The organism is Spectribacter hydrogenoxidans (assembly GCF_031846275.1).
In the GTDB taxonomy this organism is placed as follows: Bacteria; Pseudomonadota; Gammaproteobacteria; order Nevskiales; family Salinisphaeraceae; genus Spectribacter; species Spectribacter hydrogenoxidans.
Window position 1 is genome coordinate 57,121 of the sequence record NZ_JAVRIB010000005.1, and the last position, 57,671, is coordinate 114,791.

General features: G+C 66.7%; 52 protein-coding genes (2 of these 52 only partly in view). 15 read left to right on the plus strand and 37 right to left on the minus strand.

Annotation, left to right across the window (positions count from 1 at the left end):
* Positions 1-2,098, minus strand: partial view of an acyl-CoA dehydrogenase gene (locus RM532_RS05970; RefSeq protein ID WP_311652279.1) — the 5' portion only. 401 nt of this gene lie to the left of the window's left edge; the window shows 2,098 of its 2,499 coding nt (coding positions 1-2,098); its start codon is at positions 2,096-2,098; the stop codon falls past the left edge of the window.
* Between the two features lie 188 nt (positions 2,099-2,286).
* On the opposite strand from RM532_RS05970, the gene RM532_RS05975 reads away from it, so the two are divergent.
* From RM532_RS05975 to RM532_RS05990, 4 genes are all read left to right on the plus strand, one after another.
* Positions 2,287-2,949, plus strand: a complete 663-nt coding sequence (locus tag RM532_RS05975; protein WP_311652280.1) for a TetR/AcrR family transcriptional regulator — start codon at positions 2,287-2,289, stop codon at positions 2,947-2,949.
* 128 nt (positions 2,950-3,077) lie between these two features.
* A complete protein-coding gene (locus tag RM532_RS05980) occupies positions 3,078-4,112 on the plus strand; it encodes a glycosyltransferase family 4 protein (RefSeq protein WP_423246882.1) in 1,035 nt (344 codons plus the stop codon).
* Entirely contained in the window at positions 4,109-5,305 is a 1,197-nt protein-coding gene (locus RM532_RS05985; protein ID WP_311652282.1) for an NAD-dependent epimerase/dehydratase family protein, read from the plus strand. The genes RM532_RS05980 and RM532_RS05985 overlap by 4 nt, the downstream gene beginning before the upstream one ends.
* 94 nt (positions 5,306-5,399) lie before the next feature.
* Positions 5,400-6,032 carry a hypothetical protein gene (locus RM532_RS05990; RefSeq protein WP_311652284.1) on the plus strand — a complete coding sequence of 211 codons (633 nt, stop codon included), beginning with the start codon at positions 5,400-5,402 and terminating at the stop codon, positions 6,030-6,032.
* Positions 6,033-6,103: 71 nt separating this feature from the next.
* Here RM532_RS05990 and RM532_RS05995 read toward each other — a convergent pair whose 3' ends face one another.
* Positions 6,104-7,558, minus strand: coding sequence for a hypothetical protein (locus RM532_RS05995; protein WP_311652285.1), 1,455 nt, complete (start codon positions 7,556-7,558; stop codon positions 6,104-6,106).
* Between the two features lie 10 nt (positions 7,559-7,568).
* Complete coding sequence (locus tag RM532_RS06000) at positions 7,569-7,790, minus strand: hypothetical protein (RefSeq protein WP_311652286.1); 222 nt, start codon at positions 7,788-7,790, stop codon at positions 7,569-7,571.
* A gap of 234 nt (positions 7,791-8,024) precedes the next feature.
* Here RM532_RS06000 and RM532_RS06005 point away from each other — a divergent pair, with 234 nt between their 5' ends.
* Both RM532_RS06005 and RM532_RS06010 read left to right on the plus strand, forming a co-directional pair.
* Complete coding sequence (locus tag RM532_RS06005) at positions 8,025-9,326, plus strand: DUF445 family protein (protein WP_311652287.1); 1,302 nt, start codon at positions 8,025-8,027, stop codon at positions 9,324-9,326.
* Between the two features lie 10 nt (positions 9,327-9,336).
* Positions 9,337-10,047 carry a zinc-dependent peptidase gene (locus tag RM532_RS06010; protein WP_311652288.1) on the plus strand — a complete coding sequence of 237 codons (711 nt, stop codon included), beginning with the start codon at positions 9,337-9,339 and terminating at the stop codon, positions 10,045-10,047.
* Here RM532_RS06010 and RM532_RS06015 read toward each other — a convergent pair.
* The 5 genes from RM532_RS06015 to RM532_RS06035 are packed head-to-tail and all read right to left on the minus strand — an operon-like array spanning position 10,044 to position 14,804.
* Positions 10,044-11,861 (minus strand): long-chain-acyl-CoA synthetase, encoded by a 1,818-nt coding sequence (locus tag RM532_RS06015; protein WP_311652290.1) that lies wholly within the window; start codon positions 11,859-11,861, stop codon positions 10,044-10,046. The genes RM532_RS06010 and RM532_RS06015 overlap by 4 nt on opposite strands.
* The gene (locus RM532_RS06020) at positions 11,842-12,072 is read right to left on the minus strand and encodes a 6TM ABC transporter family protein (protein ID WP_311652291.1); all 231 of its coding nucleotides are present in this window, start codon (positions 12,070-12,072) and stop codon (positions 11,842-11,844) included. Before RM532_RS06020 ends, RM532_RS06015 begins: the two co-directional genes overlap by 20 nt.
* Complete coding sequence (locus RM532_RS06025; RefSeq protein WP_311652292.1) at positions 12,069-12,770, minus strand: Abi-alpha family protein; 702 nt, start codon at positions 12,768-12,770, stop codon at positions 12,069-12,071. Before RM532_RS06025 ends, RM532_RS06020 begins: the two co-directional genes overlap by 4 nt.
* 19 nt (positions 12,771-12,789) lie before the next feature.
* Complete coding sequence (locus RM532_RS06030) at positions 12,790-14,043, minus strand: DUF445 family protein (RefSeq protein ID WP_311652293.1); 1,254 nt, start codon at positions 14,041-14,043, stop codon at positions 12,790-12,792.
* Between the two features lie 29 nt (positions 14,044-14,072).
* Positions 14,073-14,804 (minus strand): Abi-alpha family protein, encoded by a 732-nt coding sequence (locus RM532_RS06035; RefSeq protein WP_311652294.1) that lies wholly within the window; start codon positions 14,802-14,804, stop codon positions 14,073-14,075.
* Positions 14,805-14,946: 142 nt separating this feature from the next.
* On the opposite strand from RM532_RS06035, the gene RM532_RS06040 reads away from it, so the two are divergent.
* From RM532_RS06040 to RM532_RS06055, 4 genes are read left to right on the plus strand one after another with little or no spacing between them, the layout of a single operon-like run.
* Positions 14,947-15,396, plus strand: a complete 450-nt coding sequence (locus RM532_RS06040; RefSeq protein ID WP_311652295.1) for a DUF4282 domain-containing protein — start codon at positions 14,947-14,949, stop codon at positions 15,394-15,396.
* 51 nt (positions 15,397-15,447) lie between these two features.
* On the plus strand, positions 15,448-17,733 hold the full coding sequence (locus tag RM532_RS06045; protein ID WP_311652296.1) for a DUF1302 domain-containing protein: 2,286 nt from the start codon (positions 15,448-15,450) through the stop codon (positions 17,731-17,733).
* A 14-nt stretch (positions 17,734-17,747) separates the two neighbouring features.
* Positions 17,748-18,512, plus strand: a complete 765-nt coding sequence (locus tag RM532_RS06050) for a hypothetical protein (protein ID WP_311652297.1) — start codon at positions 17,748-17,750, stop codon at positions 18,510-18,512.
* Positions 18,512-19,285 carry a hypothetical protein gene (locus RM532_RS06055; protein ID WP_311652298.1) on the plus strand — a complete coding sequence of 258 codons (774 nt, stop codon included), beginning with the start codon at positions 18,512-18,514 and terminating at the stop codon, positions 19,283-19,285. Before RM532_RS06050 ends, RM532_RS06055 begins: the two co-directional genes overlap by 1 nt.
* A 97-nt stretch (positions 19,286-19,382) precedes the next feature.
* On the opposite strand, the gene RM532_RS06060 is transcribed toward RM532_RS06055, so the two are convergent.
* The 10 genes from RM532_RS06060 to RM532_RS06105 all read right to left on the minus strand — a co-directional run bounded on the left by RM532_RS06060 (position 19,383) and on the right by RM532_RS06105 (position 34,465).
* Complete coding sequence (locus tag RM532_RS06060) at positions 19,383-20,774, minus strand: TolC family outer membrane protein (RefSeq protein ID WP_311652299.1); 1,392 nt, start codon at positions 20,772-20,774, stop codon at positions 19,383-19,385.
* Between the two features lies 1 nt (position 20,775).
* A complete protein-coding gene (locus tag RM532_RS06065; protein WP_311652300.1) occupies positions 20,776-23,901 on the minus strand; it encodes an efflux RND transporter permease subunit in 3,126 nt (1,041 codons plus the stop codon).
* Positions 23,898-25,028 (minus strand): efflux RND transporter periplasmic adaptor subunit, encoded by a 1,131-nt coding sequence (locus RM532_RS06070; protein ID WP_311652301.1) that lies wholly within the window; start codon positions 25,026-25,028, stop codon positions 23,898-23,900. Before RM532_RS06070 ends, RM532_RS06065 begins: the two co-directional genes overlap by 4 nt.
* A 22-nt stretch (positions 25,029-25,050) precedes the next feature.
* Positions 25,051-25,524: a GbsR/MarR family transcriptional regulator gene (locus tag RM532_RS06075; protein ID WP_311652302.1), complete on the minus strand. Its 474-nt coding sequence runs from the start codon at positions 25,522-25,524 to the stop codon at positions 25,051-25,053.
* A gap of 254 nt (positions 25,525-25,778) precedes the next feature.
* On the minus strand, positions 25,779-26,786 hold the full coding sequence (locus RM532_RS06080; protein WP_311652303.1) for an alpha/beta fold hydrolase: 1,008 nt from the start codon (positions 26,784-26,786) through the stop codon (positions 25,779-25,781).
* 67 nt (positions 26,787-26,853) lie between these two features.
* Complete coding sequence (locus tag RM532_RS06085; protein ID WP_311652304.1) at positions 26,854-28,320, minus strand: amidase; 1,467 nt, start codon at positions 28,318-28,320, stop codon at positions 26,854-26,856.
* Between the two features lie 74 nt (positions 28,321-28,394).
* Complete coding sequence (locus RM532_RS06090; protein WP_311652305.1) at positions 28,395-30,515, minus strand: TonB-dependent siderophore receptor; 2,121 nt, start codon at positions 30,513-30,515, stop codon at positions 28,395-28,397.
* Between the two features lie 93 nt (positions 30,516-30,608).
* Positions 30,609-32,801, minus strand: a complete 2,193-nt coding sequence (locus RM532_RS06095; protein ID WP_311652306.1) for a TonB-dependent siderophore receptor — start codon at positions 32,799-32,801, stop codon at positions 30,609-30,611.
* Positions 32,802-33,079: 278 nt separating this feature from the next.
* Positions 33,080-34,024: an aspartyl/asparaginyl beta-hydroxylase domain-containing protein gene (locus tag RM532_RS06100; RefSeq protein WP_349255278.1), complete on the minus strand. Its 945-nt coding sequence runs from the start codon at positions 34,022-34,024 to the stop codon at positions 33,080-33,082.
* Between the two features lie 84 nt (positions 34,025-34,108).
* Positions 34,109-34,465, minus strand: a complete 357-nt coding sequence (locus RM532_RS06105; protein WP_311652308.1) for a VOC family protein — start codon at positions 34,463-34,465, stop codon at positions 34,109-34,111.
* A gap of 80 nt (positions 34,466-34,545) precedes the next feature.
* Here RM532_RS06105 and htpG point away from each other — a divergent pair, with 80 nt between their 5' ends.
* Both htpG and RM532_RS06115 read left to right on the plus strand, forming a co-directional pair.
* Positions 34,546-36,474: a molecular chaperone HtpG gene (gene htpG / locus RM532_RS06110; protein ID WP_311652309.1), complete on the plus strand. Its 1,929-nt coding sequence runs from the start codon at positions 34,546-34,548 to the stop codon at positions 36,472-36,474.
* Positions 36,475-36,560: 86 nt separating this feature from the next.
* Positions 36,561-37,367 (plus strand): crotonase/enoyl-CoA hydratase family protein, encoded by an 807-nt coding sequence (locus RM532_RS06115; protein ID WP_311652310.1) that lies wholly within the window; start codon positions 36,561-36,563, stop codon positions 37,365-37,367.
* 27 nt (positions 37,368-37,394) lie between these two features.
* Here the strand turns inward: RM532_RS06115 and RM532_RS06120 are convergent, their stop codons facing one another.
* Positions 37,395-38,162 carry a glucose 1-dehydrogenase gene (locus RM532_RS06120; protein WP_311652311.1) on the minus strand — a complete coding sequence of 256 codons (768 nt, stop codon included), beginning with the start codon at positions 38,160-38,162 and terminating at the stop codon, positions 37,395-37,397.
* A gap of 239 nt (positions 38,163-38,401) precedes the next feature.
* Here RM532_RS06120 and RM532_RS06125 point away from each other — a divergent pair, with 239 nt between their 5' ends.
* Positions 38,402-39,598: an acyl-CoA dehydrogenase family protein gene (locus RM532_RS06125; protein WP_311652312.1), complete on the plus strand. Its 1,197-nt coding sequence runs from the start codon at positions 38,402-38,404 to the stop codon at positions 39,596-39,598.
* A gap of 84 nt (positions 39,599-39,682) precedes the next feature.
* Positions 39,683-40,000, plus strand: coding sequence for a hypothetical protein (locus RM532_RS06130; RefSeq protein WP_311652313.1), 318 nt, complete (start codon positions 39,683-39,685; stop codon positions 39,998-40,000).
* 30 nt (positions 40,001-40,030) lie between these two features.
* Here RM532_RS06130 and RM532_RS06135 read toward each other — a convergent pair whose 3' ends face one another.
* Entirely contained in the window at positions 40,031-41,404 is a 1,374-nt protein-coding gene (locus RM532_RS06135) for a cytochrome P450 (RefSeq protein ID WP_311652314.1), read from the minus strand.
* Between the two features lie 42 nt (positions 41,405-41,446).
* Between RM532_RS06135 and RM532_RS06140 the strand changes: the two genes are divergently transcribed.
* Positions 41,447-41,899, plus strand: a complete 453-nt coding sequence (locus tag RM532_RS06140; RefSeq protein ID WP_311652315.1) for a DUF2489 domain-containing protein — start codon at positions 41,447-41,449, stop codon at positions 41,897-41,899.
* Between the two features lie 854 nt (positions 41,900-42,753).
* Here RM532_RS06140 and ggt read toward each other — a convergent pair.
* The 17 genes from ggt to rpe all read right to left on the minus strand — a co-directional run.
* Complete coding sequence (gene ggt / locus RM532_RS06145) at positions 42,754-44,445, minus strand: gamma-glutamyltransferase (RefSeq protein WP_311652316.1); 1,692 nt, start codon at positions 44,443-44,445, stop codon at positions 42,754-42,756.
* A gap of 73 nt (positions 44,446-44,518) precedes the next feature.
* Entirely contained in the window at positions 44,519-45,013 is a 495-nt protein-coding gene (gene coaD / locus RM532_RS06150) for a pantetheine-phosphate adenylyltransferase (RefSeq protein ID WP_311652317.1), read from the minus strand.
* Complete coding sequence (rsmD, locus tag RM532_RS06155) at positions 45,006-45,584, minus strand: 16S rRNA (guanine(966)-N(2))-methyltransferase RsmD (RefSeq protein WP_311652318.1); 579 nt, start codon at positions 45,582-45,584, stop codon at positions 45,006-45,008. The genes coaD and rsmD overlap by 8 nt, the downstream gene beginning before the upstream one ends.
* Before the next feature lie 10 nt (positions 45,585-45,594).
* Entirely contained in the window at positions 45,595-47,076 is a 1,482-nt protein-coding gene (gene tldD / locus RM532_RS06160; RefSeq protein WP_311652319.1) for a metalloprotease TldD, read from the minus strand.
* A 23-nt stretch (positions 47,077-47,099) separates the two neighbouring features.
* Complete coding sequence (gene rsfS / locus RM532_RS06165; protein ID WP_311652320.1) at positions 47,100-47,444, minus strand: ribosome silencing factor; 345 nt, start codon at positions 47,442-47,444, stop codon at positions 47,100-47,102.
* Positions 47,441-48,103, minus strand: coding sequence for a nicotinate-nucleotide adenylyltransferase (gene nadD / locus RM532_RS06170; RefSeq protein WP_311652321.1), 663 nt, complete (start codon positions 48,101-48,103; stop codon positions 47,441-47,443). Before nadD ends, rsfS begins: the two co-directional genes overlap by 4 nt.
* A gap of 30 nt (positions 48,104-48,133) precedes the next feature.
* Positions 48,134-49,420: a glutamate-5-semialdehyde dehydrogenase gene (locus tag RM532_RS06175; RefSeq protein ID WP_311652322.1), complete on the minus strand. Its 1,287-nt coding sequence runs from the start codon at positions 49,418-49,420 to the stop codon at positions 48,134-48,136.
* Positions 49,417-50,472: a DNA polymerase III subunit delta gene (holA, locus tag RM532_RS06180; RefSeq protein WP_311652323.1), complete on the minus strand. Its 1,056-nt coding sequence runs from the start codon at positions 50,470-50,472 to the stop codon at positions 49,417-49,419. The genes RM532_RS06175 and holA overlap by 4 nt, the downstream gene beginning before the upstream one ends.
* 6 nt (positions 50,473-50,478) lie before the next feature.
* The gene (speD, locus tag RM532_RS06185) at positions 50,479-51,255 is read right to left on the minus strand and encodes an adenosylmethionine decarboxylase (RefSeq protein ID WP_311652324.1); all 777 of its coding nucleotides are present in this window, start codon (positions 51,253-51,255) and stop codon (positions 50,479-50,481) included.
* Between the two features lie 54 nt (positions 51,256-51,309).
* Positions 51,310-51,732 (minus strand): OsmC family protein, encoded by a 423-nt coding sequence (locus RM532_RS06190; RefSeq protein WP_311652326.1) that lies wholly within the window; start codon positions 51,730-51,732, stop codon positions 51,310-51,312.
* A gap of 36 nt (positions 51,733-51,768) precedes the next feature.
* Complete coding sequence (gene trpC / locus RM532_RS06195) at positions 51,769-52,551, minus strand: indole-3-glycerol phosphate synthase TrpC (protein ID WP_311652327.1); 783 nt, start codon at positions 52,549-52,551, stop codon at positions 51,769-51,771.
* Complete coding sequence (gene trpD / locus RM532_RS06200; RefSeq protein WP_349255275.1) at positions 52,548-53,579, minus strand: anthranilate phosphoribosyltransferase; 1,032 nt, start codon at positions 53,577-53,579, stop codon at positions 52,548-52,550. The genes trpC and trpD overlap by 4 nt, the downstream gene beginning before the upstream one ends.
* A gap of 229 nt (positions 53,580-53,808) precedes the next feature.
* Complete coding sequence (locus RM532_RS06205; RefSeq protein ID WP_311652328.1) at positions 53,809-54,411, minus strand: anthranilate synthase component II; 603 nt, start codon at positions 54,409-54,411, stop codon at positions 53,809-53,811.
* 108 nt (positions 54,412-54,519) lie between these two features.
* Positions 54,520-54,870, minus strand: a complete 351-nt coding sequence (locus RM532_RS06210; RefSeq protein WP_311652329.1) for a hypothetical protein — start codon at positions 54,868-54,870, stop codon at positions 54,520-54,522.
* Between the two features lie 227 nt (positions 54,871-55,097).
* Positions 55,098-55,817, minus strand: a complete 720-nt coding sequence (locus RM532_RS06215; RefSeq protein ID WP_311652330.1) for a hypothetical protein — start codon at positions 55,815-55,817, stop codon at positions 55,098-55,100.
* A gap of 111 nt (positions 55,818-55,928) precedes the next feature.
* Positions 55,929-57,395 carry an anthranilate synthase component I gene (gene trpE / locus RM532_RS06220; RefSeq protein WP_311652331.1) on the minus strand — a complete coding sequence of 489 codons (1,467 nt, stop codon included), beginning with the start codon at positions 57,393-57,395 and terminating at the stop codon, positions 55,929-55,931.
* Positions 57,396-57,628: 233 nt separating this feature from the next.
* Positions 57,629-57,671, minus strand: partial view of a ribulose-phosphate 3-epimerase gene (rpe, locus tag RM532_RS06225; protein WP_311652332.1) — the final stretch only. It continues 647 nt past the right edge of the window; only the last 43 of its 690 coding nucleotides appear in the window; the start codon falls outside the window, past its right edge; it ends in the stop codon at positions 57,629-57,631.

Consider the following 57,671-nt stretch of genomic DNA (forward strand, 5'->3'; position numbering starts at 1 on the left):
TGTCGGCATCCGAGGGGCCGTCGAACTGCCGGCCGCGCGGCATGGTGGTCAGCTTGAGGATCGGCCGTACCGCCTTGACCGGGAAGTTGCGGATGACCTCGTATAGAGCCTTGTCCAGTTCGGCCAGGTGATGGGCCATTACCCAGCGCACATGGGCCATGTCGGCCTCGCTTTCCCCGTGCTCGTGCACGTAGCGCAGCGTGGCCGAAGCCATGTACAGATGACTGAGCATGTCGCCCAGACGCGCCGAGGTGCGTTCGCGCAGTTTGAGCGAACCGCCGAGCACACCCATGGCCACGTCGGAGGCGAACGCCAGCGACGCGGAGTAGCGCTCCAGCTGGCGGTAGTAGCCGGCGGTCTCGCCATCCACCGGCGCCTTCGCCAGCCGGCCGTTGGTCAGGCCCAGCACCAGGGCCCGCACGCCGCGGTTCACGGAATAGCCGATGTGGCCGAACAGCAGCTTGTCGAAATCGCGCAGGCCGGCCTTCGGGTCGGCATGGCGGGCGGCTTCCATTTCCGCGAACACGTACGGATGGCAGCGGATCGCCCCCTGGCCGAACACCATGAGGTTGCGCGTCATGATGTTGGCGCCTTCCACGGTGATCGCCACCGGCAGGGCCTGGTAGGCCGCGGCCAGGTAGTTGCGCGGCCCCATGATGATGGTCTTGCCGCTGTGGATATCCATGGCATCGGTGATGACGGTGCGCATCATCTCCGTCATGTGGTACTTCATCATCGCGGTGACGATGGACGGGGCGCAGTGATCCACCGCGCTGGCGGTGAGATTGCGGCAGGCCTCCATCGAATAGGCGTAGCCGCCGATGCGGCCCAGCGGTTCCTGGATGCCCTCGAACTTGCCGATGGCCACGCCGAATTGGCGGCGGATCTTGGAGTACGCCGAGGTGATGCCGTACATGCCCTTGCCGGTGGCGGTAGACAGCGCCGGCAGGGAGATGCCGCGGCCGGCGGACAGGCACTCCACCAGCATGCGCCAGCCGTTGCCGGCCTGTTCGGGCCCGCCAATGATGACGTCCACCGGCACGAACACGTCGGTGCCCTTGATCGGGCCGTTCATGAAGGCCGCGCCGGGGTAGTGGCGGCGGCCGATCTCGATGCCGTCGGTGTCGGTGGGGATCAGCGCACAGCTAATGCCATAGTCGGTCTTGTCCGGATCACCCAGCAGACCGTCCGGATCCTGCAGCTTGAACGCCAGGCCCATCAGCGTGGCCACCGGGGCCAGGGTGATGTAGCGCTTGGAGAAGTTCAGGCGGATGCCCACCACTTCTTCGCCGTCGACCACGCGCGTTTCCACCACGCCGGTGTCCGGCATGGCGGTGGCGTCCGACCCGGCTTCCGGCCCGGTCAGCGCGAAACAGGGAATCTCGTGGCCGGCGGCCAGGCCGGGCAGCCACTTCTGCTGCTGTGCCTTGGTGCCGTAATGCACCAGCAGCTCGCCCGGCCCGAGCGAGTTCGGCACCATCACGGTCACCGCCGCGGTCAGGCTGCGGGTGGCGATCTTGGCCACCACGCAGGACTGGCCGTAGGCGGAAAAGCCCAGACCGCCGTGCGACTTGGGGATCAGCATGGCGAAGAAGCCATTGTCGCGGATGAACTGCCAGACCTCCGGCGGCAGATCCTTGCGTTCGAAGTGGACTTCCCAGTCGTCGATCATCGCGCACAGCTCGTGCGTCGGGCCGTCCAGGAACGCCTGTTCCTCGTCGGTCAGCGTCGTGTAGGGGAATTCCAGCAGCTTCGACCAGTCCGGCCGGCCGCGAAACATCTCGCCTTCCCACCACACGTCGCCGGCCTCAAGGGCCTCGCGTTCGGTACGGTTCATCTCCGGCAGCACGCTGCGGAAGACCTTGTAGAGCGGTCGCGACACCACCGTGCGGCGCAGCGGCACCAGATTGAACAGCAGCGCCGGCGGCAGGAACAGGGCGGCGGCGATGCCGGCGCCGAGCGTGCCGTACAGGCCGGCGAAATAGCCTGCCGCCAGCAGCCCGCCGGTCACGGCGGTGAATACCGGCAGCGATACACCGCGATAAAGCAGCGTCCCGTGGAGGACGATAATCGCGAGCGCAAGGGCCAGAGCAATCATGTTTCGACTCCTGTCGCGGGTCACGCTGGGCTAGCCGGGTGCCGCGATGCAACATAGGAAAGAAATCTTTTCAAAACCTACGCCAGCGTGACGGGACTGTCAAGTTTCCGGAAAGGTGGGTTTCCTATGCTGCGGTTTGCGCTAACATGACCGTCAAACGTGCCCGGAATGAGGTTCGAGCCTTGGCCATGACCACCAAGCCCGCCGGCCGCCGTTACCGCGGCCGCACCCCGGAACAGCTGCGCGGCGAGCGCCGCCAGCGCCTGCTCGACGCCGGGCTGGCGCTGTTCGGCGAGCGCGGTTATGCCAACGCGCCGATCGAGCTGATCTGCTCCACCGGCAGCGTGGCCACCCGCCACTTCTACGAGCAGTTCGATGGTCGCGAAGCCCTGCTGCGGGCGGTGTTCGACGACCTGGTGGCGGCCACCGGCACGGTCCTGGCCACGGCGCTGAACAACCCCGACCGGGACCTGCACGAACGGGTGTCGGACGCCATCGGCCAGGCGGTGCTCTACCTGCTCAACGATCCGCGCCGGGCGCGGGTTATGTGCATGGAATCGGTCGGCGTCAGCCGCGAGATGGAGAGCCACCGCCGGGAGGCCATTCACAATCTGGCCTCGATCATCCGCGACTACTCCCAGCATCTGGCGGAAGCCGGTGAGTTGCCACAGCGTGACTACCATTTCCCCGCGGTGGCACTGGTGGGCGTGGTCAACGAGCTGATCACCGAATGGCTGGTGGAGGACACCGGGCTGGACGCCGGTGGGCTGGCCCGCGAAGCGGTGCTGATCTTCCGCGCGGTGATCATCGGCACCAAGCGATACAGCACGGACTGGCCGCCAGTCGGCTAACCCGCGCCGCCTACGGCCCCGGCCGCTGTCACGAAAACGTCGTCCGGGCTTTATCAAACGGTCATCTGACTGACGCAAATTGACGCCGTGCCTGATCACGGACCGTCGATTTGAGCCGCATTGCACTGATGACCGACGCCTGGCACCCGCAGGTCAACGGGGTGGTCACGGCCCTGTCCGCGCTGGTGTCCGAATTGCACCGCGCCGGCGACGAGGTGCGGGTGATCCATCCGGGGCGTTTCGTCACCGTGCCCCTGCCCACCTACCGGGAAATCCGGCTGGCGGCGGTGCCCTATCCGGGCGTGGCGCGCCGGCTCAAGCGCTGGCAGCCGGATGCCATCCACATCGCCACCGAAGGCCCCTGTGGCATGGCCGCCTGGCTGTACTGCCAGCGCCACGGGCTGCATTTCACCACCTCGTTTCATACCCGGTTTCCCGAATACGTGCACGCGCGCCTGCCGTTCCTGCCGGTGTCGCTGGGCTACCGGGTGCTGGCGCGCTTCCACGGCGCGGCGGACGCCACCATGGTGAGCACGCCGCCGCTGGCCGACTTCCTGCGCGAGCGCGGCTTTTCCAACCTCAAGCAATGGGCACGCGGGGTCGACACCGAGCGCTTCCGGCCGCTGGCCAGCGACGTGCTGGCCAACCTGCCCCGCCCGATATTCATGTCCATGGGCCGGGTGGCGGTGGAGAAGAACATCCAGGCCTTTCTCGATCTCGACCTGCCCGGCAGCAAGGTGGTGGTGGGCGATGGCCCGGCATTCCAGTCGCTGTCGCGGCGCTATCCCGAGGTGCACTGGCTGGGCCTGAAGCTGGGCGACGATCTCGTACGGCATCTGTCCGCCGCCGACTGCCTGGTCTTTCCCAGCCGCACCGACACCCTCGGCCTGGTGCTGCTCGAGGCGATGGCCTGCGGCGTGCCGGTGGCGGCCTATCCGGTCACCGGGCCGTCCCAGGTGGTGGATTTGGGCGAAACCGGCGTGCTCGACGAAGACCTGCGCGCCGCGGCGCTGGCCGCGCTGGCCCTGGACGGCGACACCTGCCGCCGCCAGGCCGAGCGCTGGAGCTGGGCGGCCTCGGCCCGCGAATTCCGTCACAACCTGGTACCGGCGCGCCAGTCCGGGCGTGCGGCGATTCTGCGACCCCAAAGGAGACCCGGATGAAGATCCTGATTCCCGGTGGCGACGGCTTCTGCGGCTGGGCCACGGCCCTGCATCTGTCCGCCCGCGGCCACGCAGTACACCTCGTGGACAACCTATCGCGGCGCAAGATCGACATCGAACTGGGGGTGGATTCGCTCACCCCGATCGCCCCGCTGCGCAACCGGCTGGCGGCCTGGCGCGAGCTGACCGGCCGGCAAATCGAGTGGACCGATCTCGACGCCGCCCGCGACTACGACGCCCTGGAACGCCTGATCCGCGACTGGCGGCCGGATGCGGTGGTGCACTTCGCCGAACAGCGCTCGGCCCCCTATTCCATGAAGTCGGCGGCCACCAAGCGCTACACGCTGGAGAACAATCTCTCGGCCACCCAGAACCTGCTGTGCGCGCTGGTGGAAACCGGCATCGACGCCCATCTGGTGCACCTGGGCACCATGGGCGTCTACGGCTACGGCGGCGGCATGCGCATTCCCGAGGGGTATCTGACGATCCAGGCCGAGGCCTCGGACGGCGGCCGGCTGGAGCGGGAAATCCTGTTCCCGCCGGACCCGGGCAGCGTCTACCACATGACCAAGACCCAGGATCAGCTGCTGTTCTACTTCTACAACAAGAACGACGGCATCCGCATCACCGACCTGCACCAGGGTGTGGTGTGGGGCACCCAGACCCGCGAGACCCGGCTGGACGAGCGCCTGATCAACCGCTTCGACTACGACGGCGACTACGGCACCGTGCTCAACCGATTCCTGATGCAGGCCGCGGTGGGCTACCCGCTGACCGTGCACGGCAGCGGCGGCCAGACCCGGGCCTTCATCCACATCCAGGACAGCGTGCGCTGCATCGAGATGGCGCTGACGCATCCCCCGGCAACCAGTGAACGGGTGCGCATCTTCAACCAGATGACCGAGACCCACCGAGTGGCCGATCTGGCGCGGATCGTGGCGGAACTCACCGGGGCCGAGATCGCCTATCTCGACAACCCGCGCAAGGAAGCCGACGCCAACGACCTGGCCGCCGACGCCCGCTGCCTGATCGACCTGGGCCTGCAGCCCACCACCCTGCGCACCGGATTGCTGGAAGAGATCGTGGAAATCGGCCAGCGCTATCGCGAACGCTGCGACCGGGACCGCATTCCCTGTACCTCGCAGTGGACGCGGATGCCGGCAGCGGCCCGGGTGGATCGCCGCGCCGGCTGAGCCTGACTCGGGGCGGCCAATTGACGTAATGTCTGCGTTTTGCTGACCGGCGCCCGCGCGCTGATCGGCCCGAGCGACAGGACGCAGACCCAGCATGGCCAGCGAGGACGATACCGACCATCTCGACCTCGCCGACGGCGACGAACCCGCCGACGGCGAGCCGATTTCCTACCAGACCTTCGGCGAGCAGTTCATCCGCCATCTGGTGACCGTGCCGCGCCTGCGCGCGGAAGTGGAACAGATTCTCCAGGCCACCATGGAGGGCTCGGCCGAGGCCCTGCCCAACGAACTGCTGGTGGCCTCCTACCGGTTCGCGCCCCACGACATCGAGATCGAGCGGCGGGTCAGCGACGATGCGGAAGTGGCGTTCTCGCTGGTGCTGGGCGGCGTGCTCACGCTCAAGATCAAGGTGATGGGCATGACCGTCGGCCTGCCCATGGACGTGAGCATCCGCGTGGCGATCGACGTGCACACCTTCGCGCCGCTGACCATCAAGCTGGTGCCCCGGCCGCTCACGCATCGGAATGTCAAGGTGACTACCCGCATGCCGCGCGAACTGCGCGCGCTGCCCACCCGGCTGCTCGATCGCATCAATCCGCTGGCCATCGCGGTGCAGGAGAACATCGTGCGCCAGGCCAACGACCGACTGTCGCGGCCGGATCTGGCCGAGGCCGCAACGGTTGACGTCCTGGCGCTGGCGGAGGGGGCGCTGGGCGGGAAGGCCTGAGCCGGGGTCCGGCAGCACATCCGGGCCCCTCTCCCACGGGGAGAGGGGATGGCTCCCCTACCAGCCGGTGCTCAGGCCGCGGCACCCTCCAGCGCCGGGGCAAGTTGATCCCACACGCCACGATCACGGGCGGCGGCCTGGAAAGCGGCTTGATCGTCGGCGCTCTGGCGGCGGTACACCTCGCCGGCCTGGCCGAGATCATCGGCTTCCACGGACGACAGGGCCACGGCCACCGCCGCCCAGCCGCCGGTATCCCGGGCGGCATCCAGGATCGATTCCAGCAGGTCGCCGTCGTTGGCGAGGCTGACCTGCGCCGCCGAGCGCTGGCCGCCGGTTTCCATGCGCTCGACGAAATCCAGTAGCAGTCCCAGCCGGCCGGTGCGCGCGGCGGTGGCGATCAGGCTTTCCAGCACGTGCTTGTTGGCGGCAATGGGCAGCCGGGCGATCATGTTGCGCTCGGCATCGTCAGTGTATTCGAACAGGTCGATGGCCACGTCCCACTGATCGGCATTGTGGGCGGCCCACATCGCGGCCTCGGCCACCTCCGGGCCCTGGGCCAGCGCCGCGTGGGCGACCACCCGCTGCCATTCCCGCCGCATCGGGCGGGCCAGCGGCAGGGCAGCCTCCAGCAGGCCCTCGCGATAGGCGGTATTGACCAGATCGCCCAGCACGGTTTCGTCGCGCACGGCGGGCAGGTTGACGATCTTGCGGTGGTATTTCGGGTTCATGCGGGCCATGCCGCGCAGCACCGGCCCCCAGAGATTCTGCGCGTGGGCCACGCCGACCAGCCCGTTGAGGGTGGCCTCGTCCTGCTCGGCCATGATGTTGGCCAGCCGGCCGCGCAGGTCGTCGTCGACGTTGTCGATCACCGACAGCGCCTCGGGCCAGAGGTTCTGTTCCGTCCCGGCACGCATGATGCGGGCCACGCGGTCGTTGTCGATCATCCGCAGAATGCGCGACAGCTGGCTCTTTTCCTCCATGTAGAAGGCGATGTGCAGCAGCACGGCATCATCATCCACCGCCGCCACCACCGCGCGGATGGCCGGGGCGGACAGGGCATCGGCGAAGCGGCCGAGGGTGATGTAGTCCTTGCGCTCGACCAGGATCAGCGCGGCGTCGCGGATCAGTTCGGCCGGCAGGCGCTGGATGATGGGCCGCACCTTGTCCGGGTCGACATGCATGGCAGTGTCGGCGAGAAAGCCCGGCGGCAGCCGCTTGGCGATCTTGAACGCCCGGATGGCGTTCATCTCCCCCACCAGGCGGCCGGACAGCAGCGGCCCGAAGGCGGACTGCGCCAGTCGCGCCAGCATTCCCTGGGGCAGCAGGCGGGTCAGACGCTCCAGCCGGCGGAAACGCTCGCGGCGATCCTCGAACGCCGTTTCGAGGATGCGCCGGCGCAGGCGGCGAATGTTGGCCGCGCCGCTGCCACGCAGGCCGGTCAGCCGTTCCTCCGGCAGATACAGCAGTGCTGCCAGCTTGGCCAGTTCGGCACGGGTTTCCAGATCGGGCAGGGCTTGGTCGGTCATTGCAGACCCCTCAGGCAAGCACGCGGCGGGCGAGGCTGCCGAGCATGCCCGGCAAGGCCGATACGCCCTCGGTGATGGCGGTAGTCAGGGCATCGTGGCGGGCATCCAGCTCGCGGCCGGCAGCGTCACTGACGATCGCCAGCGTGTCGTCGTCCACGAATTCCAGAAATGCCAGTTCGTCGGCACCGGCCCCCAGCCGCTGTTGCAGTGCCTGCATCGCGTTCTGACTCATGCGTTCCCCTCCCGAAACCGCGCCTGTTGCACCCGATACCCGAGGATCAGACCTGATCGCCACCGCTGTCCGCGCCGGCATCCTCCCGGGGCGATTTGGCTTACAGAATTCTCTGACATACTGTTACAGTCATTACTGACTTTTACAACACTAAACCGGCGCGATCGGCGACATCGTGACCAGGTGCAGGGAGGAGCGGCCCCGGACCGCTCGACGACGGGAGCGAGAACCATCATGGAAGGCTTTGCCGATTTCCTGGCCAACCCCCTGGTCTATCTGTCGATGCCGGTGATCAGCGCGATCGTGGGATACGGCACCAACGTGGTGGCCATCTACATGATGTTCCACCCGATCGAGTTCATCGGCGTCTACAAGCCGATTCTCGGATGGCAGGGCATCATCCCGCGGCGGGCGGCCAAGATGGCAGGCATTTCGGTGGACACCATCACCGAGAAGCTGATCGATCAGAAGGAAATCTTCTCGCGGCTGGACCCGGAGCGCATCGCCGAGGAGCTGGAGGGCCCGCTCAACAACATGGTGGAGGACATCACCAACCAGGTGATGCTGGAGCACCAGCCCACGCTGTGGGAATCGCTGCCGAACGTGGTCAAGAACCAGATCTACAAACGCATCAACCGCGAGATGCCGGAGATCGTGGCCGAGATCATGTCCGAGCTGAAGGCCAACATCGAGCAGATGTACGACCTCAAGGACATGGTCATCACCAACCTGACCCGGGACAAGGCGCTGCTCAACACCATCTTCCAGGAAGTGGGCTACGCCGAGTTCAAGTTCATCGCCCGCTCGGGCATCTACTTCGGCGGCTTGTTCGGTGTGGTACAGATGATCGTCTGGCTGTTCTTCCAGGAATGGTGGCTGCTACCCGCCTTCGGGCTCGCGGTCGGCTACGCCACCAACTGGCTGGCCCTGCAGATGATCTTCAATCCCAAGGAGGTATTCCGCATCGGCCCGTTCAACATCCAGGGCCTTTTCATGAAGCGCCAGGAAGAGGTGGCCAAGGACTACGGGCGGCTGGTATCGCAGGAACTGATCACCCCCGCGAACATCATCGAGGCCGTCCTCAAGGGACCGTATTCGGACAAGGTGTTCGCCATGATCGGGCGGCACGTGCAAAAGGCCATCGATGAACAGACGTCGATTGCCAAGCCGTTCGTCACCTTCACCGTGGGCACCCAGAACTACATCCGCATGAAGAACAGCGCGGTGGAGAAGATCATCGGCAACATGCCGGATGCCCTGAAGCATGTGGAATCCTATGCCGACGATGCGCTGGATCTGCAGAACACCCTGATGACCCGACTGCAGGCACTGTCGCCGGAGGAATTCGAGGGCATGCTGCGCCCGGCCTTCGAGCAGGACGAGTGGATCCTGATCGCGGTGGGGGCGGCGCTGGGGTTCATGGTGGGCGTATTCCAGCTGATCGTGCTGTTCGGCGACGAGATGGGCATTACCGGCGGCGGCGAGGCCGCCGGCCAGGCTGCGGTGATGCTGCTGCAGAGCACCGGGCTGACCTGACGCCGCACCCGTGAACGGGGCGCTGGTATTCATCGCCGCCGGGGCCGGACTGGCCGCACTGGGGGTGGTGCTGTTCTTCGCCCCGGTGCTGATCGCCCGCCGCCGGCACGGTCCCGGTATCGATTCAGAAAGGCTGGCGGCCACGGTCGGCGCCTTCCCCCGCCTGACTACAGCGGAGCAGCGGCGACTGGCCACCCAGGTACGCGGCTTCCTGCGACACAAGCGCTTCACCGCCAGCGGCCAGGCCGTGCCCGACATCATCCGCCTGGCGGTGGCCGGCAACGCCTGCCTGCTGCGGCTGGGCAAGGACGCGGACTGCTTTCCGGACGTGCGCGAGATAGCGCTGGAAGGCGGGGACGATCCGCCCAGCCGGGTGGGGCTGGCCTGGACAGCGGTGGAGGACGCCATGAGTCGCAGCCCGGCCAACCCGGTGATCCGGGCCTTCGCCGCGCGGCTGGCGGATCAGCGCACCGCGCATCCGCGCAACCGTTGTGCCGCCGAGTATCCGGAAAAATGGTGGCGCCAGTTCAACGCCCTGGCCACCGACCGCGCAGCCCGCGAAGCCCTGCCGGCACTGGCCGGGGCGGAGACGCCGGATGCACTGTTTCTGGATACGTCCGAGATGTTCTTCCAGTCACCCGACGTGCTGGCGAATGCCCACAATCCCCTGTACCGGCTGATGACGGAGTTCTACGGCGTCACCCTGAACCGGACTGGCTAGAGCGACATCTCGCCCTGTTCGACGGCCCGGCGGGTGTCGGCGGTCAGCGGCTCGTAGGCATCACCGCCTGGCGGCAGCCAGTAGACCGTCTCGTCACCAGGCGGTGCAAAACCCTCCTTCTTGAGATCCACCTTGCGATGCTTGAACGTGCCGGTGACTTCCTGCTCCCCCTTGAGCCGGATGAACACCGGCACCGCGTAGGCCGGCAGTTCCGCCTGCAGATGCGCGGCCAGGCCGGCCCAGTCGAGATCATCGCCTTCGGGCGTGATCGCGGCCATGCCGGCGCGGCCGTCGGTGTGCGGCACCTCGACCCCGTAGACCACGCTCTCGGCAACCTGGGGGTGGCTGTTGAGGGCCTTTTCCACTTCCGTGGTGGCCACGTTCTCGCCCTTCCAGCGGAAGGTATCGCCCAGGCGGTCGACGAAGGCAATGTGGCGCATGCCCTGATCGCGCACCAGATCGCCGGTATTGAACCAGCAGTCACCCTTCTTGAACGCGTCGCGGAACAGTTTCTTCTCGCTGGCCTCGGCGTCGGTGTAACCCTCGAACGGAGCCATGCTGGTGATCTTGGTCAGCAGCAGCCCCACCTCGCCGGTGGCCACTTCCTGCAGGCGGCCGTGGTCGTCCTTGGTGGGTGCCTCGGTGACCGGGTCGAACGCCACTACTGCGAATGACAGCGGGCAGAAACCGGCGGTGCGGTCCATGTTGAAACCGTTAACGAACACCAGGTTGCCTTCGCTGGCGCCGTAGAACTCGCACACCCGCTCGATGCCGAAGCGCTGCTTGAAGTCGTCCCAGATGTCCGGGCGCAGACCGTTGCCGATGATCACCCGCACCAGGTGATCGCGGTCGCCGGGGCCGGCCGGCGCCCGCAGCAGATAGCGGCACAGTTCACCGATATAGCAGAAGGCGGTGGCTTCGTAACGGTGCACCTCGTCCCAGAAGGCCGAGACGCTGAACTTGCGGCCCAGCGCCATGGTGGCCCCGGCACAGAGCACCGCGCCCCAGGACACGGTCAGGGCGTTGTTGTGGTAAAGCGGCAGACAGCAGTAGAGCGCGTCGTCGGCGCACAACCCCATGCCGGCCAGGCCCAGCCCGGCCCCGCCGCGCAGCCAGCGGGTATGGCTCATCACCGAGGCCTTGGGCATGCCGGTGGTGCCCGAGGTGAAGATGAAGAATGCTGCCTGCGACTTGTCCACCCGCCGGGTATCCGGGGGGTTGGCGGTGGACTGCGAGCGCGCCTCCGCGGTCAGATCCCGGTAGGCGGCGGAATCCGGCGGCCGGCTGTCGTCGCCCACATGCCAGACGCGATCGCCCTGATCGAACCCGAGCCCGCTTCGCACCTCGTCGAAGGCCTCGTGCAGATCATCGCCGACCAGCACCGCCGCGGGTTCCACCAGGCCCAGGCTGTGGGCCAGCACCTCGCCCCGCTGCTTGGTATTGCACATGGCAGCGGCGGCACCCAGCTTGACGATGGCGGTTACCGCCATGAGCGTGTGCGACCGGTTGCCCACCAGCACCGCCACCCGGTCGCCGGAACGAATCCCGGATTTCTTGAGCACATGCGCGTAGCGGTTGGCCACCGCATTGAACTCGGCGTAGGTGTAGGCCTCGTCCTCGAATCGCAGGGCGGTGCGGTGCGGATGGCGGCGGGCGTGATGCTCCACCAGCCGGCCGATGGACAGATGCTTGAACAGGCGCGAGGCACCGATCAGCCCCACACCGCGTGCCAGACTGGGGGTGCGCACGACATCGCGAAGGCCGGCCCGGGCCAGCTCCCCGAAGGTGATGCGATCAGCGTTTTTCTGCGTCATGGCCTGATTCATGTCGTTGCTGCGTTTCGGCTGGCCGCTGGCCGCCAAGCTCGTCGAGTACCCGTTGCTGGATGCGTTTCGCCACTTCCTCGGCCACCACTTCATTGACCCGGCTCTGCAGCCGCCGCCGCATCTGCCACCAGGACAGCATGAAGCCCAACACGAAGGTGAGCACGCCCAGCGCCACCCAGAGCCAGGGGCCGTCGGTCATGACCCGGGCCCGGCGAATGCCCAGAGGGCCTGTCCGAACCGGGACAGCGACACCGTATGGCGCTGTATTCGCGGCCACAGGCGCAGGGTGTTCTTGATGTAGACACTGGCGTCGCGCACGCCGGTGTCGGCGGCCAGCATTTCGTAGGCGGTCTTGAGGCCGGCATCCTCCGGACCCACATGCAGCACCCCGAGCGAGCGCATCTGCCCGACCAAACGGGGCACGTCGTCGCGCAGGGTCACGCCGGCCTCGCGCCCCAGACTGGTGGCATTCTCCAGCACCCATTCCCGGATCGACCCGGCCGGCAGTCCGGCCCCCACGTGCAACAGCGGCAGCTGCCGGCCATCGCCGAGCACCGCCAGCATCTTGGCCTGATCGGGGCACAACTGGCCCAGCACGCCGATGAATTCGCGCTCCCGGGCCTGGTCGATGGTGAGGCGGTCGGCATCGTTGAGCAAACCGGCCAGCATCGCCCGGGCATCGGTCGAATGACTGGGCCGCGGCCGGCGCGGCTCGCTGTCCGACAGCTCATCCAGCCGGTGCTTGAGTTCGTTGACGGCCCATTCCTCGGCGGCCTGCAGCCGCTTCACCGCGGTGCCGGCCATGGGCCATTCCTGCGCGCGCTCGGCGGCCCGGCGCAGCAGACGCACCGGCATCGGCGTGGGCAGGCTCAGGCTCTTGCCGGGTTTGTCTGCCATGACATCACTCTCCTGACGATCAGCCGAACGCGGCCGCGAACTCGCTACCGAACAGCACGATCAGCTGGAACCAGCCCACCGCGAACCCAAGCGCCGCGCCCACCGCAATCAGAATCCATTCATCCTCCTCGAAGGCCGGGCGCAGCATGCCCTCGAAGTCGGTCGAATTCAGCGCCTGCAGCCGGCTGACCAGGGTATCGCGGATCTGCATCGCGTCCTCGGCATAGTCAGTGACATGCTGCAGGGCCACGGGCATGCGGGCCAGCACCTCGCTGATGGCGGATTCCTTCATCAGCCGGTAGTTTCGCGTGCCAACGGTCCAGGCGACAAATGGCCGGGCCACGCTGGTGGAATCATCGATAGCCTCCTGCACGTGCCGGCCCACCAACGCGAACAGCTTGTCCGCGTATGGGCCCTTGAGAATGGCCTCGAGAATGTTGCCGGGGGTGAGTATTTCCTGGGACACCAGTTCGCCGTAGTCCCGCGCCACTTCCATCTGCCGCTTGTGGAACAGGCCCTGGACGGAGAAAGGGCCCACGCGCCACAGTTCCTTGGGGTTGAAGATCATCTTCAGCGCCACCCAGTTGGTGGCATAGCCCACCATCAGGCCAAACGCCGGCAGCAACCACCATTCCTGGTAGAACGCCCAGACCCCCATCTGGAGGCAACCGAACAGGAAGCCGAAATACAGTCCGGAGCGACCGATGAAGCGGAACTCGGCCCGCCCGGTTTCCTTGAAGATGCGATTGAGCAGCGGCTTGTCGCGCACCAGGCTCGACACCACCATGTCCTTGAGATCGAACATCTGGCGGATGTTGGTGCGGACCTCCCCCATCACCTCGGCGATCACCTCCGGGGCCTCGCCCTGGATGCGGCGGATGATCTGGCGCTTGATCGCGCTTGGCAGCGACTCCCACAACAGCGGCTGATGCCGGCGCATCACCGCCTCGGTAATCTCGTCGACCATGGCCAGCGTGGGCTGCTCCAGTTCGTCGGCGATGCGCTGGGGATCCAGCCGCGAGAAGATTTCCTCCTCGTCGAGCAGCTTGGAGGTAATGGTGTCCACCGCGATGCCCGCCATCTTCGCGCACTTGCGCGGCACGATACCCTGCCAGCCCAGGATCGGCTCCTTGATGCCGATGAACTCCAGGGGGTGGAACATCATGCGGATGGCGATCACGTTGGTGACATAGCCCACAACCGCGCTGATCACGGGCATGGAGATGTACTTCCATGTTTCCAGCCCCAGGCCGAGAAACCCGGCTTCCTCCATCTGCCCTCCCCCGAATCGGCTGAGTCCAGCTAGCTATCGTCGTTATCGAGTGCCGACGTCTCGCAGGCCCGCCACAACGCCTGCCCCAGTTCCGAAAGCACCAGCGTGCCGCGCTGCAGGCGCGGCCGCATCCTGAGTTCATTGTCCACCATTGCCACCGCTTCCCGCACCCGGGCATCGGTTTCGAGAATTTCATACTTGGTCTGCAGGGCCTCGCTGGGGCCGCCAATGCGCACCAGTCCGAGCATGCGCAGGTGAGCAAGATAGTTGGGCACCTGGTCGTTCAGCATCACCCCGGCGTCCTTGCCCACGGTGGAGGCGTTCTCCAGCACCCACCGCGACACCGGCCCCACCCGCATCCCGGCGCCGACGTGGCACACGGCCACCGGCTCGCCATCCGACAGCGCCGCGATGATGCGTGCCTCGTCGGGCACCAGCCGGGCCACGATGCGATCGAACAGGTATAGCCGGGCGTCTTCCGGGCGCTGCTGCAGGGATACTGCCAGCAGCGCCTGAAAACGGGTGATGGCGTCGGCCGCGGGCGGCAGATCCGGCGCCTCGTACGGTTCCCCGGACGTAGCGGGCGCATCACGGTACGCGTCCAGCCGTTGGGCCAGCTCGCCCAGCAGCCAGGCTTCGGTCTCGCGCGCCCCGCGGGCGGCCAGGTCGCTGCCCGGCAGGTTGCCGGCCGCCCGGACCGCGCCACCCAGCAGGCGGAATGGCAGCGGGGCCCGTCGCAGGGGCATACGGCGATTGCTCATCGGGGACTCCTGTCGCACGGCTTCGGATGTTGTTGCGGCCCGTTTCGCGCCATGCTGCAGCTTGGTTGGCAGGCCGTCACAGTTAAGTTACATTCGTTGATGTAAACGAGTAAAGCGGCTTTCCTCTTTCTCGCGGGGTGTCATGGTCGATCAATCGCCACCGCCGCAGCCCGACCCGGCTGACGGCGTCAAGCCGACCTCGCTGCGGCAGTCCGCCGCGGAACTGGGCCGTCTATTCGCGCGGCAGCTGTTCGATCTGCAGATGCGCGAATTGCTGACCACGCGGATGCTGCCCATCATCTACGGGCTGGCAATCGGGTTTGCCGCATTGCTGACAGTGTATTGGATTGTCTGGGGCTTCGGGCAGTCCTGGGGCATGGGGATTGCCTGGCTGCTGGTGATCGGACCGGCCCTGTTCGTGGCGGTAGTCACCGCGATCCGGGTGTTCCTGGAGTTCGTGATGACGGTGTTCCGCATCGCCCTGTTCCTGGAGTCCCTGGGCGGGCAGATCGAGAGCATTGCCGGCCAGACCGAGGAGATTGCGGAAGACCTGCCGCGCATCCAGTTCTGGCGCAGCCGCAAGCGCGAATAATACAAGAGGCCATCGGCCGACGAGCCGGGTCGAAGCGAGAGGAGACACCGCATGCCGATGCGGCAGGGGGGATTGCTGATTGCGCTGGCGGCACTGGCCACGGCGCTGCCGGCACAGGCCGTTCGCTGGGACTTCGACGCCCTGGGCGGCATCGACATCGACTGGCAGAACAAGTTGTCCACCGGCATCCAGCTGCGCACCCAGAGCCCCGATCGGGATCTGATCGGCAAGGCGTCGCTACCCGAGAATCGGGATCTGTGCGCCGCCGACGACTGCATCAGCGTGGACCCGGACGACACCGAACCCAATGAACGCTTCCTGGCCGCACCCGGCGCAACGGCCATGTTCACCGACGACGGCAACCTCAATTACGACAAATACGATGTCACCGCCACCACCACCAAATGGCTGTCGATGGCGACGCTGCGTTTCGGCGACCGCGGCTGGTTCGACAACGTCGGGATGGAGATCGGCTGGCTGGCGCTGATCGATCCCATCAACATCGACTTCCAGGAAACCCGGCCCAATCAGATCGTGGAACCCGGCCCGCAGCCGGGCGTGCAGGTCACCGAGGAACGCAACGAGCAGACCGAACGCGAGCTCGGCCGCCTGTTCGACCTGCGCGAACTCAACGTCTTCTTCCGGATGCCATTCATCGGCGGCCGGGAGCTGGACGTCAAGATCGGGCGCCAGCTGCTGCCCTGGGGCGAAGGCACCATCGCCCTGCGCGGCTCGCTGAACTTCATCAACCCGCCGGCCTACACCAACCTGCTGCGCCCCGGCTTCGAGCTGACCGAGCTCTACCGGCCGGTGGGGCTGGTATCGGTGGGCACCCAGCTGACCCCGTCAATTGCCGCCGAGGCCTTCTACCAGTTCGAATGGCGGCCCTATCTGCTGCCGCCCAAGGGGGGGCTAGTGTCCTTCTTCGACGCCAACAATGAAGTCGCATCCGACGACGCCATCCCGCTGCCCTTCGGCAAGACCCCCGACGACCCGAACCAGCTGGGCACCCCGGCCAACGACACCGCGGCGCTGGTCACCGACACCAGCTTCGCCGGGGCTCGATCAGGCAACCGCAACCCGGAGCACGGCGGCCAGTACGGGTTCCGGGTGAACCGGTTCACCGACGCCATCGGCGACAGCGGCCTGGACATCGGCTTCTACGCCGCCAACTACCACAGCCGCATCCCGCTGGTGGGCGCCACCGCCACCGATGCTAGCTGCGCCCGCCGCGAGGGCAATCCACTGGGACTCGACGCCACCAACGTGGCCGACTTCTTCGCCGCCTGCGGCTTGAACCCCACCGGACCCAGCACCGGCGGCCTGCTCACCGAGCGCAACGCCCTGCCGCTGGACACCGCCACCTATTTCCTCGAATACCCGGAAGACATCCACATCTTCGGGCTGACCTACAACACGCTGATTGGCGGCTGGGCGATGCAGGGGGAACTCGCCTTCCGCCCCAATCTGCCGGTGCAGGTGGATATCGAGGACGTGTTGTTCGCCGCCTTCCAGCCGGCGTTTCCCCGTGATGACGTGCCGCTGATCCCCAACGCGGTGGATTCGCTCGACCCCGGCAACGCCTGCAACAATCTGGATGCACTGGGGATTCTGGGTCCGGTGTGCGACACCATCGCCGGCACCCAGCAAAGCCTGACCGAGGCGCTGGGTTTTCCCACCCTGGACGGGCTGGGCGGGGCCACCCTGGCAGGCTCGCAGCGGGCCCTGCCGGATTTCGTCACCGCCTACCGGGGCGGCACGCCCGGCGAAATCCGGCCGGGCCAGTCCATCCACGGCTACGAGCGGCTCAAGAACCTGACCACCAGTTTCAACTTCACCCGGCTGCGCGGCGGCGCTAGCGCCCCACTGGGTGCGGACCAGTTCATTCTGCTGTTCGACGTGGCCACCTCCTGGCTGCCGGATCTGCCTGACCAGCGTGAGCTGCAGTTCGAGGCCCAGGGCACGCTCACCCATGCCTCGCCCGGGATCGCCGAAACCGGCGATGCGCTCAAGATCAACCCGGCCCAGACCACCGGGGGGTTCGTGACCGAATTCGCCTGGGGTTACCGGGTGGCCTCGCTGCTGAGCTATCAGAACGTGCCCTGGTCGGGCGCCTCGCTGGTGCCCACCATCGCCCTGTTCCACGATGTCGACGGGGTCTCGCCCGGGCTGGCGGCCAACTTCATCGAGGGGCGCAAGATCCTGTTCCTGGACCTGGAACTCAACGCCGGACGCTGGTCCGCCAACGTCACCCAGACCATCTTCGCGGGCGGCGGCAACAACAACATCCTCACCGACCGCGACAACCTCACCCTGTCCGTTGGTTATGAATTCTGAAGAGGGCAAGCCACATGCGCGCTGATGCTTCGTCACCCCGCCGTCAACGGGGCGCAATCGGTTTCTGGCTGTTCCTGCTGGTGGTGCTGGCCGGCGCCGCCGTCGGCGGGGCCCTGATCGGCTACTGGGTATTCAAGAACGTGGATGCCCGGCTCCTGCTGACCAACCAGCCGGCGATGGTGACCATACCGGAGCCGCTCAACGCCACCGCCGATGTGCTCAACAACCTGGACATCACGCTGGACGACGTCATCTCTACCAGCGTGCCCATCGACCAGACCGTGTCCATTCCGGTGGACGAAACGCTCAACCTGCTGGCCAAGTTCGACGCCGAAGTGCCGATCCAGATGAACGTGCCGGTCAACGAGACCATCACCATCGACCAGACGCTAAGCGTGGACGCGGTGATCACCGCCGAGGTACTGGGCGACACCCTGGAACTGCCGATTCGCGGCGACATCCCGATCAAGGCGGACGTGCCCATCAATCTGAACATCCCGGTGGACAAGAACGTGCAGCTCAAATTCACCGCGCCGGTGGCCGCCAAGCTCAAGCAGAATCTGGAAGTCCCGCTGAAAACGACCATCGACGCCGACATCCCCATCCAGGCCGATCTCAGCGTGCCGGTGAAATCCCAGCTCAAGGCCCGGGTGTTCATGCCCGAGGACCCCACCGAAGTGATCATCGACTACGCCGACCTGAAGCTGCCGCTGCGTACCCTCGACGTCGGGCTGAAGGATGAAGATGATGGCACCGCGGACGCCGAGGGCACGCCGTGATGCGGCTGCCGCTGCAGCAACGCGGCGGCATCCTGCCCTGGCTGCTGGGCGGCGGTCTGGTGGTGGGTGCGGTGGTGGTGGGCGGTGCGGCCGGCTTCTGGCTGCTGCTCAACCTGCGGCTGGGGCTGACCATTTCGGAGCAGCCGCTGGCGCTGGGTCTGCCGGACGAACTGGAAGTGGAGACCGAGGTGACCAACGTGCTGGATATCGGCATGAAGGGCCTGATCAACGCCCAGGTGCCGTTCGACCGCGAGGTGGTCGTGCCCATGCGCGGCGAGTACGACCTGGATGTGTCGCTCGACGCCGACGTGCCGCTGGATTTCGACATCACCTACAACGGACTGCTGCCGGTGGACACCTACGCGGACATCACCGCCCGCACCGATCTGGATTTCCGCACCATCAAGCAGTACCGCAATATCGAGATCAAGGCGCGCCTGCCGCTCAAGCTCAACATCCCGGTCGACCTCAAGGTGCCGGTGCGGGAGACCATCCGCTTCAGGTACGACGGCCCGCTCACCGTGGTAGCCAACCAGAACCTCAACACCCGGCTCGAGACGGTGCTGTCCACCACGCTGGCGGTCGACCAGGTAGTTTCCACGCCGGTCACGCGCAGCTTCGGGCTGAAGCTGCAACTGCCCGATGATCAGGTCAAAGCCATCATCAACCACTCGGACCTGAAACTGGACCCCAGTACCCTGCGGCTGGAAATCGCCGACGACAACGACGGCCCCGAGCGCATGGACTCGCCGTTCGGGCCGGCGGCGGACTGAACGCGATCGACCGGCTGTGACTTTCCCACCGGTCGTTCATCCGGGCCGCTGGCCTTTAAGCTTATGGCGGGCTAAACCCACATGAAGCGCGGCATGCTCACTCCTGCCCGGTTGCCGTGTCCGCCTTCGCCAAACGCGCGTTGACGCGTTCGAGGTCGTCCCTGACCAGAATGCCGGCAGCCTGGCGCAGGCGCAGCTGCGCGCTGAAGAAGTCGTACCAGGCCTGCTGGCGGTCGGCGCGCCGCCGTACCAGCTCGATCTCGGCCTCGAGCACATCGAGGATATTGCGGGTGCCGGTCTGGCGGCCGGCGCGCGCCGCCTCCACCGCGGTCTCGCCGGAGGCGATGGCGGCATCCAGGGCCTCGATGCGGGCCGCGGCAGCGGTTACGTCGTCGTAGGCAGTGCGTACGTCCACGGTCACCTGACGGCGGGCGGCGATCAGGTCCTGGCGGGCCTGTTCCAGTTGATAGCGGGCCTCGTCCACCGCCGCGCTGGTCGCGCCCCCGGAAAAGATCGGCAGGCTCAGTTCGATGCCGACCGAGCGGGTTTCGGTGATCGAGTCGAACTCGCCGCTGGTGCCGCCGACCGGGAAGTTGACCACCTGCTCGCTCTCGCCGATCCGCCCCACCAGCGACACCGTGGGCAGGTGCCCACCCTGCTGGCTGTCCATGTCCTCACGGGCCCCCGCATAGGCGCGCCGTGCGGCCGCCACGGCCGGACTCCGGGACTGCGCCCGCGCCAGCCAGGTCTCGACATCGGCCTCCGTCACGGATGCCGGTCCGGTATCCGCCAGCGGCGCCAGACCCGCCGGTGCCTGTCCGGTAAGCTGGCGCAGGGCGTCGCGCGCCCGGTTCAGGCTGTTGCGGGCGGTGATGGCCTCGACCCGGGCGCCGTCCAGTTCCGACTGCGCCTCCTGACGCTCGGTCACCGGCGACAGCCCGGACTCGTACGCGGCATCGGCACGGTCGAGCTGTCGCGCAATCACTTCCTGCTGTCGCTGCGCGGCCTCCAGGTCGTCGCGCGCCGCGAGCACGTCGAAGTAGGCCCGGGCGGTGCGCACCATGAGCGACTGCTCGGCCGCGGCGAGATCGCGCTCGGCGGCCTCGCCGCGCGCCGCCGCGGCATCCTTGGCCTGCCATGCCGTCCAGTCGAACAGCGGCTGGCTAAAGGACAGCGTCAGCGACTGCTGTTCCTGGAAATCGTCGTTGCCACCCCCGCCGCCGAACCCGGCGTCGGCACCATCGGTGCCCTCGAAGCGCTGCTCCTGGCTGACTTGCGAGTAGCTGGCGCTGCCGGAAATGTTCGGCAGCAGCTGTCCGCGCGCCTGGCGATAGCGGGCATCGGCGGCACCGGCTTCGGCGCGCGCGGACTGCAATTCGGTGTCGGCTGTCCGGGCCCGGTCGTAGACTTGCAGCAGGTCGTCGGCGGCCGCGGCGGTGCCGGCTGACGGCAGCAGCACCACGGCAGCGATAACGGCGATTGCGCGCATGTCAGTCTCCCTCCGACTGCTTGCCGCGCCGCGCGGCGAACCAATCATGCGTGCGCGCCCCCAGCACCAGCAGGCAGGGGGTCACGATCAGGGTCAGCACGGTGGCGAACAGCAGACCGCCGACCACCGCGGTGGAAAGCTGCGTCCACCACTGGGTGGAGGGCGCGCCGACGCTGACCTCGCGCGCGAACAGGTTGATGTTCAGCCCCAGCACCATCGGCATCAGGCCCAGCACCGTGGTCACGGTGGTCAGTATCACCGGCCGCAGGCGCTCGGCGCCGGTCTGGAGCACGGCGTCGAGATAGCCGCGGCCCTCGGCGCGGATCAGGTTGTAGGTGTCGATGAGGATGATGTTGTTGTTGACCACGATGCCGGCCAGCGCGATCACGCCAATGCCCGACATCACCACCCCGAACGGCCGGCCGGTGACGATCAGTCCCAGCAGCACGCCGATGGTGGAGAACACCACCGCGGACAGGATCAGGAACGCCTGGTAGAAGCTGTTGAACTGGGTCAGCAGGATCATCGCGATCAGCGCGATGGCGGCCAGAAAGGCCTTGCTCAGGAACGACTCGGCCTCGCGCAGATCCTCGTCCTCGCCCTTGAAGGTCACGCCCAGGCGCGGGTCGAGATCGGCGTCCGCGCGGTTGTCGGCCACCCAGTCGCGCAGGGCGGCGAGCTGACTGGCGACCAGGCGGCCCTGGGCGACATCGGCCTCCACGCTGACCGTCTGGCGGCCGTCGGTGCGGTGGATCAGATCCACCTTCTGGCCCGGCTCGCGGGTGACGAAGTTGCTCACCGGCGCCATGCCGTCGGTGGTCTGCACGCGCAGGTCGCTCAGGGCGTCCAGGTCACGGTGGGCCTGTGGATAGCGCACCCGGATATCCAGTTCGTCCTCGGCATCGGCGGCCTGGTACTCGCCCACCTTGATGCCCTGGGTGACCAGCTGCACCGCCTGCCCGATGGCGGCGATATCGGCGCCGTAGCGCGCGGCCTCGCCGCGATCGACCTGCAGGCGCCATTCCAGGCCCGGCGTCGGCCGGCTGTCGGTAACGTCGGTGAAGCCGCCGACCTCGCGCATGCCCTTGCGCACCCACTCGGCGGCTGGTGCCAGCTCGGCCAGCGACGGTCCGGACAGCTCCAGCACCACCGGCTTGCCCTCCTGCGGCCCCTGTTCCTGCTCGCGCACCTCGATGGCCACGCCGGGGATGTCGGCCACCCGGCGGCGGACCTCGGCCAGCACCTCGGCCGCCGGCGGCCGGGTGCCCCAGTCCTCGAACGCCAGCCGGACCTGGCCGATGACATCGTCGGCGGTACCCTCGCGGAACTGCAGGCCGCTGCGCGCATAAACGGACTCGAACGCGTCCATGCCCACCACGCGCGATTCCACCCTGCGCACCAGCCGGTCGATTTCCTCGACCGACAGCGAGCCGCGCCCGCGTATCTGGACCACCGCGTTGTCCGGTTCGATGTCGGGGAAGAACTCCACGCCCTTGCCCACGTTCGCGTACAGGATTATCGAGCCGACCAGCGCGACCACCGCGCCCAGCGCCACCTTGCCGGCATGATTCAGCATGCGTTGCAGCACCCGCACGTAGGCGCCGGTGTAGCCGGTCAGGCTGTCGCCGGGGCGCCAGGCGCGCTCGCCGCCGGACGGCGGCGCCCCGCCCACGGCCGCGCCCAGGTTGGGCACGAACACCAGTGCCATCAGCAGCGAGGCGGTCAGTACGGCAATCAGGGTGATGGGCATGTAGCGCATGAACTCGCCGATCACGCCCGGCCAAACCAGCAGCGGCGCGAACGCCGCCAGCGTGGTCAGGGTGGACGAGATGATCGGCCAGGCCATGCGCTGGGCGGCGTGCTTGTAGGCCTGGGTGCGCGGCTGGCCCTCGGCCTGGTAACGATCCGCCAGCTCCACCACCACGATAGCCGCATCCACCAGCAGGCCCAGTGCCAGAATCAGCGAGAACAGCACCACGATGTTCACGGTCAGATTCATCGCCGCCAGCACCAGGATGCCGAGCAGGAACGAGCCCGGTATAGCTACGCCCACCAGCGTGCCGGCGCGCAGGCCGAGAATGCCCACGATCACGATCATCACCAGCAGCACGCCGGAGAGCACGTTGTTCTGAAGATCCGAGAGCATGGTGCGCACGTCCTCGGAGCGATCCTGGGTATAGGCCACCCGGACCGCGTCCGGCCAGTCCCGGCGCAGGCGCTCGGTGGCCGCGCGCACCGCCTCGTTGGTCTCGATGATGTTGGCGCCCAGGCGCTTGGTGACCTCCAGCGCCAGCGTCGGCTGGCCGTTCAGGCGGGCGAAGCCCTGCGGGTCGCGAAACGTCCGGCGCACCTCGGCGACGTCGTCTACCGTGACCACCCGGCCTTCGGATTCCTTGATCGCCAGGTTCAGAAATTCGTCGGGGTCGTCGATCACGCCCGGCACCTTGAGCGGGAAACGGCCGCTGCCGGTGGTCACCGCACCGGCCGGCACCAGCTGGTTGTTGCGGCTGACGGCGTTGTAGACCTCCTCCAGCGACAGGCCGTAGGTCTCCAGCCGGGTGGGGTCGATGATCAACTCGATCTGCTCATCGCGATCGCCGCCGATGTCGGCCTCCAACACCCCCGACTGACCCTCCAGCTCGTCCTTGAGGTTGCGCGCCAGCTGCACCAGCGTGCGCTCGGCGACGTCGCCGTAGAGGTTGACGATCAGCACCGGGAACAGCGCGACGTTGACCTCCTGGACATGTGGTTCCTCGGTCTCGTCGGGCAGTTCCGGGCGCGCCCGGTCGACCCGGTTGCGTACCTCGTCCAGCGCCCGGTCGGGATCGAATCCGGCCTCGAATTCCAGCACCACGTTGGCGTAGCCCTGGCCGGCGGTGGCACGAATCTCGGTCATCCCCTCCAGGCCCTTGAGCTCCTGCTCCATGGGCTTGACCAGCAGGCGCGCCGCGTCCTCGGGCGAGATGCCCTGGTGCGCCATGGACACGTAGATGGTGGGAATGGTGACGTCGGGTTCGGCCTCCTTGGGAATCTCGACGTAGGCGATCATCCCGGCGATCAGGATGGCGGCCAGCGCCACCAGCACGGTGCGCGGCCGCGCGAACGCGGCATCCAGCAATCGGTTCACGGCGCCGGCGACTCCGCTTCGCCGGCCGCGGCCGTGGCTGGCGGGTCATCATCGTCTTCGGTGCCGGTGTCCACCGCATCACCAGCGCGCACGAAGCCCTGGCCGACGGTGATCAGCCGCAGGCGCTCCGGCAGGCCGGACAGCCATACCCGGCCGTCGCGGTTGCGCACGATGTCGGCGGCATGGAAGCGCACGGTGCCGTCGTCGGTCACCGACTTGACGCCGAACACGCCGTCCTCGTTGAGGGTCAGGATGGCCGGTTCCACCGCGTGCGCGCGCACCTCCTCCAACGGCAGCCGCAGTTCGGCCGAGGCGCCGGCGATCAGGCGGCCGTCCGGGTTGTCGACCTTGAGCTCCACCCGGAATGTCCGAGTAGCTTCGTCGGCCTCGCTGGCGATGTAGCGCACCTGCCCCTCGCGGGTCTTGCCGGAGATCAGCTCCGCGCTACCCGGCTGGCCCTCTTCCAGATAGGGCACTACGTCCTCGGGGGCGTTGCCGTAGACGGTGAACGGGTCCTGCTGGATCACCCGGCCCGCGGTATCGCCCACCGCCAGTACGTCGCCGACTTCCACTGGGCGCGTATCCAGCACCCCGTCGAACGGCGCCCGGATGATGGTGTGGTCGATGTCGGTACGGATGCGCTCCACCGCAGCCCGGGCGGCGTCCAGATTGGCGCGCGCCTGGGCGAGGTCGACTTCGGTCTGGTAGCCCTTGGCCTGCATGGACTCGGCGGCCTGGAACTGCAGCCGGCGCTGCTCCAGGGTGGCGCGCGCCTCGGCCAGCTGGCTGCGGCGATCGTCGGGGTCGAGCCGCGCGATCACCTCGCCCTCGGATACCCGCGCACCGCGTTCGGCGGCGATCTCCGCGACCCGGCCCTGGGTGCGCGCGCGCACGGTCACCGCACGCACCGGCGCGGTGCGACCGCTAAGGCGCGCCTCGCGCATCACCGGCTCGGCCTCGGACTGGCGCACCTGCACGCTCACCCGGCCGGGCTCGGGCGCGGATTGGCTGGTTTCCGCTTCAGACGGCGGTTCCTGGCCCACCTGGCCGCTTGCCATCCAGAGGGCGACCGCCGCGGCGATCGCGGCGGCGATCCACGCCGGATGCAGGTTACGCAGCCGCTTCACGGGCGCGCTCCGGGAGACTGCCTCATCGGTGCTTTCCTTCTTCCTTTGCCAACGCCTCGAGCACACGCTCGGTGTTGTCCAGGGCGGCGTCGTAGAACCGGCGCATTTCGGTGATGCGCGTCCGTGCGCCAGCCCAGTCGGCGGGCAGATCGGCTTCCAGCTGGGCCACGTCGAGGCGGGTGCGCCGCATGCGTTCCAGATAACCCTCCAGAATGCGGGCGTAGGGCTGCGGCGCCAGACGGTAGTAGTCCTGCCGGTCGCCCGGCACGCTGGTGCGCTCGATCGCACCCAGGTTCACCAGCACCCGCGCGTTGGTGCTGACGCTGGCACGACTGACCTGCAGGGTGCGCGCGAGTTCCGCCAGGCTGGCCGGACCGCCGTGCACGATGAAGTAGCCGAGCATGCGTCCGGCGATGCGCGGCAGCCCGTCACCCTGGGCATGCAGGCCCATGCGCTCGATGAAGGCTTCGACGGCTGTCGGGTTGGATTCCGGCATGAGTGCGATTGTGCATCATTCAGTATGTTCAGTCCATACTGAATAAAAGAATCAATCGGCACGCCGATACTGTAGCCAAGGGGGAAGGACCCGAACCGGCTACGTCAGTGATTCAACGGCGGGCGCTCTACCAGGACCGGGGCAGACCGGGATTGCCCTCGTGACCCTGTCGTACTTGGTCTTGATCCTCAGCATATCCATGAGCCTGCGGCCCGGACGACCCGATGACATGCCTGAACGCCATCACTCCGGAACTACTCAGTCGCTGATACGTTCGACGCTTTCAGCAATGCGTCGTGGAACCGCGCCGGCGCCTCGATATGCGGCAGATGCCCGATGTCGTCGAACGTGACCAGTTCGGCGTCGGGAATGGCGTCGCGGGCGGCGCGGCCCAGGGCAGGGTAGTCGCCGAGGCGATCGACCAGTTCGTCGTCGACCAGATCCTTGCCCAGGGCGGTGCGGTCGCGCTGGCCGATGAACAGGGTGGTCGGCACCTGGATATTGCCGAATTCGTGCACCACCGGCTGGGTGTAAACCATGTCGTAGGTCAGCGCCTGGGCCCAGGCCACGCGGGAGACGTCGTCACCCACGTACATGCCGGCCAGCATCCTCGCCCAGCGCTCGTATTCGGGTTTCCACTCGCCGTCGTAGTAGTAGTTCTGCTGATAGCGGCGGATGGCGGTGAAATCCTTGCCGGCCTCGCGCCGGTACCAGGCGTCGACCCCGCGATAGGGCACGCCTTCGGCCTTCCAGTCCTCCAGGCCGATCGGGTTGACCAGCATCAGGCGGTCCGTGCGCTCGGGAAACATCAACGCGAACCGGGTCGCCAGCATGCCGCCCATGGAATGACCCAGGACCGTCACCTGCTCGACCTCGAGTTCGTCGAGCAGCGTCGCCGTGTTGGCCGCCAGTTGATGGAAGCTGTAGCCGTAGGCCGCCGGCTTGCCGGATTTGCAGAAACCGACCTGATCGGGTGCGACCACCCGGTAGCCGGCGTCCACCAGCGTGGTGATGGTGGCCTCCCAGTAGGCGGCGCAGAAGTTCTTGCCGTGCAGCAGCAGGACGGTTTCGCCGTTGCCCTCGCCTTCCGGCGCGACATCCATGTAGGCCATGGGCACCGGGCCGCGCAGCGTTTCCAGATCGAAAACCTCGACCGGATGGGGGTAGTCAAAGTTCTCGAGATCGGCGCCCAGGTCCTCGACGGACTGGGCCCGGGCCAGACCGGCGAAAAGGCAGAATACGGCAATAAGCGTCAGACGCATGGCAGTCACGGCGTTCCTTGATGTTCGCGATCCGATACGGTGCCACGGATGGACCGCGCCGACGACCTCAGGACGCCGGCGGGGCCACGAAGCCGCCGATCACGTCGGCCAGCAGCCGGGCGAAGGCGATTCCGGTGCGGTCCTCCAGATACGGCGCCACGATCTGCACGCCAACCGGCAGCCCGGCGGCGGTGCGGCCGATCGGCGCCACGGTCACCGGCAGATACGCCGACGTCGGCGGGGCGATCCACTTGAACATCTCGTGATACGGCAGCGCCCGGCCGTCGACGTCGATGCGGCGGGCAAACAGATTGCCTTCCTGGTTGTGCGGGATGGCCGGGGTGGCGGTCACCGGCATCAGCAGTACGTCGAAGCGTTCGAAGAACGCCGCCCAGTCGCGGCGCTGGCGCTCGCGCCGTTCGTGGGCGCCGGCCCAGGTCTTGTGGCTCTGGGTGGCTTCGGCGACGAACCCGCCCAGGGTGCCGGCCCGCGTACGCCGCATCAGCCGGAAAAGGGCGGCTGCCCGCCGGGCCCTGCGGTAGAGCTTCGGCGGAATGCCGGCCCCGACCACCGCGTTGAGCAACTGCTGATACAGCAGGAAGCTGTCGGGAAAGCGAACCGGCAGATCCGGCGATGCGTCGACCTCGGCCCCCGCCCCCTCAAGCGCCGTCGCCAGCGTACCCTGCAGGCGGCGAGTCTCGGTATCGATCGGCGCGAACTCGTCATCGAACCAGCAGCCGATGCGGAAATCGGCGAGCGAGGAATGCCGGGCCGGCGGCAGCGACAGCCGCCAGGCCCGGCCGGCCAGGTCATCGGGCCCGGCCAGCACGTCCATTGCCAGTTCCAGATCGGCGGCGTCACGGGCCAGCGGCCCGCCCACGGCCAGATCCGGCTGCGACCGGGTCCCCGGCGGCCCCGGAATATGGCCGGTCATCGGGATCAGGCCGTAGCTGGGTTTGTGGCCATAGACCCCGCACCAGTGGGCCGGGGTGCGGATCGACCCGCCAATATCGCTGCCCAGTTCCAGGGCGGTGAATCCGGCAGCCACCGCGGCCGCCGCGCCGCCGGAGGACCCGCCCGACGTGCGGCTGACATCCCAGGGATTGTTGGTGGTGCCGTAGACCTTGTTGTAGGTCTGCAGGTCCTGGGCCATGCGCGGGGTGTTGGTCTTGCCGAACACGATGGCGCCGGCATCGAGCAGCCGCTGGACGGCCACGGCTGTGGTTGCTGGCCGATAATCGGCCAGACCGGGATCGCCGCAGGCGGTGACCATGCCGGCCACTTCCCAGGTGTCCTTAACCGTCATGGGCACGCCGTGCAGCGGCCCCCAGGATTGCCCGGCCGCCCGCGCCGCGTCGGCCGCATCGGCCCGGGCGCGCGCGCCCTCGATATCCTGCACGACCACCGCGTTGATGGCCGGATTCCGGCGTTCGATGCGCTCGAGAAACACGTCCAGCGCCTGGCGGCTGCCGATCTCGCCGGCGGCGATGGCACGGGCGAGGTCGGCCGCGCCGACGGGGAAGGCCTGCTGCATTATCGGGAAAGACTTATTGTCGATAATGCAGCATAGCACGGGCCCGCCCGCTCGACGGAGCCGTGCCGACCCTGTCAGTAGCGGTAGCGGACGTTGGCGGTGACGTTGCGCCGGCTGCCGTAACCGCAGTCCAGTCCCGGCCCGCGACACCAGGAAACATAGGTCTTGTCGGTGACGTTCTGGGCGTTGACGCTGAAGTCCCAGGCGCCGGTGCGGTACCCCACCATGGCGTCGTAAAGCGTGACGTCGGGGATTGCCGTGGCGCCGCCGCCACCAACCAGCCCCGCCTGATGCCGGGCGCCGGCGCCCAGGCGAAAGCCGTTCACGAAGCGGTACTTGCTCCATATCGAGGCCAGCTCCTCGGCGACATAGCCCAGGCGGGTACCCGCGCTTGCGTCACGCGCGTCGAGCCGGGTGTAGTTGGCCAGCACCTCGAAGCGACCGAACCGCTTCTTGACCTGGGCCTCCCAGCCGTCGACCACGGCCCCGGTCTGGGTCACACCGCCAGGGGTGTTGCCGCGGGCAACGCGGTCTTCCTGCTCGATATCAAACCAGGCCAGATCCACCGACAGGCTGTGCCGGCGCGACAGGTACTTCAGCCCGATTTCCTCCTGCGAACCCGTGGTGGGCTCGAGCGTGCCGCCCGCCTCGTCGGTACCCAGATTGGGCACGAACGATTCCGCGTAGCTGACGTAGGGCGATATACCGGAATCGAAGCGGTACATCAGGCCCGCGCGGCCGGTGGTCACCTCGTCCTCGGTAGTGATATCCGGGCCGGCCACGGCCAGCGTGGTGTTTTCCGAGTCATCCCGCCGCAGCGCCGCCGACACCACCAGCCGATCGATCTCGATGTGATCGATCAGGTAGAGGCCGGTCTGGCGGATTTCGCTGTCCGGGCGGTCGACGGGGTCCAGCACCTGGGACTGGAGATTGCCGTAATGCGGATCATAGACGTTGATGGTGCCGCCCTCACCGGGCCCGGAGTAGTAGTTGTCCTCGGTGAACAGGGCATCCTGATGGTCCAGACCGATCGCCAGGTGGTGCCGCGTCGGCCCCAGCTCCACCACGCCTTCCAGACGAAGGTCGAGGTTGGTGACGTCAGTGGCCTTGTCGCTCTGGAAGATGGTGCGGGGGATGTTGCCGTCGTCGTCCGGCACCTCGCCCACCTGGGTCCAGTGCTCACGGGTTTCGGCTTCGGAATCGGTATGCCGCGCGGTGGCCCGGAAATCCCAGTTCTCGGTGAGGCGCTGATTCAGGAACAGCGTTACTTCGGTCTTCTCGCGGTCGTAGCGGTCCCACTCGGGCTCGCCCACGAAAGTGTTCGTGGGGATACGGCCACGCGGGGCGGGGTCGATGGTGCCGCGGGAGGGCAGGAACTGCGCGGACACCTTGCCGGTGTTGACCTGACGGTTGAGCAGGACGGTCAGCTCGGTGCCGTCACGCGGTTTCCAGGTCAGCGAAGGCGACAGCACATAGCCGTCGTCTTCAACGAAATCCACCTGCGTATCGGCATCCCGCCCCAGTGCGACCAACCGGTAGAGCAGATTGCCGGATTCGGTCAGCGGCCCGGTCAGGTCCATGGCGAACTGCATGCGCGAGAACGACCCGGCCTGGGCCCAGATTTCGCCCTGCTGCTCGGCACGCGGCAGCTTGGACACGGCGTTGATGATCCCGCCCAGTTCCGACTGGCCGTAGAGCACCGACGACGGCCCTTTCAATACCTCGATGCGTTCCAGCGCATAGGGGTTGGTGCGCACGCTGTTGTAGAACCCGTAGATCGAGCGCAGGCCGTCGAGATAGCGGGAGGCATCGAGCCCGCGTACCGATACGGTATCCACGCGGGTGTCGAAGCCGAACTGCTCGGCGAACACACCCGACGAATACACCAGCGCGTCCTCGATGGTCTGGGCGCCGATGTCCTGGATGAAGTCCTGCTCCACCACCTCGATCGACTGCGGCGTGTCCGCCACCGACACCCGGTTCTTGCCCACCTGGCTGGGTTGATCCAGATTGATGTAGGCATCGCTTTCCCGGCCGCTGTCGCCGGACACCTCGATCGGATCCAGCCGGGATTCGCCGGCTTCCTGATTGTCGTTGCGCGCCTCCGGCTCAGCGTTTGCGGGCCCGACGCGCATGAGAGCCATGCTGCCGAGCAAGCCGATGGCGAAGGCGGTCATGAACAACCGACTGTTCATCGTCTTTCCCTTCCATCGTTTGTCGGCCCGCCGCGAGCCGGCAGGCCGGGCATGCGGGGCGCGGCGCCGTTGCCGCGCCCCGGAGGCCACCGGCTACTGCCAGCGGTAAGTCAGGCTGCCGACCACCTGGCGCGGGACGCCGTAATCACAAGTCGACGTCGGGGCCGTGCCCGCGCAATAAATGGGCTGTTCGTCGAACAGATTGTTGGCGGCCAGCTGCAAACCCACGTTGCCGGCCAGGTCATAGCGGACGGCGGCGTCCACCAGCGTGGCCGAAGGGAACCGGACGGTATTGGCGCCGTCGGCAAACGACGAACCGGTGTAACGCACCCCGGCACCCAGCCCGAGACCGGCCAGCGGGCCCGTATAGAGTGTGTAGTCCAGCCAGAGGTTGGCCAGGTGCTCCGGCTTGTTCGCAAGCCGCCTGCCGTTGGTGGCCTGAGCACCGCCGGCCTCGCCCACCTCCACCTGCTGCCAGGTGTAGCCGGCAATGACTTGCAGGTTGGCGGTGAGATCCGCGATCACTTCCAGCTCGGCCCCGGTGGAATCGGTTTCCCCGATCTGCACCTGATCCATGGGGTTGCCCGGGTTGGCGGGATTCTGCACCACCTCGTTCTCGCGGGTGATATCGAATACGGCCACGGTGGCGGACAGGCCGCTGCCGGGCGGCCGATAGCGCAGCCCGGCCTCGAGCTGTTCGCCCACCTGCGGGTCATAAGCCTCGCCGGTGAACTGATTCTCGCCATAATTCGGGGTGAAGGATTCCGAGTAGCTGGCGTAGGGCGCCCAGCCACCGCCGGCCAGGTAGACCACGCCCGCGCGCAGCGACAGTTCGTCCTGATCCTCAGTCGGCTGGCCGGTAGTTTCTTCTTCCACCCAGTCCTGGCGCCCGCCCAGCGACACCACCCAGCGGTCGTTGAACTTGATGTGATCCTGCAGGTACAGGCCGATCTGGTCGGCGTCGGTGGACGTGGCCGGATTGAGGCTGGGCGGCACGAAGTCGCGGCCGTAAACCGGGTTGAACAGGTCGAGGTCGCTGGCAGGCCCGTTAATGGGAACGAAGCCGCTGGTCTGCGTATCCAGCGTCAGGGTCTTGTAGTCGATGCCGGCAAGCACCGTGTGCTGAACGGCCCCGAAACGCAGCTTGCCGATCAGGCGGTTGTCCACCGTCAGGGTGTCGCCCTCGTCGTAGCGGATGCGCTGACCACGTTCGACCAGCGTGCGCAGATCATTGTCGATGTAGGGCCCGAAGTAGTTGCGGAAGGTGTCGAGTACGTCGTACTCGATCTCCCGGTAGCGCAGGTTCTGGCGAAAGGTCAGCACCTCGCTGAACTCGTGCTCGAACAGATAGCCGGCAGCCCACTCCTGGGAGTCGTAGCGGTCGAACTCGGGTTCGCCGATGTAGCGATTGTCGGGCACCTGGCCGAACTGGCCCGGGTCCTCGGTGCCCTGGCGTGGAAACGCGGTCCAGGGATAGCGGGTCTCGTAGGACTGGTAGTGAGTCAGCAGCGTCAGCGACGTCGCATCCGTGGGCTGCCAGGTCAGGCTGGGTGCCACGTAGGTGCTGTCGTCGTTGACGAAATCGATGAAGGTGTCGGCCCGCTGGACCAGGCCGGTCAGGCGATAGCGCCACTCGCCGTTTTCATCGATGCGGTCGCTGATATCCACGGTGGCCTGCTTGTGGCCGTCGCCGCCGATCTCCAGGCCGATCTCTCGCAGGGGCTGGGCGGTCGGCTTCTTGGTCACCAGATTGATGATGCCGCCGGGCTGGGCCTGGCCGTAGAGAATCGACGCCGGGCCGCGCAGGATCTCGATGCGATCGAACGCATAGGTTTCCAGCGGCGAGTCGTACACCAGACCGGCCTGGATCTGGGTGCCGTCGCGGTAGGTCGCGTTCTGGGCGGAGAAGCCGCGGATGTCGATGGAGAACGAGTCGATCACCCGCTGCGCCGCCCGGTTCTGCACGTAGATGCCGGGCGTGTAGGCCACCGCCTCCGCCAGATTGTCGGCCTGCCGGTCCTCCAGCTGCTCGCGCGAGATCACCGACACCGACTGCGGCGACTCGATCAGCGGGATGTCGGTCTTGGTGGCGGTGGTGGAACGCTCGGCCTTGTAGCCATCCACCGGCCCGGTGGCCGATTCACCCTGTGCCTGGACGCTGATCGGCCCGAGTTCCGTGGCCCTGTTGCCGGCGTCTTCCTGGGCTGCGGCCGGGCCCGGCGCCAGCAGCGCCAGACCCATGGCCAGGCCGGTAACCGCCGCCATTCCCCGATATCGACGTGTCATGAGCTCTCCCTCAATCATTACTGGTTATTAATGCAAGTCATTCGTATTCATTCTACGGAACGCGCTCGGGAGTTTCCAGTGCTGCCGTGCAACGACACGAATCGAGATCGTCGGCCGGGAATCCGAGAACGGGACGGCGGGCGGCCGAGCATCAGGCTGCCGACCAACATCAGACGGGGGAGATGATCGCCGTGGTTGCGACCCGCGCCGGCCTTGCGGCCGCGCGGGAATCGTGCTGCTTGAGGCCCCGTCGTGTCGGCCGCGCTCGAGCCGGCGACTCAGCCCGCTACGCCGACCACCCCGGCTAGCCACTCGAGCGAGCCACGCAGGAACAGCCAGTAGACCAGGCCGCCGTAAAGCAGATACTTGAGCGTGTAGTAGACCGGCCGGTTCCAGGCCTTCAACTGCTTGGCCAGCGTGCGCAACTGGTAGAGGTAGTAGAACCCCTTGTTGATGAAACCGACCCTGTCGGCCTCGGTGTTCTTGCTCGCCGTACCCGACACCACCAGACGCGAGAACAGCGTATTGAACCAGTCCACCAGGAACAGGCGGACCGGCCGGCGCACGTCCAGAAACAGAATGATGCGATTGCTGTCGCTTTCGTTGGCGGCGTAGTGGATGAAGGTTTCGTCGAACATCACTGCCTCGCCGTCCCGCCAGTGGTATTTCTGGCCGTCGACGCAGATGTAACAGTCGGGCGAATTGGGGGTGGCCAGCCCCAGGTGATAGCGCAGCGAGCCCGCGTAGGGGTCGCGATGCTTTACCAGCCGGCCACCCGGCGGCAGCATGGCGAACATGGCCCCCTTAACCGACTTGCACTGATTGACCAGCGCCACGGTGCGCGGACAGAGTTGCTCGGCCGATTTCAGACTGGCCCCGTACCACTTGAGATAGAAGCGCTTCCAGCCGGAGCGAAAAAAGGAATTGAAGCCGATGTCATCGAGCCGGTCGGAGGCGGCGATGCGGGCACTGTCGTTGAGCGCGAGGGCTTCGTCGCGGATGGTTTCCCAGTTTTCCTGAAGCATCCGCAATTCGGGAAACTGATCCACGGCCGCATAGGGATCGCTGCGGACCGCCGAGGTCCAGTAGAACAGGCAGTTGATCGGCGCGAACAGATTGGCGTGGTCGGAAATCTTCCGGCCAAGCCCCGCGTGCCGGACCCGGCCACGCATCTGCACGTAAACCGCGCACAGTACAAAGGCGGTGAGCACCCAGATACCCATGTCGGCGTCCTCGTCGTCTTGCCCCGGGTCCACCTGACCCGTCGACGAAGGATTCTAGCGCTGGAATGCGGCGCCGGGAATACGTCACTTACTGGACAACGGCCGGGCAAAGGATAGCTCGTGGCCGTCCGCATCCCGGATGTGGAAATAGCGCTCGCCCCAGTGCGCATCACGCGGCGGGAACGCGGGCTCGAGCCCTGCTTCCAGCGCCGTCGCGTGTACGGTATCCACATCGTCCACATGGAAGATCGCGCGACCCCAGCCCGTTTCCGGCGCCGGCGCCAGGGACAGATTCAGAAAGCTGTCGCCAGCATGAAAGCTGGTAAAGCGAGCCGCCGGGCCTCCGAACTTCAATACGAAACCCAGTGACTCGTAGAACCCGCAGGCGGCTTCCATATCCGCCACGAACAGCGTCACGGCATTCACCGATTCAATACGCAAGTCGCATCTCCGCTTGAAAAACGCCGTACCGACCCTATCTCGCGGGGACCGAATCGGCGAACGGCGAGGACATCAGAACCATGAGCGACAACGCACCCAACCGGGAAACGCACGGCTTCCAGGCCGAGGTCAAGCAGCTGCTGCAGCTGATGATCCACTCCATGTATTCCAACAAGGAGGTGTTCCTGCGCGAGCTGGTATCCAATGCCTCCGACGCGCTGGACACACTGCGTTTCCAGGCGGTGGCGGACGACTCGTTGTTCGAGAAGGATCCGGACCTCGCGATCTGGATCGAGGTGGACGCCGACAATCGCACGGTTTCCATTGCCGACAACGGTATCGGCATGAATCGCGACGAGGTGATCGACCGCATCGGCACCATCGCCAAGTCGGGCACCCGGGCGTTCCTGGATTCCCTTTCGGGCGATCAGAAGAAGGACGCGCACCTGATCGGCCAGTTCGGCGTGGGCTTCTACTCCTCGTTCATCGTCGCCGATCGCGTCACCGTCACCACCCGCAAGGCCGGGGAACAAACTGGCATCCGCTGGGAATCCGACGGCGGTGGCGAATACACCCTCGAAGAGCTGGCCAGGCCCGGCCGCGGCACCGAAGTGACGCTGCACCTGCGCGAGGGCGAGGACGAGTTCCTGGAGCCCGTGCGGCTGCGCCACCTGATCGAACGCTACTCCGACCACATCGCCTTCCCCATCAAGATGCGAACCGAGGGCGACGCCGACGAAGAGAAGGCGGGCGACTGGGAACAGGTTAACCGCGGCGCCCCGCTGTGGGCCCGGCCGAAGTCCGACATCGACGAGGACGAGTACAAGGCCTTCTACAAGCACGTGGGCCACGATTTCGACGACCCGTTGACCTGGACACATAACAAGGTGGAGGGCAGCCAGGAATACACATCACTGCTGTACATCCCGAAGCGCGCGCCGTTCGACATGTTCGACCCGCAGCGCCAGAGCCACGGCGTGAAGCTGTACGTGCAGCGGGTGTTCATCATGGACGACGCCGAGCAGCTCATGCCCCGCTACCTGCGCTTCGTGCGCGGCATCATCGATTCCAACGATCTGCCGCTGAACGTGTCCCGCGAGCTGCTGCAGTCCAACCGCGTGATCGACCGCATCCGCGCCGGCTCGGTGAAGAAGCTGCTGGGCCTGCTTGAGGACATGGCCGAGAAGCGCCCCGAAGACTACGCCGCATTCTGGTCCGAATTCGGCCCGGTGCTCAAGGAAGGCGTGGTCGAGGACGGCGACAACCGCGAGGTCATTGCGAAACTGATCCGGGCCAGTTCCACCCACGATGACGATCCGGCCCAGAAGGTATCGCTGTCCGACTACGTGGCCCGCATGCAGCCGGGGCAGGAGAAGATCTACTACCACACCGCCGAATCGCTGGCCGCGGCGAAGAACAGCCCGCATCTGGAAGTGTTCCGCAAGAAGGGCATCGAGGTGCTGCTGCTCACCGACCGGGTGGACGAGTGGGTCATGGCCCACCTCACCGAATTCGAGGGCAAGGCATTCCAGTCCGTGGCCAAGGGTGCGCTGGACCTGGGCGAGGCCGAAACCGACGAGGAAAAGGCCGAACAGGAAAAGCTGGAGAACGAGTCCAGGGATCTGCTCGAGCGACTCAAGGCCGCCCTGGGCGAGACCGTCGGTGAAGTCCGCGTCACCCACCGCCTGACCGATTCCCCGGCCTGTCTGGTGGCCGACGAGGCCGGGCTGTCCGCGCATCTGGAGCGCATCCTCAAGGAGGCCGGCCAGTCCATACCCATGGGCAGCAAGGCCCACCTCGAGGTCAACCCCACTCACCCGCTGGTCAAGCGCATGGACGGCGAAACCGACGATGACCGTTTCGGCGAGTGGGCCCACCTGCTGCACGAGCAGGCGGTACTGGCCGAAGGCGGCGAGCTCGACGACCCCGCCACCTTCGTGCGCCGGATGAACCAGATGCTGCTGAGCCTGTCCGGCGATGGCGGCAACCGGGACGGCGCCGCGGCCTGACCGAACCAATCGCGCGGCCCGACGGGTGGCGCACGGCCGATGACCAATTGCTAAGGTTGCCGGCCTGCCATCCATCGGGAGCCCACATGACCGTTCGCACAGAAAAGCAGGGCCACGTCTGGACCCTCATCCACAGCCGTTACGATGAGGCCCGCAACGCCATGGACCCGGCCAGCGCCGACGCGCTGGTTGCGGCATTTAACGAGTTCGACGCCGATCCGGAGGCCCGGGTGGCGGTGCTCTGGGGCGAGGGCGGGGCCTTCTGTTCCGGCTGGGATCTCAAGTACGTCAGCAGCCTGGGCGAAAGCAACCGCCCACTGCCGGAACTGGATTACCCGTTCGACGACAACGCCCCGGTGCCGCGCGGGCCGCTGGGCCCCACCCGGCTGGACCTGTCCAAGCCGGTAATCGCGGCGGTCGAGGGCCCGGCGGTGGCCGGGGGCTTCGAACTGGCCATCTGGTGCGACATCCGCGTGATGGCCGAGGACGCCTATTTCGGCGTCTACTGCCGGCGCTGGGGCATTCCGCTGATCGACGGCGGCACCGTACGGCTGCCCCGGCTGGTGGGCCAGGGCCGAGCAATGGAGATCATCCTGACCGGCCGCAAGGTCGGCGCCGAGGAGGCCCTGCGCATCGGCGCCTGCGAATCGGTCGTGCCGTCCGGCAGCGCCCGCGAGCACGCCCAGGCCATGGCCGCCGATATCGCCCGCTTCCCCCAGGCCTGCATGAATGCCGACCGGCGGTCGGTGTACATGCAGCACGGCCTGAGCGTGCGAGAGGCCCAGCGACGCGAGTGGTACAACGGCCAGGCCTGCCTGTCCGGCGAGGGCGTGACCGGCGCCGGGCGCTTCGCCGACGGCAAGGGCCGCAGCGGCGACTTCACCGATATCTGATTAGGCGCGACCCGGCACCGCCCGAGCTCAGCTCGCCGTGTGCCCGCCGTCCACGCACAGATCGGCGCCGGTGATGAAACTGGCCTCGTCGCTGGCCAGGAACGCCACCGCGTTGGCCACTTCCGTGGGCTCGCCCAGGCGGCCCATCGGTACCCGCTGCATCAGGGCGGTCTCGAAATCGGCCGCCTGATCGGGCGGCAGGGCGGCCATGGCGCCGGACACCATCTCGGTGCCCACGAAGCCCGGGCAGACGCAGTTGATGCGGATGTTGTAACCGGACCGGGCGCAGTGGTTGGCCGCCGATTTCGAGAAGATCCGCACCCCGCCCTTGCTGGCGTTGTAGGCCGGCACGATCGGCTCGCCGATGAAGCCCTCGATCGAGGCGATGTTCACGATCGACCCGCCACCGCCAGCCTTCATTGCCGCAATACCCTGCTGGGTGCCGTGGAAGACCCCGTCCAGGTTTACCGCCAGCGTCCGCCGCCATGACGCCGGGCTGACGTCCTCGATATTGGCCACTTCGGCGATGCCGGCGTTGTTAACCACCACGTCGACCCGCTCCCAGCGTTCCCGCATGGTGGCGAACACCTCGCGCCAGGCGTCGGTATCGGTGACGTCCTGGACCATGAACGCCGCCCGGTCGCCCAGCTCCTCGGCCGCGGCCCGGCCGGCGGCCTCGTCCAGATCGGTGAACAGGACCGTCGCGCCCTCGGCAAGAAACTTTTCCACGCAGGCCCGGCCGATACCGCCCAGTCCGCCGGTAACCAGACAGATCTTGCCCTGCAAATCCCCCATGTTCGCTCTCCTCCGTTGTTGTGGTCGTGACGTGCATCGTCGCGTTTTCCCGGCAATGTAACCGCTACCGGACACCCGGGAAAGTCCGGGTGATCCGGGACACCGGGGATCGCAACCGAAAACAGAAATTTCCGTTACCTGTTGAGCCCTTCGCTGCCGCCGTGCTACTAACAACGCCTGCATTACGGGATTCTTCCCGGTAACACCGATTTCATTATTTGCCTCGGCGAGGATCAGCCATGCAGTTCACCAGCGAGCAAGAAGAGTTGCGCCGCACGGTCGCGCGCTTTGTCGACAACGAGATCAACCCCTTCATCGACGAGTGGGAGGAGGCCCAGCAATTCCCGTCCCACGAACTGTTCCGCAAGATGGGGGAGCTCGGGCTACTGGGCATCACCAAGCCCGAATCCGTCGGCGGCCTGGGCCTGGACTGGAGCTACGGACTGGTCCTGGCCGAGGAGATCGGCCGGGTGTCCTGCGGCGCGGTACCGATGGCCATCGGCGTGCAGACCGACATGGCCACGCCGGCGCTGGCCCGCTTCGGTTCGGATGAACTGAAGGCCGAGTTCCTGGCCCCGGCGGTATCGGGCGAACAGGTGGCCTGCATCGGCGTGTCGGAACCCCAGGCCGGCTCGGACGTGGCCGGGATCAAGACCACCGCCCGCAAGGATGGTGACGACTACGTCATCAACGGCTCCAAGATGTGGATCACCAACGGCATGAAGGGAGACTGGATCTGCCTGCTGGCCAACACCTCGGAGGGCAAGGTCCACGAGAACAAGTCGCTGATCATGGTGCCGCTGGATACCCCCGGCGTGGAACGGGCCCGCAAGCTGCACAAGCTGGGCATGTGGTCCTCGGACACCGCACAGTTGTTCTTCGACGACGTGCGGGTGCCGCAGCGCTACCTGATCGGCCAGGAAGGCGCCGGCTTCATGTACCAGATGCTGCAGTTCCAGGAGGAGCGTCTGTTCGGCGCCGCCAGCGTGCTAAAGGGCATGGAGCGTCTGATCGATGCCACCATCGACTACACCCGCGACCGCCAGACCTTCGGCCAGCCGCTGATCGATAACCAGACCATCCATTTCCGCATGGCCGAACTCAAGACCGAGGTGGAAATGCTGCGCTCGGCCGTCTACCGCGCCACCGAGGCCATGACCCGCGGCGAGAACGCCACCATGCTCTGCTCCATGGCCAAGCTGAAGGCTGGCCGGCTGGCCCGCGAAGTAGCCGACAGCTGCCTGCAGTACTGGGGTGGCCAGGGCTACATGTGGGAATCGGAAACCGCCCGCGCCCTGCGCGACACCCGCCTGATTTCCATCGGCGGCGGCGCCGACGAGATCATGCTGGGCATCATCTGCAAGCTGATGGGCATTCTGCCGGGCAAGAAGAAGAAAGGCGCAGCGCAGAGCAAGGACGACAGCGATGCCGCCTGACCGTCATCCGACGCCGGGGGCGCGTTGCAGGCAACGCGGTCACGCCCTAAGCTTGCGCGCCGCCAACCTGCCCTGCTCGCGCCGATGCCCCCGGGTTTCACTGCCCTTGTTGTTGTCCTGATCCTCGCCACTGCCGGGCTCGGCGCTCTGAGCGTCGTGCTCTGGCTGCGCCTGCGCCAGGTGCAGGCCCGGCTCGATCCGGCGGAACGCGGCGCCGCCATCGAGATCACGATCGACAATCCAATCGAACTGGCGCGCGAGCATACTCGCTGGGGCGGACAACTCGGCCGCGTGGCCCCGCGGCTGGTGAGCCGTCGGGTCCACGACCAGGTGGCCGCGGAAGTCCGCGGCAAGCTCGTCGAGCGTGGTGTGGCGGCCGAGGTTCGCGTTCGCCGCGCCTGAGCGCGCCTCGAATTCTCGCCCGGCCGCGAATCAGCCGCGACGGATCAACTGCAGCGGCAGACCGTCGCGCGGCTTGCTGATGGGGCTGACCTGGCAGGGCATGTGGTAGCCCGGTTCGACCACCAACCGGCGCTGCCGCAGCAATGCCTGCATCACCGCCTTCACCTGCAGTTCGGCGAAATGCAGCCCGATGCAGGTGTGCGCCCCGGCCCCGAACGGAATGAACTGGAAGGGGTGACGCCGGTGTTCCTGGCGCTGAAAGCGGGTGGGATCGAAACGCTCGGGTTCGTCCCAGTATTCCGGCATGTGGTGGGTGAAGTGGTTGAAGATGTTGATCGGCGTGTCCGCCGGCAGGTGGAAACCCTCGAACTCGCAGTCACGCAGGGTCCGGCGCCGCATCGCCGGCAGCGGCGGATACAGACGCAGGGCCTCGCGCAGGACCGCCGCGGTCTGCTCGAGCCGGTCCAGATCCTCGTGGGCCAGCGGCGCGGGCACGCTGCTCACTTCGTCGTACAGGCTGCCCTGCCAGTCGGGGTGCCGGGCAAGCAGATAGGCCATGGATGACAGCGCGCTGGTGGTGGTGTCGTGGGCGGCCATCATCACGAACACCAGGTGATCCACAACCTCCGCGTCGGAAAAACGTTCGCCGTCTTCCGAGCGCGCATGGCACAACCGGCTGAACAGGTCCGGGGTTTCGGCGGCGCGCTTGGCCGGCAGATGCTCGCGGAAGAAGCGCTCCAGCCGGCGGCGGCCGATCAGGCCGCGCCGCAGCAGCGTGCCGGGCAGCGGCGCCTTGATGATGGCCATGGAGGCTTCCACCACGTCCACGAACGCCGCGTTGATCTCGCGCGCTTCCCGGCCCAGCGGCAGTCCCAGAAAGATGGCGGCGGCGATTTCCAGCGTCAGTGACTTGATCGCCGGGTAGAACGGCAGTTGTTCCGGCCAGGCCTCCACGTGCTGCCGGATCACCGACTGCATCAACGCCAGATCCTCGGCCAGGGTGTCCTTGCGGAACACGGTCTGCATGATGCGGCGGTGGGCCCGGTGGTCCTCGCCGTCGCGCAGCATCAGCCCGCGCGGAAACAGCCGGCCGATGATCGGCTCCCAGCCACCGTAGGCGGAGAAATTGCCGGCCCGGTCGGCCAGTACGAACTGGTTGGCGTCCGGCCCCAGCATGTTCACCACCGGCTCGAACAGCACATGCCCCCGCGACACCGGCCCGTAGCGTTCCCACAATCGCCGGGGCATCTCGTCCATGCGGAACACGAACGACAGCGTCTGGCCCAGCACTGGCAGCCCGCGCTCGCCGGGCAGATGGCGCAGATCCGACTGTGAGCGGGGAACCGGGGGATAGAGGCTTTCGACCATGAAGAAGCGGCGGCGGATGACGTGAACGGAGTGCACCACAACGCGTCGACACCGACAACCGGCGCGTACAATGCGGCCATGCTCGATTTCCTGATGATCGTCGGCGCCGCCATCGTGCTGGGCCTGGCCGGTTACGCCGCCTGGCTTTGGCGGCGCGTGCTGGCCCGCCGGCGGGCGCTGGCCGAACAGCACCGCGCGGCCCGGGCCGACCAGTCGCAAAGCATCCGGCTGATCACGAACGCCCTGCTGCAGGACGATCTCAACCTCACCGAAGCGGCGATCCGCCTCAAGGTACTAATCGACAACCGCCTGCCGCCGGGCGAGGGCCAGTATCACTACCCGGCCATCTACGGGCTGCATGACGCCACCGAACACATGCCCCGGCGGCTGGCCCGCCGCCAGCGCCCCCGGGCCGAGATCGAGCGGCTGGATGCGGAGCGCCAGCTGCTGGAGGCTCAGTATCGGGAGCGGGTCATCGCCGAGGCCAATGCGCTCGCCGAGCGTTTTGGCGAGGCATCACGGGCAGCGTAACGGCGTCGTCGGCAATTGCCCGGCACGACCCCAGCGCATTGCATGATGTTGGGCGCCAAGCGCTAACGGGAAGGAAGAAGCGACCACGCCCGACTATGGCAACTCTTGATTCCCGTCGGGACGAGCTGAGCACTGCAGGGCGGCGAGGTTCCCGGCCCGAAGGGGCGCGCCCAGGACGGGCGCGCGGTTTTCGCCGGGTCATGGATGACCCGTCGAAACACCCCCTCGCCGACCGAAGCGCACAGGGCATCCTGCCTCGAACCCCGTTCGAGGCAGGACTCGCCCGCCGGAAGCGTTTCTTTGGTGACTTTCTTGTCGCACAAGAAAGTTACCCGGCCCGCTTCCGCGGGGCGGAATCTTCCTCTTTCTTATTTCGGGCTTCGGGATGGCGAATTTGCCGGAGTCGGCATCGCTGATACCGATCTGCGACCGAACCTCCGCGCTACTTAGTGGATAACCCACGTCACTAATCGATATACATCGAAAGCCAAATAAGTAAAGAACGCAACGGTTGCAATTATTGCGAACACAATTATCAAAGCAGACCCGAAAGCGCCAAGCCAACTATATCCTGCGCCTGAATCGGGACCGGGGCATGGCCCGAGAAATGCACGGCTGTACCTCGGTTCACCAAACCGTTCGGTTTCCTCATGAGACGCAACTCGAATATTTTGCTCTCGTTCCCGCTGCTCAAGTCGCAATGCGAGAACCTCTAGACGCAGCTTTTCATTTTCCAAGCGTACTTGTCGAAATTTTCGAATCTGAATTGCAAAGGCAACAACGCCCGCTATAGGCGTAGCAACGGATAAGCAAATTAGCCAAATATCGTGCAATGACATCGGATGTCTGCCCGATTAGTTGCGATCCTCGACGGGCAAAACTGCGCCCACACCAATACCCCGCGGATCACTCCCGGTCTCCAGCCGATTACCGGCGCGATCGTGAATCACCACCTGCATGTCCCCGTAATCCCGATCGGACAACTCCAGCGCGTGCCCCATGGCCTTCAGCGCGTCCCGTTCGGCGTCGGACAGGGCATCCGGCTCGAAGTAGATATGATCCGGTCGGAACTGGTGGTGGTACCGGGGCAGCGCGGCAATCGCCCGGGCGTCCGCGCCTTTGGCGAACTCGAGAATGCCCAGCAGCACCATGGAGATGATGCGGCTGCCGCCCGGCGTGCCGATCACCAGGGTGCGGTCGGGCGCCTCCACGAAGCTGGGACTCATGCTGGACAGCGGTCGCTTGCCCGGTGCGATGGCGTTGGCGCCGGTGCCGATCAGACCATAGCCGTTGGGCGTCAGCGGCTTGGCGGAAAAGTCATCCATCTCGTTATTGAGCACCACCCCGGTCCCGGCCGGCATGAAACCGCTGCCGAAGGGATAGTTCACCGATAGCGTGGCCGCCACCCGGTTTCCGGCGGCATCCATCACCGAGAAGTGCGTGGTATCCGTGCCGCGCGACACATCCGCCGTCGCCGGCGCCAGACTGTCGCTGGACGTGGCTCGTTCCAGCGAGATACCCACGCGAAGCCCGGCCGCGTAATCACCGCTGATCAGCCGGTCGATGGGCATGTCCACGAAATCCGGGTCGCCCAGGTAGGCCGCGCGGTCCCGATAGGCGCGGCGCATGGCCTCGACCACCAGGTGCTTGCGTTTGAACTCGGACAGGCCCGACCAGGGCAGGCGGTCGAGAATATTGAGCGCCTCGGCCAGCACTACCCCGCCCGAAGACGGCGGCGGCGCGCCGATCAGCGTCATGTCCCGGAAGCTCGAGACGATGGGCGCGCGCTCGATCACGTCGTAATCGGCCAGATCCGACAGCTGCCAGATACCGCCGGCCGCACGCACGCCGTCCACCAGCGCTTGCGCGACCGGCCCCGTGTAGAACCCGTCGCGCCCCTGCTCGGCCAGCCGGGTCAGCGTGTCAGCCAGGGCCGGCTGCTTCAGCACGAAGCCAGCGTCGGGCACCACGCCGCCGGGCAGAAACAGCTCACCGGCCACACCACCCACCGTCTTCATGGTAGTCGCCCGCCAGTGCAGCAGGGTCACGAACTCGTCGCCGATGGCGAAGCCGTCCCGGGCCAGGCGGATCGCCGGCGCCAGCGACTCGGCCAGCGTCAGCTCGCCGTATTTCTCGGCAATGTGCGCCAGCGCCGCCGGCTCGCCGGGAATCCCGGCCGCCAGCGGCCCGTTCTTGGAACGCGACGACACGTAGTCGTCGTCCTCGTCCAGGTACATGTCCTCGGTGGCCGCCGCCGGGGCCTCCTCGCGGCCGTCCACCATGACGTTGCGGCCTGACCCCGCCTGGTGCAGCAGCCAGAAACCGCCGCCGCCGAGGCCCGAGCCCTGCGGCTCCACCACCGCCAGCGCGGCGGATACCGCCACCGCGGCATCGAATGCGTTGCCGCCGGCTTCCAGAATCTCGATGCCGGCCTCGGTGGCCGCGGGATGGGCACTGGCCACGGCCGCACCCGGCGGTGGTTCCGCCGCTGCGGCCATGCCTGCGGCGCCGGCCAGGGTCAGCCACAGGACAAGGGATCGAATCATTCGACCGGGAACGATACGCACGGTAATGGTCTCCTCGCTGAATCTGCGTCGAGCCGGAACAAGCCGGCGGGGGTCAGCCGCGGGACTTGGCCGCCAGCGCCTCCGCCACCGGGGCCGGCACCAGCCCGCCGATGTCGCCACCCAGGATCGCGATTTCCCGCACCAGCGTGGAGGAGATATGGGCGTACTGGGGCGAAGGGGCCAGCAGCACGGTTTCCACGTCGCGGTTCAGATGCTGGTTCATCACCGCCATCTGGCGTTCGTACTCGTAATCCCCCACTCCGCGCACGCCGCGCACCAGTACGGTCACGCCCTGCTCGCGGGCCCAGTCCACGATCAGACCGGAGGTGCCCATGACGGTGACGTTGTCCAGGTCCGCCAGCGTCCGGCGGGCCAGTTCGATGCGCTCGTCGGGCTCGAAGATGGATTTCTTCGAGGTGTTGTTGGCCACCGCCACGACCAGCTCGGGGAACAGGCGGGCCGCGCGGCGGATGACATCCGCGTGCCCGTTGGTAATGGGGTCGAACGTGCCGGTATAGGCCGCCCGCACGGGTTTATGTTCAGTCATGCTCTGCATCCTCGCCCGCACCCGACCACGTTGCAAGGCCGTAGCCCACGTCCCCGGCCCGCTTGCGCCGGTGCCAGGCCCAGCCGGGGGGCAGCTCCGGCTCGCGGCGGGCCGTGAATTCCAGATAGACCCGATGGCCGGGCCGCAGCCGGGGCGGCAGCGCGGCCAGGGCCGGGATCAGCAGATCGGCATCGAAGGGCGGGTCGAGAAACACCAGATCGAAACCCGATCCGGCCAGGCCGGGCCAGCCCTCCGGCGACCGGCTCGGGTCGATGACCGCGCCGGTCGCGCCCAGGGTGTTGATCGCGGCGGCCAGTCGCTCGCGGCAGGGGCGGTCCGGCTCGATGAACACGCAACCGGCGGCCCCGCGCGACAGCGCCTCCAGCCCCAGCACGCCGCTGCCGGCAAAGGCGTCCAGACAACGGGCCCCCGGCAACTGCGGCGCCAGCCAGTTGAACAAGGTTTCACGAACCCGGTCCGGCGTGGGCCGCAGGCCGGGGGCGTCGGCGATCGGGATACGCCGCCCGCGCCAGGCGCCGCCGACGATGCGCAGGTCGCCGCGCTGGCCCAAGCGGGACAGCCTAGCCCTGGGTGCCGCCGACGGTGAGCCCGTCCACCCGCAGGGTGGGCTGACCGACCCCGACGGGCACGCTCTGGCCGTTCTTGCCGCAGACGCCGATGCCGGTATCCAGGGCCAGGTCGTTGCCGACCATCGAGACCTTCTCGAGCACGTCGGGGCCATTGCCGATCAGCGTGACGCCCTTGATCGGAGCGCCCAGCCGGCCGCCTTCGATGCGGTAGGCCTCGGACGCGGAAAACACGAAGTTGCCCGAGGTGATGTCCACCGAGCCGCCGTCGAAATTGGCCGCGAAGATACCCTCGTCGACCGAGCCGAGAATGGCGGCGGGATCGTCGTTACCCGGCAGCATGTAGGTGTTGGTCATGCGCGGCATGGGCAGATGGGCGAAGGATTCGCGGCGGCCGTTGCCGGTGGGCGCCACACCCATCAGGCCGGCGTTGTGCTTGTCCTGCATGTAGCCGACCAGCACGCCGTCCCGGATCAGGGTATTGAAACCACCCGGCACGCCTTCGTCATCCATGCTCAGGGAACCGCGGCGGCCGGCGATGGTGCCGTCGTCCACGATGGTGCACAGCTCGGAGGCGACCTTCTCGCCCACGCGGCCGCTGTAGGTGGAACTGCCCTTGCGGTTGAAATCGCCTTCCAGCCCGTGGCCGACCGCCTCGTGCAGCAGCACGCCGGGCCAGCCCGGCCCCAGCACCACGCTCATGGTGCCGGCCGGCGCATCCTCGGCCGACAGCCGCACCAGCGCACGGCGCACGGCCTCCAGGGCGTAGCCCTCGACCCGCGCGCGGCCGTCCTCGTCGTCGGCGACGAAGAAATCGTAGCCGCAGCGGCCGCCGCCCCCGGCGCTGGCCCGTTCGCGCCGGCCGGCCGCGGCCACCTGCACGGTGACCGTCAGACGCACCAGCGGACGCACATCCCCGGCCAGCGTGCCGTCGGAGGCCGCCACCATCACGACGTCCTGCACCCCGGCCAGACTGACCTGCACCTGGGTCACCCGGTCATCGGCATTGCGGGCCGCGGCGTCGGCGCGATGCAGCAGCGCCACCTTGGCCCCCTCGTCCCAGCCGTCGGCGGGATCGAGGGCCGCGTAGAGCGACGGCGCGGACGTCGACTGCCAGGCCGCCACCCGGCCGGTGCTGCCGGCCTGCACGATGGCCGAAGCGGCGTCGCCGGCCCGGGTGAGTGCGGGCAGGGTCAGGTCCTCGGAATAGGCGAAACCGGTCTTCTCGCCGCTGATGGCACGGGCGCCCACGCCCTGCTCCACGCCGGCGCTGGCGGTGCGCACGATACCGTCCTCCAGCGCCCAGCCCTCGCGGCGGCGACGCTGGAAGTAGAGGTCAGCGGCGTCCACGTTCGGCCGCATCAGCGAGCCCAGCACCCGGGCGATCTGGCTCGATTCCAGCGCGGTCGGGCCCAGCAGGGCATCCTGCGCCTGGGCGAGGGTATCGGTGGTGGTTGCCTGCGTCGCTGCTGCCATGTCTGCCTCGTGATCGAAACCGATCAGCCCTGTTCGGTGGCGGATTCGCCGCCCATGTCCCAGAGCTTTTCCAGCTGATAATAGGCCCGCGTGGTGGGCTGCATGATGTGTACGATCACCCCGTTGAGATCGATCAGCACCCATTCGGACTGGGCCAGACCCTCCACCCCGGGTGTCAGCCCGGCCTGCTTGGCGTGCTGGACCACGGTCTCGCCCAGTCGCTTGACGTGGCGCCCGGAGCGGCCGGTGCACACGATCATGTGGTCGGCGATGGTGGTCAGTTCGCGGACGTCGAGCACCTGGACGTGTTCAGCCTTGAGTTCCTCAAGGGCATCGAGCGCCAGAGTCCGCAGTTGGTCATCGTTCATGCGCAATCCGCAGGTTGTTGCCGGTAGACGCCGGCGTCGAGGATGTCGGCCAGAACCACGTCCGGCAACAGGAATCGGGGCGATCGGCCCGCCGCCAGCAGCGACCGGATACGGCTGGCCGATATCGCCAGCGGCGGCGGTTCGCAGCGCACGATGGCGCCCGCCAGTGACTGCCCCAGCGCCGCGGCATCCGGCTGCAGGCGCTCGTCGAGTACCGACCGGGCCGCGGCCGGCAGGGCCTCGTCGGTGCCGGGCCGGGCCACCAGCAGGATGTGGGCATAATCGAACAAACGCTGCCATTCGTGCCAGTCCGGCAGGCCGGCGAACACGTCCATGCCCATGACCAGACACAGGGGCGTGTCGGGCAGTTCCGCGCGCAGGCCGACCAGCGTGTCAACAGAGTAGGAGGGCCCGTCACGCAGCAGCTCGCGGTCGTCCAGGCGCAGCCCCGGCTGTTCGGCAATGGCCACCCGAAGCCATTTGGCGCGCTGGCCGGGCGAGGCCGCCGGCTCGCCCCGATGCGGGGGTCGCGCCGAGGGGACCAGCCGCATTTCGGCCAGCCCCAGCTGGTCCACCAGCTCGATGGCCAACCGTAGATGGCCGTTGTGCACCGGATCGAACGTACCCCCGAGGATGCCGACCGGGCGAGTCAGCGACATCAGGAGCGGACGTCCCGCATCGGCCGGGTATCAACGGACATGGCCGTCCCCGAACACCACGTACTTCAGCGTGGTAAGGCCTTCCAGCCCCACCGGCCCGCGCGCGTGCAGCTTGTCGGTGGAAATGCCGATCTCCGCGCCCAGGCCGTATTCGAAGCCGTCGGCGAAGCGGGTGGAGGCGTTGACCATCACCGAGGAGGAATCCACTTCTCGCATGAAACGGCGCGCATTGGCCATGTTCTCGGTGACGATGGCGTCGGTGTGATGCGAGCCGTAGGCGTCGATGTGCGCCATGGCCGCATCCACCCCGGCCACCACCCGCACGGCCAGCACCGGACCGAGATATTCCTCGCCCCAGTCTGCATCGCTGGCGGGGACGGCATCGTTCAGCAGCCCGCGGGTGATGTCACAGCCACGGATTTCCACCCCGGCCTGGGCCAGGATTTCGCCGATGCGCGGCAGCACGCGATCGGCCACGGCCTCGGATACCAGCAGCGTTTCCATGGTGTTGCAGGTGCCGTAGCGCTGGGTCTTGGCATTCACCGCAATGGCCACCGCCTTGTCGATGTCCGCGTCGTCGTCGATGTAAACGTGGCAGACGCCGTCCAGATGCTTGATTACCGGCACCCGGGCATTCTCGGCCACGAACGCCACCAGCGACTTGCCGCCCCGCGGCACCACCACGTCAACGTATTCCTCCATGCGCAGCAGTTCACCCACCGCGGCCCGGTCGGTGGTGGCCACCACCTGGACCGCTGCGGCCGGCAGGCCGGCATCGGCCAGCGCACGCTCGATGCAGGCGGCGATGGCCAGATTGGATTCACGCGCTTCCGAACCGCCGCGCAGGATCGCCGCATTGCCCGATTTCAGACACAGGGCAGCGGCGTCGGCGGTGACGTTGGGCCGCGACTCGTAGATGATGCCGATCACTCCCAGCGGCACGCGCATGCGTCCGACCTGGATGCCGGATGGGCGGTAGGCGAGGTCGCTGATCGCACCGACCGGGTCGGGCAGCGCAGCGATCTGGCGCACGCCCTCGGCCATCGCCGCGATGCGGGCGGGCGTGAGTTCCAGCCGCTCCATCAGGGCATCGTCCAGCCGCCCCTTCCCGGCCTTCAGGTCCCGGGCATTGGCAGCCAGCAGATCGGCCTGGGCGGCCTCGATCGCATCGGCAATGGCGAACAGGGCGCCATTCTTGCTGCCCGGATCGGCGGCGGCCATGGTCCGGGCGGCCTCGCGGGCCTGCCGGCCCATCGCCTGCATGGTTTCGGCCACGCCGTTGGCGGCGTCGGCGGTCGCAGTCTGAGTTGCGCTCATGGCGCTCCGTTTGTCCTCGATTCAGGGGCCGAGACAGCCATGGGCCGGCCGGCCAGTCCCAGTGCCAATGTTAACAGTTCCTCCCACGGCCGCCCCCGGGCCGCACCCTTGCACACGCGGTCGACATGGGCGGCCCGGCGCAGCAACGCCAGCAGCTCGCGCGGGCGGCGCTGGCGGGCGGCCGCGCCGATCTGCTGGCGGCGGGCCGGCGGCATGCGCACGCGGCGATCGTTGACCACCCGATCGACCCCGCCATGGCGGGCGGCGAGGCTTGCGGTGAACAGCAGGCGCAGGTCCTGCACCAGGGCCCACAATACCGGCACCGGGTCGATGCCGGCCTCGCGCAGCCGGTCCAGGCTGCGGACCACCCCGGCGGTGTCGGCATCCAGCGCCTTGGTGGACAGATCGAACACGTCGAAGCGGGCGGAATCGCCGGTGGCCGCGCGCATGCCGTCGGCATCCACCCGGCCTTCCGGAAACAGCAGGGTCAGGCGCTCGATCTCCTGGGCCGCGGCCAGCAGGTTGCCCTCGGTGCGCGCCACCAGCACCGCAAGCGCCTCCTCGTCCAGGGTCAGACCGCGGGCGGTGGCCCGCCGTTCGATCCACTGCGGCAGGCGAGCCACCGGAAACGGCCAGGCGTAGATCACGTGACCGCTGCCCTGGATTGCCTTGACCCAGGCGGAGCGGCGCTGATCCGCGTCCAGGCGCCCGGCGTGTACCAGCAGCATGCAGTCCGCCGGCGCCCGGGCGGCGAAGTCCTTGATCGCGGCGCTGCCGGGCTGGCCGGGGCCTTTCGATGACAGCCGCAGTTCGATCAACTGGCGGCTGGAAAACAGGGACGGCTCGCTCACCGCCGCGGTCAGTTCCGACCAGTCGAAGCCGGGTTCGGCGTGCAGCACCCGGCGCTCGTCGAACCCCTGGGCGACGGCGGCGGCACGGATGGCGGACGTGGCTTCATCCAGCAGCAGCGGCTCATCGCCGGCCAGCAGGTAGATCGGCGCCAGCGCGCCCCGGGCCAGGTGATCGGAAACCTGTTCCGGCTTGATATCCACTGCCGGTCAGCCGTCGCCGTCCACGACGATGTTGCGGCCGTAAAAGATTTCGTTGACCTCGTGCTCGATGCGCTCGCGGATGCCGTCGGCCTCCTCGGTGCTCAGGTCATTGGGACTGTCGCCGAACAGGTAGTCATCGATATCGAAGTCCAGCAGCCGCATCTTGGTGTGAAAGATACGCTCGGCCGGCACGTTCACGTCGACCATCTGGTAGCGGTTCTTGATGTCGTCGGCAATGTAATCCTGGATCGAGTGGATCTGGTGGTCGATGAAGTGCTTGGCGCCCTCCACGTCACGGGTGAACCCGCGCACCCGGTAATCCAGCGCCACCACATCGGACTCGAAACTGTTGATCAGAAGATTCAGCGCCTTGAGCGGCGAAATCAGCCCGCAGGTGGACACATCGATATCCGCCCGGAAGGTGGAAATGCCGTGGTCCGGATGAAACTCCGGATAGGTGTGGACGGTGATGTGACTCTTGTCCAGATGCCCCACCACGGATTCGGGTAACGGCCCGTCGTAGGCGGTTTCCTCGGCGATCAGGATGGTCACCGACGCGCCTTCGGGCTCGTAGTCCTGGCGGGCGATATTGAGCACGTTGGCCCCGATCATGTCGGTGACCTCGGTGAGAATCTGCGTCAGCCGCTCGGCGTTGAACACCTCGTCCAGATAGGCCACGTAGGCCTTCTTCTGCTCACCGGTCCGGGCGTAGCAGATGTCGTAGATGTTGAACGACAGCGACTTGGTGAGGTTGTTGAAACCGTGGAGTCTCAGCTTGTCCATGGCACCTCCAGCGGTTGTCCGGGCTGTGACGAAAGGGCGCGAATTATGCCCGCGTCAGCCGCTCGCGGAAACAATCTCGTAATCGTGGGTGATGGTCACGCTGTTCTGCAGCATGATCGAGGCGGAACAGTACTTCTCCGCCGACAGTTGCACGGCCCGCGCCACCTGGCGATCCGACAGACCGTCACCGGTGACGACGAACCTGAGGTGAATCGCCGTGAACACCTTGGGGTCGGTGTCGGCGCGGGTGCCGTCCACCTCGATATCGCAGCCGGTTACCGGCTGGCGCGCCTTCTTCAGGATGTGCATCACGTCCATGGCGCTGCAGGAACCCACGCCCAGCAGCATCAGCTCCATCGGCCGGAAGCCGACATTCTCGCCCCCCAGATCGGGTGGCCCGTCGATGTCGATGTGATGGCCGCTGTCGGCGCTACCGGTGAAGTGCAGGTTATCCTGCCAGTTGATAGTGGCTTTCATGATCTCGGTGCTTCGTGATGAGTCATTTCGGCGACGTCAAGCCAGCAAACCGGCCAGCGCATGCCCGGGATCCGGCTGGCGCATCAGGGATTCCCCGATCAGCACGGCGCGAATGTCCGCACCGCGCAGGCGGGCCAGATCGTCCCGGGTGTGGATGCCGCTTTCGCTGATCAGCAGACGATCGGCCGGGACCGTGTCGCGCAGGGCGATGCTCACATCCAGGCTGGTGTGGAACGTGCGCAGATCGCGATTGTTGATGCCCAGCAGGCAACGCTCGTCAAGCGTCAGGGCGCGGGCCAGTTCCTCGCCATCATGGGCCTCGACCAGCACGTCCATGCCCAGATCCAGGGCCTGCACGGACAATGCGCGCAGGTCCGCGTCATCGAGCGCCGCCACGATCAGCAGCACGGCATCGGCGCCCATCACCCGGGCCTCCAGCACCTGCCGCGAGTCGATCACGAAATCCTTGCGCAGCACCGGCAGATCGCAGGCCGCGCGGGCGGCGGCAAGATATTCCGGCGCGCCCTGGAAATACTCCCGGTCGGTCAGCACCGACAGGCAGGCGGCGCCGCCATCCGCGTAGCAGCCGGCCAGCCAGGCCGGGTCGAAATCCTCGCGGATCACGCCCTTGCTGGGCGATGCCTTCTTGATCTCCGCGATCACCGCCATGCCCCGCGCATCCGCGGCCTGATGCAGCTGCCGGGCAAAACCGCGCGGGGCCGGCGCGGCCGCGGCCTGCTCGGCCAGCACGTCGGCCGCCGGCAGCGCGGCGATCTCGGCCCGCTTGGTGGCCAGAATGCGGGTCAGCACGTCGCTCATGGCGTCATGCCCGCCGTTAGCTCGGCCAGGGCGGCGAGTTTGCCGGCCGCCGCGCCGCTGTCCACCGCGTCACCGGCGCGGGTGACACCCTCGGCAATGTCGCGGGCGTGACCGGAGACGTAAAGGGCCGCCCCGGCATTGAGACAGATCATGTCGCGCGCCACCCCCGGCTCGCCGTCCAGCACCCGGCGGATCAGTGCCAGGCTCTGCCGGGCATCCTCCACTCGCAGGGCATCCAGCGATCCCCGCTCCAGGCCGACGTCCTCGGGGGCCAGAAGATAGCTTTCCACCCGGCCGTCGCGCAGTTCGGCCACCCGGGTCGGGGCGTTGATCGACAACTCGTCCAGACCGTCCTCGCCGTGCACCACCAGCACGTGGCGGCTGCCCAGGCGACCCAACACCTCGGCAATCGGCGTGGTGAGATGGCCGTTGAACACGCCCACCACCTGATTGCGAGCCCCGGCGGGATTGGTCAACGGGCCCAGCATGTTGAAGATGGTGCGCACCCCCAGCTCACGGCGCGGACCGATGGCGTGCTTCATGGCGCCATGGAAGCCGGGCGCGAACATGAAGCCCACACCCAGCTCGTGCACACAACGGGCAACCTGCTCGGGGCTGGTGTTCAGATTCACCCCGGCCGCTTCCAGCACATCCGCGCTGCCACTCTTGCCCGAGACCGAGCGGTTGCCGTGCTTGGCCACGCGACCGCCGGCGGCCGCCACCACCAGCGCCGCCGCGGTGGAGACGTTGAACAGCCCGGCCGCGTCGCCGCCGGTGCCGCAGGTATCCACCAGCTCCTCGGTATAGGCCGCGTCCACCGGCACCGCGGTGGCCAGCTCGCGCATGACTTCGGCAGCGGCGGTGATCTCGGCCACCGTCTCGCCCTTCATGCGCAGGGCCACCAGGAAGCCGCCGATCTGCGCCGGGGTGGCTTCGCCGGTCATGATCGTACGCATGGCCTTCACCATGGCGTCTCGATCAAGGTCCCGCCCGGCGACGAGATGGTTCATCAGTTGCGCGTCGATCATGGCTTGGCGTTGTTTGAAAATTCGAGGAAGAGAAATCGCAGATTACGCAGATTGGCGCAGATTTTTAACGGGCTACTCAACTTGAGTGGCCTTGCGCTCACAGCTTTGCCGCCACCTGTTCGATACTCGTCGCGTAATCCGCCGGAATGCACTATTCACCCCTCGTCCCATCTGCGAAATCTGCGTAATCTGCGGTTACAAAATAAATCTGATCCGCCGATTGGATCGTTCAGGCCGCCGGCACCGGCGTCGCCGTGCGGTCTAGGAAGGTCCGCAGCATGGCATGGCCGTGCTCGGACAGGATGGATTCGGGATGGAACTGCACCCCCTCGGCGCCCGTGGGCCGGTGGATCAGCCCCATGATCTCGTCAACCTCGCCGGCTTCGGTCTCGGTCCAGGCCGTTACCGCGAAATCCGCCGGCAGGGTGTCGCGGGCCACCACCAGCGAGTGGTAGCGGGTAGCGGTCAGCGGATTGGCCAGACCGGCGAACACGCCTTCCCCCGTGTGATGGATCACCGAGGTCTTGCCGTGCATCACGTCGTGGGCCCGAACCACCTCGCCGCCGAAGGCTTGGCCGATGGCCTGATGCCCGAGACAGACCCCCAGCATCGGCACCCGCCCTGCCAGTTCCCGGGCCACTTCGAGCGATACCCCGGCCTCGTTCGGGGTGCAGGGGCCGGGCGAAATCACGATGCCCGCCGGCTGCATGGCGCGGATCGCCGCCAGGTCGCCGGCGTCGTTGCGCAGCACCTCGACATCCGCCTCCAGCTCGCCCAGATACTGGACCAGGTTGTAGGTGAAGCTGTCGTAGTTGTCGATAACAAGGATCATGGTGGCGTCACTCGATATTTCGCTCTATGTCGCCAAAGCTCAATTATTCACCCAAGCGCGGCAACGCATAGAGATGCTAACCGCGAAACTTTAAAGCGAAAATGCATGCTACTCACGCGCCGGCTCGGGAAAAGATATTCGACTATGCAAGGAATTCATAATTGGGTTCTTAAACTCTCCCTCACCATCAACCCCCGTACCAAACGACTCTAAAGAATCGATATAGCTTTTCGCTTCGCGGTCCGCCATGTGAATATCGCCTATATCTGCGTTATACAACCATTCTATGAAATTTCCCGCTACAGCATTACCGTTGGACGGGAAAATACCCTCTATGACTTTTGTCGCCACCTGAACAAGCTCTCGGTCTTCAACATTTGGGCCGCCATCCGGATCGACACCGAAATTAAGCTCAAGAAAAATTTTTGAACAACCTAAGACTAGTTCAAATATGGCCACATTACTTTCCGGCGATGGGTTCGGCGGATATTGTCGCATTGGGACTGAGTTAAATAATGGGCCTAACACCTTGATCACCTGCCCCACCACCTTCGCCTTTTTAAGAGACCTAAACATTTGGATAGCTCCTCGCTCATACCATACGGCTTACAATCGATAACGGCTCGTTACCCCTGACATTAGCCGCGCTGAAGAAAAATAGTGACCGTGCGTGCCCTCGAAAGCATTTACGTCTTTACTGAGAGCCGTTTTTGCCTACTACAAAGTTCCGTCATTTCAGTTGACAGCGACGAGAGGGCATCCTCAACACACCCCAAACAATACTCAAGATAGCCTTTATTTATCGAGACTGCACCATAAACCTCATTCAAATCCTTATTTTCCGAAATAATTCCCCGGATCATGCTCGAATTTTTGCATTGCTCTATGCTCCCGTTTGCATGCACCAATGCGTTGCGTATCTGAACGATATCCTCAATTCTCTTCCAGGAAACCCGGTCCAGCGCAAATCCGCCAAACCTTGCCAAGTATTTCTTGCGTTTCTCCACCACGCCGCCATTTATATCGCTTGGCCTCAATTCTTCCTGTGTAATGAGCTGCACATCTCGGCAAATTTGCGACAGGGTTGTCTCCACGAATGAAGTGATCACGGTGACCGTGGACGCGCGGAACATGCCCCGCACCACTTGATCCCAATGAACCGGGTAGTGCCACGCCCAGAACTCCCCCCGGTCATCATCGTCGAGCGCGTCCGCTTCGGGGCGAAGATCCTCGATTTCCGCCTGTTCTGCGTGGTCTACCAGTTGCTCCATTTTGAGGGCGTAACGCCTTAGATCCGCAAACTCTTCATATGCCCTGTTCGCGGCTAGCAACCCCCACTCATCACCTTCTAAGAGCGCGCACCTAAATTTCTCGCGGATATGCTCCGGGGGATTCGGTATGTCCATACGCAATCCTAATTAAGGCAGCAACCGGTAGCCTTCGCAGATGGGTTTTTGCAGGGAATTCGTCGCATCGACCCACAAAAGATCTGCACTAATCTGCGGTTCTAAACAACTTCAGGAGTTCAACCCCCGCGCTGCCATCGCCGCCGCGCGCATCACCGCACGGGCCTTGTTCATGGTCTCCTCCCACTCGCTGGTGGGCTGCGAATCGGCCACGATGCCGCCGCCGGCCTGGACGTGGATTTCGCCATCCTTGAGCACGGCGGTGCGGATGGCAATGGCCAGGTCCATGTCACCGTTGTCGGCCAGATAGCCCACCGCCCCGCCGTAGACCCCGCGCTTGACGGGTTCCAGCTCGTCGATGATCTCCATCGCCCGTATCTTGGGCGCGCCGGACAGGGTGCCGGCCGGGAACGTGGCCTTGAGCGCATCCAGCGGCCGCAGGCCCGCACGCAGGCGGCCGGTGACGTTGGACACGATGTGCATGACGTGCGAGTAGCGCTCGATCACCATGCGGTCGGTGACCTCGACGCTGCCGGTCTCGGCCACGCGCCCGACATCGTTGCGGCCCAGGTCGATCAGCATCAGGTGCTCGGCCAGCTCCTTGGGATCGGCCAGCAATTCGGCCTCGAGGGCGGCATCGGCCTCGGGCGTGGCCCCGCGCGGCCGGGTGCCGGCAATCGGCCGGACCATGACTTCGTCGTCGCTGACCCGCACCAGGATTTCCGGCGAGGACCCGACAACGTGGTGGTCGCCGAAATTCATGAAGTACATGTAGGGCGAGGGGTTCAGACAGCGCAGCGCTCGGTAGAGCGACAGCGGCTCCGCCGTGAACGGGGCCGACAGGCGCTGGCTGGGCACCACCTGCATGACGTCGCCGGCGCGGGTGTAGTCGACGATGCGGCGCACCGCGTCCTCGTAGCCGGCCTGGGTCAGCCCGGACACGAAACTGGCGTCGTCCAGGCTGTCGTCGCCCAGCGCGGCCTCGGGCAGGGCCAGGGGTTCGGCCAGCTTCGCCACCAGCCCGTCCAGCCGGGCGGCCACGCGGTCGGCATCGGCAGTATCCCCCGCGACGTGATGACCGATGCAGTAGAGCTTGCCCGACAGGTTGTCGAACACCACCAGCTCCTCGGCCACCAGTAGCAGGATGTCCGGCAGGTCCAGCGGGTCCGGTTTCTCGACGCCGGCCAGGCGCGGCTCGATGTAGCGGATGGTGTCGTAGCCGAAATAGCCCACCAGCCCACCAGTCAGCCGCGGCAGTTCGGGCAGACGCGGCAGCGGCCGGCTGTCGGCGAAGGCCTGGATCCAGGCCAGCGGATCATCGGTTTCGACCTCGGCCAGCAGGTCGTCGCCACGCTCGTGGCGCAGGCGCGATCCGGAAACCCGGATGCGCTCGTCGCAGGGCAGGCCGATGATGGAATAGCGGCCCCAGCGTTCCCCGCCCTGCACCGACTCCAGCAGGAAGGAGTACGGCGCGTCGGCTAGCTTGAGATATACCGACAGGGGCGTGTCGAGGTCGGCAAGGACCTCGCGGACCACGGGAACGCGTTTGACGGGCTGAAAGGAGGCGAACTGGGACATGGCAACGAAACTTCAGGCGAACGAATGGGCATCGGCGACGGCACATGGCCATCAGGCCCGGCTAGACCGAGCGGCGGCGCTTCACCATCGCCATGCCGCCCGCGGGGCGGCGTTGCCTATCGAATATCGTTGCCGCATGGAACTCTGTCGCGTTGCGCGGATGCGCCAAGCTTAACGCGTTCCCGCCGTCCACGGCGAGACGCGACTGTGTCATCAACCGCCAGCCACTGACTCTAGACCGAACGCAGGCGATCCAGCTCGCGCCGCATGTCGGCG

What these genes read in the sequence shown, in the direction of transcription:
- RM532_RS05975 (WP_311652280.1), top strand. Translation starts at nt 2,287, where the DNA reads ATGACCACCAAGCCCGCCGGCCGCCGTTACCGCGGCCGCACCCCGGAA.
- RM532_RS05980 (WP_423246882.1), top strand. Translation starts at nt 3,078, where the DNA reads ATGACCGACGCCTGGCACCCGCAGGTCAACGGGGTGGTCACGGCCCTG.
- RM532_RS05985 (WP_311652282.1), top strand. Translation starts at nt 4,109, where the DNA reads ATGAAGATCCTGATTCCCGGTGGCGACGGCTTCTGCGGCTGGGCCACG.
- RM532_RS05990 (WP_311652284.1), top strand. Translation starts at nt 5,400, where the DNA reads ATGGCCAGCGAGGACGATACCGACCATCTCGACCTCGCCGACGGCGAC.
- RM532_RS05995 (WP_311652285.1), bottom strand. Translation starts at nt 7,558, where the DNA reads ATGACCGACCAAGCCCTGCCCGATCTGGAAACCCGTGCCGAACTGGCC.
- RM532_RS06000 (WP_311652286.1), bottom strand. Translation starts at nt 7,790, where the DNA reads ATGAGTCAGAACGCGATGCAGGCACTGCAACAGCGGCTGGGGGCCGGT.
- RM532_RS06005 (WP_311652287.1), top strand. Translation starts at nt 8,025, where the DNA reads ATGGAAGGCTTTGCCGATTTCCTGGCCAACCCCCTGGTCTATCTGTCG.
- RM532_RS06015 (WP_311652290.1), bottom strand. Translation starts at nt 11,861, where the DNA reads ATGACGCAGAAAAACGCTGATCGCATCACCTTCGGGGAGCTGGCCCGG.
- RM532_RS06020 (WP_311652291.1), bottom strand. Translation starts at nt 12,072, where the DNA reads ATGACCGACGGCCCCTGGCTCTGGGTGGCGCTGGGCGTGCTCACCTTC.
- RM532_RS06025 (WP_311652292.1), bottom strand. Translation starts at nt 12,770, where the DNA reads ATGGCAGACAAACCCGGCAAGAGCCTGAGCCTGCCCACGCCGATGCCG.
- RM532_RS06030 (WP_311652293.1), bottom strand. Translation starts at nt 14,043, where the DNA reads ATGGAGGAAGCCGGGTTTCTCGGCCTGGGGCTGGAAACATGGAAGTAC.
- RM532_RS06035 (WP_311652294.1), bottom strand. Translation starts at nt 14,804, where the DNA reads ATGAGCAATCGCCGTATGCCCCTGCGACGGGCCCCGCTGCCATTCCGC.
- RM532_RS06040 (WP_311652295.1), top strand. Translation starts at nt 14,947, where the DNA reads ATGGTCGATCAATCGCCACCGCCGCAGCCCGACCCGGCTGACGGCGTC.
- RM532_RS06045 (WP_311652296.1), top strand. Translation starts at nt 15,448, where the DNA reads ATGCCGATGCGGCAGGGGGGATTGCTGATTGCGCTGGCGGCACTGGCC.
- RM532_RS06050 (WP_311652297.1), top strand. Translation starts at nt 17,748, where the DNA reads ATGCGCGCTGATGCTTCGTCACCCCGCCGTCAACGGGGCGCAATCGGT.
- RM532_RS06055 (WP_311652298.1), top strand. Translation starts at nt 18,512, where the DNA reads ATGCGGCTGCCGCTGCAGCAACGCGGCGGCATCCTGCCCTGGCTGCTG.
- RM532_RS06060 (WP_311652299.1), bottom strand. Translation starts at nt 20,774, where the DNA reads ATGCGCGCAATCGCCGTTATCGCTGCCGTGGTGCTGCTGCCGTCAGCC.
- RM532_RS06075 (WP_311652302.1), bottom strand. Translation starts at nt 25,524, where the DNA reads ATGCCGGAATCCAACCCGACAGCCGTCGAAGCCTTCATCGAGCGCATG.
- RM532_RS06080 (WP_311652303.1), bottom strand. Translation starts at nt 26,786, where the DNA reads ATGCGTCTGACGCTTATTGCCGTATTCTGCCTTTTCGCCGGTCTGGCC.
- RM532_RS06085 (WP_311652304.1), bottom strand. Translation starts at nt 28,320, where the DNA reads ATGCAGCAGGCCTTCCCCGTCGGCGCGGCCGACCTCGCCCGTGCCATC.
- RM532_RS06090 (WP_311652305.1), bottom strand. Translation starts at nt 30,515, where the DNA reads ATGAACAGTCGGTTGTTCATGACCGCCTTCGCCATCGGCTTGCTCGGC.
- RM532_RS06095 (WP_311652306.1), bottom strand. Translation starts at nt 32,801, where the DNA reads ATGACACGTCGATATCGGGGAATGGCGGCGGTTACCGGCCTGGCCATG.
- RM532_RS06100 (WP_349255278.1), bottom strand. Translation starts at nt 34,024, where the DNA reads ATGGGTATCTGGGTGCTCACCGCCTTTGTACTGTGCGCGGTTTACGTG.
- htpG (WP_311652309.1), top strand. Translation starts at nt 34,546, where the DNA reads ATGAGCGACAACGCACCCAACCGGGAAACGCACGGCTTCCAGGCCGAG.
- RM532_RS06115 (WP_311652310.1), top strand. Translation starts at nt 36,561, where the DNA reads ATGACCGTTCGCACAGAAAAGCAGGGCCACGTCTGGACCCTCATCCAC.
- RM532_RS06120 (WP_311652311.1), bottom strand. Translation starts at nt 38,162, where the DNA reads ATGGGGGATTTGCAGGGCAAGATCTGTCTGGTTACCGGCGGACTGGGC.
- RM532_RS06125 (WP_311652312.1), top strand. Translation starts at nt 38,402, where the DNA reads ATGCAGTTCACCAGCGAGCAAGAAGAGTTGCGCCGCACGGTCGCGCGC.
- RM532_RS06130 (WP_311652313.1), top strand. Translation starts at nt 39,683, where the DNA reads ATGCCCCCGGGTTTCACTGCCCTTGTTGTTGTCCTGATCCTCGCCACT.
- RM532_RS06140 (WP_311652315.1), top strand. Translation starts at nt 41,447, where the DNA reads ATGCTCGATTTCCTGATGATCGTCGGCGCCGCCATCGTGCTGGGCCTG.
- ggt (WP_311652316.1), bottom strand. Translation starts at nt 44,445, where the DNA reads ATGATTCGATCCCTTGTCCTGTGGCTGACCCTGGCCGGCGCCGCAGGC.
- coaD (WP_311652317.1), bottom strand. Translation starts at nt 45,013, where the DNA reads ATGACTGAACATAAACCCGTGCGGGCGGCCTATACCGGCACGTTCGAC.
- tldD (WP_311652319.1), bottom strand. Translation starts at nt 47,076, where the DNA reads ATGGCAGCAGCGACGCAGGCAACCACCACCGATACCCTCGCCCAGGCG.
- rsfS (WP_311652320.1), bottom strand. Translation starts at nt 47,444, where the DNA reads ATGAACGATGACCAACTGCGGACTCTGGCGCTCGATGCCCTTGAGGAA.
- nadD (WP_311652321.1), bottom strand. Translation starts at nt 48,103, where the DNA reads ATGTCGCTGACTCGCCCGGTCGGCATCCTCGGGGGTACGTTCGATCCG.
- RM532_RS06175 (WP_311652322.1), bottom strand. Translation starts at nt 49,420, where the DNA reads ATGAGCGCAACTCAGACTGCGACCGCCGACGCCGCCAACGGCGTGGCC.
- speD (WP_311652324.1), bottom strand. Translation starts at nt 51,255, where the DNA reads ATGGACAAGCTGAGACTCCACGGTTTCAACAACCTCACCAAGTCGCTG.
- RM532_RS06190 (WP_311652326.1), bottom strand. Translation starts at nt 51,732, where the DNA reads ATGAAAGCCACTATCAACTGGCAGGATAACCTGCACTTCACCGGTAGC.
- trpC (WP_311652327.1), bottom strand. Translation starts at nt 52,551, where the DNA reads ATGAGCGACGTGCTGACCCGCATTCTGGCCACCAAGCGGGCCGAGATC.
- trpD (WP_349255275.1), bottom strand. Translation starts at nt 53,579, where the DNA reads ATGATCGACGCGCAACTGATGAACCATCTCGTCGCCGGGCGGGACCTT.
- RM532_RS06205 (WP_311652328.1), bottom strand. Translation starts at nt 54,411, where the DNA reads ATGATCCTTGTTATCGACAACTACGACAGCTTCACCTACAACCTGGTC.
- RM532_RS06215 (WP_311652330.1), bottom strand. Translation starts at nt 55,817, where the DNA reads ATGGACATACCGAATCCCCCGGAGCATATCCGCGAGAAATTTAGGTGC.
- trpE (WP_311652331.1), bottom strand. Translation starts at nt 57,395, where the DNA reads ATGTCCCAGTTCGCCTCCTTTCAGCCCGTCAAACGCGTTCCCGTGGTC.